Here is a 57,671-nt window from a genome sequence, read left to right as displayed (position 1 = left end):
CGGTTGGATAGGCCCGGCGCGCGTAAAAAGGGCGGATAAATTGGCGTGGCGGTCAGCACTTCATCGTCCGCCTCACCCACCGTGCGGCAAGCCAGATTTAAACCTTGCACCAAGCCTGGCAGCCAGACAATCCAGCTGGCATCAATCTGCCAAGCATAATGCTGCGCCGCATAAGCCTGCACCGCCTCCACTAGGCTGTCCGGTGCATCGGTATAACCAAACACGCCATGCGCCACGCGCTCTTGCAAGGCCGCCACAATGGAAACGGGGCTGACAAAATCCATATCGGCCACCCACATCGGCAGAATGTCCTGCCCTGCGTATTTATTCCATTTCTGGCTAGACGTCGCGCTGCGATCGATGGGGGTTTGGAAATCCATAACAAAATCCTTTTACAAAATAGTAAGCAAAGGATAACGGTTTAAGAAGATGCTTGATAGGCACAGATCAACATATGCCCGCGCCTATCAGGAATATAAACTTACGCTGCCAGCGCTTGTTCTAAATCAGCCAGCAAATCTTCAAGGCCTTCAATCCCCACGGACAGGCGAATCAGATTATCGCTGATGCCTAATTTTGTGCGGCGCTCTGGCGGCACAGACGCGTGAGTCATCCGCACAGGCTGGCTAATCAGGCTTTCTACCCCGCCCAGACTTTCTGCCAGGGTAAACAGCTTGGTCTGTGTGAGCACTTGGTGCACATCCGCATCGTCCCCTTTCAGGTAAAACGACACCACCCCGCCACCGCCTGCCATTTGTTTTTTTGCCAGCGCATATTGTGGATGGCTTTCTAAATAGGGGTATAACACTCGCTCAACCCGCGGGTGTTGCTCCAGCCACTGAGCAATGCGCAGGGCATTGTGATTATGCCGCTCCATGCGAATCGCCAACGTACGAATACCACGCAGTGCTAAAAAGCTTTGAAACGGATCGAGCACCGCACCGATAGCATTTTGCAAAAAGCCCAGTTGCTCGGCCAGCTCGCTATTCTCACCCACCACCACCGCACCGGCGATGACGTCAGAATGGCCATTTAAATATTTGGTTGCCGAATGCAGCACAATATCCACGCCATGCTCCAGCGGACGCTGCAAAGCGGGGGACGCAAAGGTATTGTCGGCCACCGTAAGCAGGCTATGCGCCTTGGCAATCGCCACAATGGCGCTTAAATCACTGAGGCGATTAAGTGGATTTGAAGGCGTTTCAATCCAGATCATTTTGGTTTCTGGCTGGATGGCCGCTTGCAGCGCGGCTAAATCGCCAGTTGGCACATAAGTCACCGTCAGCCCTGAAGTGCGCTGTTTTACTTTTTCAAATAAACGCCCGCTGCCACCGTATAAATCATCCACCGCCACTAAGTGGCTATTCACCGGCAGCAGCTCTAACACGGTTGCAATGGCGGCCATACCAGAGGCAAAAGCATAGCCGCGTGTGCCGCCCTCTAAAGCAGCAATCGCCACCTCAAAAGCATCTCGCGTTGGATTAGATGAGCGTGAATATTCATATTGATCCGGCTGACCCGGGGAGGGTTGGCGGAAAGTGGATGAAGCGTAAATCGGGGTATTAATCGCCCCCAGTGGATCGCGGTGCAAGCCGCTGGTAACAGCAAGCGTTTCAAATGTACTCATGGGATAGCTCCAAGGGTTATTCGTTACTCAATCTAGCAAGACTAAATCTTAAACCCCACACGAGAGCACATAGGGCAGGGAGAAACCCAGCTCGTTTTAGGTTTTCTCTGTGAAACTCTGTGTTCTCTGTGGTTCAATATTTGGCGCTCTTTCCTATTTATCAAAGGCGCTGAAAATCCACCCTAAGCTCAATGTGCTGCGGGGCTTAAAGCCGCTTCACTCACAAATTTCTTGCGCCAGAAGGCCAGTAAATCGCTTTGGGTAATCAGGCCATAAAAGCGTTTTTTGTCTGCAATCACGGCAATTTTGTCGTCGTTAAACACTTGCAGCAGATCACGCAAGGAGGTATCAGGAGCAAGGGTTTTAACATTGCTACTCATGGCCGCACGCACCGGCATGGCAAACTGCTGTGGCTCACCGTGTACCGACAAAAGCAAATCCCATTCGTCGATAATACCGACGATTTCGCCGTTTTCCAGTACCGGCATTTGCGATACATCGTTGCTACGCATACGCTGCCATGCTTGCGAGAGCGGTTCGTCCGGGTCGGCAATCAATGTGGCACCGCTGGCGTGCGGGCGGCTAATCAGATCGGCTAGATTGCCTGTTTTGGCATTTTCTATCATGCCCTGATCAATCATCCAGTGATCGTTATACATTTTGCTTAAGTATTTATTGCCGCTATCACCAATAAAAGTCACCACACGTTTAGGCGTGGTTTGCTCGCGGCAATAGCGCAGAGCGGCAGCCAGCAGCGTGCCAGATGATGCTCCGGCAAATAAGCCTTCTGCCTGAAGCAAGGCGCGGCCGGTTTCAAAGCTTTCTTTATCGCTGATGCGGTAGCTGCGTTTGATTGCGCCGCCTTCAAATTGCGGTGGTACAAAGTCTTCGCCAATGCCTTCCACCAACCAGCTGCCTGCCGTGCCAAATGCGCCGGTCTCTACATAATCAGCCAGAATCGAGCCCACCGGATCAGCCAGCACAAACTCTGTTTGTGGCGAAACTTTGGCAAAAAAGCGCGATAGCCCGGTTAATGTGCCGCTGGAGCCCACGCCCACCACCACCGCATCTACTTTTTCATCAAGCTGACGCCAGATTTCCGGCCCTGTGGTTTTTTCATGTGCGGCGGGGTTAGCGGGATTACTGAACTGATCAATATAAAACGCGCCTGGAATCGATTGCGCCACGCGGCGGGCTTTATCCTGATAATAATCAGGGTGGCCCTTGCCCACATCAGAGCGGGTCAGAATCACTTCAGCCCCCAGCGCCTGCAAGTTCAGCACTTTTTCGCGGCTCATTTTGTCCGGCACCACCAGTACGGTGCGATAGCCCTTGCGGCCCGCCACCAAGGCCAGCCCCAAGCCCGTATTACCTGCAGTGGCTTCAACAATCGTGCCGCCAGGCTTGAGCTGCCCGTTTTTCTCCGCAGCTTCAATCATCGACAATGCAACCCGATCTTTAATCGAGCCCCCGGGGTTCTGGTTTTCCAGCTTAATAAACAGCCGGCACAAGCCTGTATCAAGCTGGGTAATTTCTACCAATGGCGTATTACCGATCAAAGACAAGATGGATGCAGAACTCATAAATACTCACTTAATAAACAGGGGCCACAGGCTGAGAAGCAAATGACGTATCAGAATAATGCCGTGCTGCCACATCAAGATGCGAGCGCATACGGCCTTTTAAAACATTTTCACCAACATGACTAAAGAGCGGATTGGCCGGATCACTCGCCGACCCCTGCACTTCTTGGCTAAGTGCAGGCGGAAGATGCAGCAGCGGCACCGTGGCATCCAGTCTTGGCCCCATAAAAAAGGCATAAGACAAACGCTCAACCCCTGCCGGTGGTGACACGACCCTGTGCACCGTTGCCCTCAGATAGCCATTGGACGACAACTCTAATAACTCGCCAATATTGACCACAAAAGTACCAGGAATCGGCGGCGCATCCAGCCAGCCCTCTGCTGTGGCCACTTGCAAGCCTGATTGAGCATCTTGCATCACCAGCGTGAGCAAACCCGCGTCTTTATGCGCCCCCACGCCCTGCTCTGCCTGCTTTGAGCCAGGGTAGCGAATCATTTTCAGATGCTGAAATGGCTCTCCCCGGTAAAGTGGTGCAAAAATATCGGCAGGCTGGCCCAAAGCCAGCGCAAAGGCCTGCATTAAACGCTCGCAAATATCACTTAAAGCATCTTGCCAAAGTAGTAGGCCCGATTTCAGCGCGGGCAGGCTGGCCGGCCATTGATTCGGCCCGCGCAAGCGCCGCCATAGAGGCTGCTGATCCAGCGCAGCAAGGCCCTCATTCATAATGTCGAACTGCTCACGCTGATCGGCACGCCCCGCCGTTAACTCACCGCCAAGACGGGTATATCCCCTGAAATGCGGGGAATTAACCATGGCCACGGCTGTTTTTTCGGCATCGCTCAGGGCAAAAAATTGCTTAGCCAGCAGCAGCATATCTTGCTGGTATTGCAGGCTCAGCCCATGGCCGCGCAGATAAAAAAAACCGTAATCCCGCGCTGCAAGGCGCAAATCACGCAAAAACGCTTCACGATCAGCGCTATCAAATAATGCTAAATCCAGTATTGGTAAACTCACACACACCTCACACACTCGTTAATCACAATCCTTTTTGGCGATTAAAAGAGCGTCGACAATAATATGGCCAAGGCTTAAACATGAGTAACCCCTCAAAGCACATCATAAAAAGTTGATTATCATTGTTTTTTAGAACAAATCGATCTATGCGGCTAGCTTATCCTTTTTTTATATCATTTGGCTATAAAAAATTTTCTGTTAGTGCATTTATGCAGGAAGCAGACTAGGCATTCAGGCTCTGACATCCCAGGTATTGCGTTGTACTTTGCTCATGAAAGGTCTAAAACAAATCATCAGCTCAACAAAGAAGGCAGTGAATAACGCGGATGAATGCTCCTCAGCCCCTGTCAGCCTTCTTTACTCTAGGCTTTCACGTGTTTAAGCACCTTTTTTTCAGTAAGCAGGTGTGCCGCCTTATTTGGATAAAAAAATGAAATTTATTCTCTTTTTATTCAGTCTGATCACAGGCCATGCGCTGGCCTTAACACTCACTACTGAAGACTATCCGCCTTTTAATATTGTCGATCCCAAAACACAAAAGGTCAGCGGCATTTCTACAGAAAAAGTCAGTGAAGTCATGCGCCGCAGCAAAGAAGCTTTTACCATCACGCCCTACCCTTGGCTAAGAGCATTTCAATTAGCGCAAAAAGAAACAGACACCTGTGTTTTTTCAACCACGCGCACACCAGAACGCGAAGCTTCATTTAAATGGGTAGGCCCATTAGTCAAAAACAATTGGTATATCTTTGCCAGAGCAGGCGATACCCGCAGCCCTAAAAACCTGAAAGAATTAAAAGCTTATTCAATAGGGGCTTACAGGGGAGATGCCATTGCAGAGTATTTAGAAAAAAATGGCTTTAAAACGGATCTTGCCAAAGCTGATGAAGATAACCCACAAAAACTACTCAGCAACCGTTTTGATTTCTGGGCCAGTGGTGAATTACTAGGGTTGTCTATTTTAAAAAGAAAAAACCTGAGTGATAAAATCATTCCTATTTTGCTGTTTAACCAGACAGAAATGTATCTGGCCTGTAATTTAAAAACCAGTCAGGTAAAAATAGATAATTACAATAAAATATTGCAGGATATGGATAAAGACGGTACCAACTTGGCCATCGAAAATAAATATCGCTGATATCCTGTCCGGATCATTCGCATTTTATGAAAATGCCGTTAATTCAGTTTCCCGGCTACCTAAAATTCTATACTTACCGCAAATATCTAATCTAAACAGTTCAGGATGCATATCCAATTTCGGCCTTTCTGAATACAAATTAATTTGCATTCCCACAGCAATATAGATATTCAGCAAAGCCTGAAAACACGCGGCTTGGATTACTTTAAACGGGTGATATCCGTCTTTTTTACAATCCGGCTTCTGCCTTAACGAGCCAAAATCTGCGTGCAGAGATCACAGGCAAAATTACCATGCCAATAGCAAGCAAAAAAAACTGTTCAGCTCTGCACAATCATGCGAATATTGCATTTGAAAGCAATACTTTAGATCATACAGGAATATACATATGCGCAAATTCTTACTTGCAGCCAGCCTATTGGGCTTTACCTTGCATGCCTCTGCTGCCGATTTACTGGATACCGTAAAGCAACGCGGAACCTTGAAAATTGCAGTTGAAGGCACTTACCCTCCATTTAACTACAAAGAAAACAATGAATTAACAGGGTTTGAAGTTGAATTGGCCAAAGCCTTAGCCCAAAAGCTGGGTGTAAAAGCAGAATTCAGCACCAGCGAATGGAGCGCCATGCTGGCAGGCTTACAAGCAGGCAAGTACGATATTGTGATCAACCAGGTTGGTATTACAGATAAGCGCAAGGAAACGTTTGACTTCTCCGAGCCTTACACTATCTCCAGCCCGCAGCTGATTGTGCGCAGTAATGAAACACGCAGCTTTAAAAATCTGGACGATTTAAAAGGCAAAAAACTAGGTCTTGGCCAAGGCACCAACTATGCCGACATCGCTAAAGCAGTGGGCGGGATTGATGTTAAAACTTACCCCGGCTCACAAGAGTATTTACAAGACCTAGCCCTTGGTCGCATCGATGCAGCGCTGAACGATAGCCTGCTGATTCCGTTCATTGTAAAGAAAACCAAGCTGCCTCTTAAAGCAGGCGCACCCCTGGGTGATCTTGAAAAATCAGGCATCCCATTTGTAAAAGGCAATCCAAAATTTAAGGCCTCACTCAATAAAGCCTTGGCGGATTTACAAGCAGATGGTAGCTTCACAAAAATCTCGAAAAAATGGTTTGACCGTGATGTAAGCAAACCGCCTGTTGCACAGTAAAATATCATGGCAGATTCCCAACACACAGAATCTGCAAGATGAGCAAGACCTGCGCCCCCAGTGATAACCGGGGGCTTTTATTTTTGGAGTGATTAATGGATTTACCCGGTTTAATTCAGCTGCTTAAAGACGCCTTTCCTATCTTGCTACAAGGCGCAGGCTATACGCTGTTTCTGGCTTTGGCATCCATGCTGGGTGGATTACTGATCGCCATACTGCTTGTCATCATCCGGCTGAGTAAGTTACCCGTGCTGGCGCAATTAAGCGCGGTGTATGTCAGCTGTATCCGTGGCACACCGCTATTAGTGCAGCTTTTTGTGATTTATTTTGGCCTGCCCAGTATTGGTATTCAGTTTGAACCTCTGGCCGCCGGCGTGCTGGCACTGAGCCTGAATGTTGGTGCCTATTTATCTGAAACGCTGCGTGGCTCGATCAACGGCATTACGCAGGGCCAGTGGGATGCGGGTAAAAGCCTAGGGCTGACCAACAGCCAAACGCTGCGCTATGTGGTGGCGCCTCAAGCTTTGCGCCTAGCCGTGCCCAGCCTTTCTAACAGCCTGATCAGCCTGATTAAAGATACCTCGCTGGTTTCAGTGATTTCAGTCAGCGAGCTGATGCTGGCCAGCAAGGAAGTTATTGCCACCACCTTTCAGCCTTTCCCACTTTATTTGGCTGCGGCAGCCATTTACTGGGCGATGAGTGCCTCATTTGAAGGCATACAAAGAAAGCTGGAAGAAAGACTTAACAAAATGTATATCAGATAAACACACAGCCCGATCGGGCAAAGGCCGGTCAATGAGCGAGCCCGCCAGCTTACGCAAAAGCAAGCCCTTTATTTTATTCTGGTTTACCCGCGTGCTCAGCGCGAGCGGCTTCCAGATTTTGTCGGTTGCGCTGGCGTGGCAGGTGTACTCGCGAAGCCACCAGGTTTTAGACCTTGGCCTGATCGGCTTAGCGCAATTTGCACCGCGCCTGTTGTTTATGCTATCTGCAGGCGATGCGGCTGATCGCTATGACAGGGGCCGTATTGTGGCCATCAGCCAGCTGGTACAAGCGCTGATTGCACTGGCGCTGGCATGGGTGGCCACTCAGGCGCAGCTTGGCAGTGAATGGATTTTTCTGCTGGCCGTGATTCTGGGCACAGCCCGCACCTATGAAATGCCTGCCCTGCAGGCTTTATTACCAGGCCTAGTTCCATCGGCCCTGCTCCCCTCCGCTTTAGCCGCATCCTCATCCGGCATGCAAGCCGCCACGATTATCTCGCCTGCTTTGGGTGGTTTTTTATATGTACTGGGTGCCAGTAGCGTGTATAGCATCAGCGCAGCGCTCTATTTACTGGCACTCTGGCTGATCATGCAATTACCCACAGCCTTGCCCAGAGCCATCAGCACCGAGGCACGCCTGCCCGCCTTACTAGCAGGGATACGCTATATCCGCAGCAAGCCCGAGCTGCTCGGTGCGATCTCGCTTGATCTCTTTGCTGTTTTACTTGGCGGAGCCACCGCCCTGCTGCCGGTGTATGCCCAGGACATCCTACTCACCGGCCCAGTGGGGCTGGGTGCATTACGCTCTGCACCTGCGGTTGGCGCCCTAGGGATGTCCGTCTGGTTGGCCTGGTACCCGCCGCAGCGGCGGGTGGGCAAGCTCATGTTTGCTGCCGTGACGCTTTTTGGCATCGCAACCATGGTTTTTGGGGCATCCCGCTCATTTCCCTTATCCCTGCTGGCGCTCGTGATTCTGGGGGCAAGCGATATGATTAGTGTGGTTATCCGCTCATCGCTAGTACAGCTTGAAACCCCGGATGAAATGCGGGGCAGAGTCAGCGCAGTCAATGCTCTTTTTATTGGCGCATCCAATCAGCTAGGGGAATTTGAATCAGGCCTGACAGCGGCCGCATTCGGCACCGTACCATCGGTCATAATGGGTGGCGCAGGCACCCTGCTGGTCGCAGGCATCTGGATCAAAAAATTTCCGGCACTTGCAAAAAGAGACCGGCTTTATAAGCGGTAATGCAGGCCACAGAATAATTACTGGGTATATTCATTAATCATTTTCGCAATAATGCCAGTTTTTTTCAGCTCTTCAACGGCAGCATTCATTTTTAAAATAAAGTCTTCTTTTTCAGGCCACTTATACTCACTGCTATACGCAATATAGGCATCTTCTTCTGAAATTTCTGCCGCTTCGATTAGTTTTATTTTTGCTGCATCAAACGCACCCTTCCATTTTTTCAGGCTGTAAATAACAGATAATCTATCATTAGCATAACAAGCGATCCGGCCCACCAGTAATTTTTTAATATTTGTATCATTACCTTTTACCTCTTCAATACTCAGCCTGCCCGACTTAACCGCTGCCACCATTTTGTCACCCAGTGTAAATCCCAGATTAACGCCAATAAGCAAACCATAAAAATCTTTTGGAAACACTTTATGTGAGGGAGAAATCATGTCGTCCCGACAAAACAACACCACGCGCTCACGGTAAATTGGCACAGAATAAGCCTGTATATAACGGCGGTCTTTATTCAAATAAGGCGGAAACAAAGCCAAAACACGGCCACTTTCAAGGCCTTTTAAACCACGCTTCCATGGAACAGGCCGCAGCTCAAGCAAATAATCAGGAGCCAGTTTTTCTGCAACAAGCTTTAAATAATCAACATAAATGCCTTTATATTGCCCGTTTTCAATAAAAGAATAAGGTGCATAATCATCATCGCCTTCAATAATCACTTTCTCTGCCGCAGATATTTTTGCTGCAAAAAGTAAAAGCATATACGCAAGGAAAGGCCTCATCTGCTGACCCCTTATACGGCAGCTAAAAGCAATACATCATCCAAACTTCCGACTTCAGAATAGCTCATGATTCTTATTTCACCCTGCTTAAAGCGGGATGAACAAACAGGCGACCGCTGATACCTATTTCTGCAGCCCAGCCTACTTCCACTAAAAATCAAAGACTTAAAAACCACAAAATCGTTTTAACGAAGGTCTTAAAACCAGCAAGCCACAGGCAAGTCACTTACTATCAAGTATTCTGACCGAAACTGATCACTGCATAGGTAAGCCATGCTGCAATTGCCTGAACTGGTTGAACTGGAAGAAATCATCTTGCAAGCAGGTGATGCACTCCATTTACAACAGCATGGTGAAGTCAAAAGTGCGGAAATCAGCTTTCCACTTTACAGCATCAGCATGGGCTGCCAAAAACCCGAAGCGCCTGTGCTTGGTTTTTTTGGCGGCGTACATGGGCTGGAGCGCATCGGCAGCCAGATTGTGCTGGCTTTTTTACGCTCTTTATTAGTCAGGCAGCGCTGGGACAGCAGCTTGCAGCGCAAGCTGGACACCATGCGCCTTGTCTTTATGCCGCTGATTAATCCTGTCGGCATTGCCCGAGGCACCCGCAGCAACGGGCATGGCATCGATTTAATGCGTAATGCCCCAGTTGAATCCAGTGAAAAAACGTCTTTTTTGGTGGGGGGCCACCGCATCAGCCCTCTTTTGCCTTGGTACAGAGGTGAATTTAATTCGCAAATGGAATTAGAAAACCAAGCGCTTTGCCATGTAGTTAAATCTCAATTACTCAGCAGCCCATTTAGCATCGCGCTCGATTGCCATTCAGGATTTGGCTTAAGGGACAGAATATGGTTTCCCTATGCCCATACCCGCACCCCTTTTCCCAATTTACCTGAAATCTATGCGCTAAAAGCTTTGTTTGATCAAAGCTATCCGCACCACCCCTATGTGATAGAACCACAGGCTTTGCAATATTGTACTCATGGAGACATTTGGGATTATCTTTATCAGCAGAACACCGGCAGCGGCCATTTGTTTTTACCACTGACTTTAGAATTAGGCTCATGGCTATGGGTTAAAAAAAACCCACGCCAATTAATGTCGTTGCTTGGCCTATTTAACCCTATTGTGCCGCATCGCCAACAACGTGTATTACGCAGCCATTTATTGCTTTTTGAATTTCTATTACGTGCGGTACACGATCACCACCATTGGCTACCCAAAACCAATCATTATTTAAACTGCAAAGAAGAAGCAGAAGCTTTGTGGTATGGCATATTATGAAGACATGGGTTTTATTACGCGGGCTGATGCGGGAATCTCGGCATTGGGGTGATTTTATTCCCAAGCTCCAAGCGGCTTACCCCAATGACAGACTGATCACAATTGACTGGCCGGGCAATGGCCTTTTACATCAGGAAAAAAGCCTGATCCATATTCGCGATATGGTCGGCCATATCCGCCAGACTTTAATTAATCAGCAATGCAGCGGCCCATTTTATGTGCTGGCCATATCCCTTGGTGCTATGGCTGCCGTTGCATGGGCTAATGCGTTCCCCAAAGAAATACGGGCCTGCATTCTGATCAATACCAGCTTGCGGCCCTTTAATCCTTTTTATCACCGCCTGCGCCTGCAAAGCCTTCCCGCTTTAATCCGCTTATTATTCAGTGATACGGCAGGTAAAGAAATAATCATTTTAGAATTAACCAGCACCAGCCAGCCTCAAGCCGCATTAGCCCAATGGATTCAATTCCAAAAGCAGTTTCCTGTTTCACGGGCCAATATCCTGCGCCAACTCGCTGCGGCGATGCTATATCGTGCCAACAAACCCGATGTGCCACTTTTACTCTTATCTGGGGCCAAAGATCAGCTGGTCAGCCCGGCCTGCTCGCAAACGCTGGCAGAAAAATGGCAAGTACCCTGCTGGGTTCACACTCAGGCAGGGCACGATTTACCACTGGACGATGGCGATTGGGTACTCAATAAACTCGCCCTATATTTAACGAGCCTGCATTAATTGCTCATCTAGCGCCTGAATACACGCTTGCATTTGATTGCGGCATTGCTCAATTAAAGCGGGCAAATCATCCTGCGTTAAGCCTACAGTAGGAATAGGCGCCAGCGATTTCATCAAAAGCTCGGTGCCCTGCCACTGATTAAGCTGCATATGATTAATATAGGTACTTACACAGACCGGCAAAATAGGCACACCGGCATTAATCGCCATTTGAAAAGCCCCTTTTTTAAAGGGCAATAAACCACGGCCTTTATTGCGCGTGCCTTCTGCAAAAACCCAAATCGACGTGTCTTTATGCTGCAAGGTATCCGTGGTGGCTAGCATGGCTTTTTTAGCCCGCTGAGAATTGCCGCGGTCTATCAACACATTCCCTGCCAGCCAGAATAGCTGGCCAAAAAATGGAATCCATTTCAGGCTTTTTTTACCAATCGTTACGGTGCGCGCTGGCACAGCACCACCAAAAACAAAGAGGTCGTAGTTTGACTGGTGATTCGCAATAATCACGCAAGAGCGCTGATGCTCCAGTAAATCTTTTATCTCGGCCTTTACTTTAAAGCCAAGGATGCGCATGGCAGGTAGCGAATAAATACGCCCGCAAAGGCGGCTATTATCAGGATTAAACGGGCGGCAGAGTCCAATCAGGATGCCAATCATGCCAGCTAAAATAAAGTGCACCGACATCAAAAGCATACGAAGCGAATAAAGCATAAAAGCGCCCATGGTAAGAAAGGGCAGCAGTGTACGGATCTATGAGCGACTTCACAATCAAAGTCGCCGAATGGTTGAGCCTGATCAGATTCAGCAATAGATATTTAAAGACCAAACAAAGAGGGCGTGCCTGTTTCATCACGAACAATCGTTCACAACGAAACAGACACGCCCTCTTTGCAACCCACTTTCATTTGCAGGCTTTCACCAGGCAAAAAGCGTTTGATATAAAGCTTATGCGGCAACCGGCACAATACGTAATTCAACGCGGCGATTTAAGCTGCGCCCTGCTTCAGTCTCATTACTTGCCCGCGGCTCAGTCTTGCCCCTGCCCGAAGCATCAAGACGAATCGCATTCACATTACGGCTGACAAAATAATCGGATACGGCCTGAGCACGGCGCTCAGAAACACTCTGATTAATGGCAACGCTGCCGGTGTTATCGGTATGGCCCACAATAGAAATACTTGTTTTGCCATATTGATTTACAATTTTGGAGATTTTATCCAATGTGGGGGTATAGCCCGATTTAAGCACTGAAGAATTGGTATCAAAACCGGTATTGGATGTCATGCTGACCAATAAAGACTGATCGGCCATTTTTTGTACGGTAATATCGCCACGCTGAATTTCTGCCGCTAATTGCTGCTGAAAATCTTTGGTTTGCTTATCCATATAATAGCCAATACCGCCGCCCGCTAGGCCACCGCCCACAGCACCAATCAAGGCGCCTTTGCCACGATTATTATGATTAATTGCAGCGCCGGCTACCGCACCACCTACCACACCAATCAAAGCGCCCAGCTCAGTTTTATTTAAATCGCGCTTTTCCCCCAGATCATTGGTGGCACACGCTGAAAGCGTTAACGCAAGAATAAGAGGAAGGGTGATACGCATGCGAACTCCTTTTGAATATCAAATCAAAACATGTTTAAAAAAGGCATGCTGATTCAATATCCCGCTGAATGAATAAAGCCCGATTGTAAACGGCTTAGCCTGAAAATCATTCAAAAGGATTTGGGCATATTACCCAATAGGTATAAGTAAAAGACGATATTACTTTTTAAAAACAAAATCTTAAATCAGCCCGAGCATTCAAAATTGAGAGTAAAACGGTAAAAATCCCCACTATAAAAGAGAATAAGCTCACAGCCAGCGGCCTGCTGACTTACCTACAAAATGCCAGTAAAACCAGCAGACCGCTTAAAACAGAAACAAGATTAAGTCACAACGGTGGGCTGAACCATACCGGTAAAGGTCTGAATTTGTGCCAGCTCTCGTGAAACTGTAATTAAATCTGCCAGTGCCGCCTGTGTTTCTACGCCATGCCCAGCAGCATCTTCCTGATATTTTTCTAGGTAAACCCGCAGCGTTGCCCCCGCCGTGCCTGTGCCTGAAAGCCGGTAAATAATCCGGTCGCCACCCGCAAAAATAATCCGCACCCCCTGCCCTGCGCTGTGCGAGCCATCTACCGGATCATCATATGCAAAATCATCAGCGCGGCTCACCACTTGCCCCCCAAGGCTTTGCCCCGCCAACTCTGGCAGGCGAGCTCTGAGTGCCGCCATCAGGTTTTCCGCAGCATCACTGGCAATCTCTTCAAAATCATGACGGGAATAAATATGGCGGCCAAAACGTGCCCAGTGTGCGGTGATGATTTCTTCTACCGATTTGCCCGTTACGGCCAACAGATTCAGCCAGAACAGCACCGCCCACACGCCGTCTTTTTCCCGCACATGGTCCGATCCTGTGCCATAGCTCTCTTCTCCGCAGAGCGTTACCTTGCCCGCGTCGAGTAAATTGCCAAAAAACTTCCAGCCTGTTGGGGTTTCATAGCAGGCAATGCCCAGCGCTTTGGCTACGGCATCCACCGCTGCTGACGTTGGCATGGATCTGGCCACGCCAGCCAGACCTTGGCGATAGCCCGGCACCAAAGTGGCATTCGCGGCAAGCACAGCCAAGCTATCTGATGGCGTGACCACAAAGTTGCGGCCCAGCACCATATTCCGGTCTGCATCGCCATCACTGGCCGCGCCAAAGTCAGGCGCATTGGCTGCAGACATTGCTGCAATCAGCTCGGTGGCATGGGCGGGATTGGGGTCTGGGTGATGGCCGCCAAAGTCTTCCAGTGGCAGGCCATTAACCACCGTACCACGCGGCGCGCCAAGCAGGCCTTCGATAATCTCCACCGCATAAGGGCCAGCAACGGCCGACATAGCATCAAATTGCATGCGATTACCTGCAGCAAACCATGTGCGGATCGCATCAAAATCAAATAAATCCTGCATCAGTGCGGCGTAATCGGCCACAGGATCGATGATTTCTACCGCCATACCTGCCACACTAAAGCGGCCAAGCACGTCTAAATCTAAATCCGCCGCTTCGCTGATCTGGTACTGACTGATGCTTGTAGTGTGTTGGTAAATGGCTTCGGTGATTTTTTCTGCAGCCGGCCCACCGTTATCGGTATTGTATTTAATGCCAAAATCGCCATCTGCCCCGCCTGGATTATGGGACGCCGATAAGATAATTCCGCCTGTAGCGGCGTATTTACGAATCACGCTACTGGCCGCTGGCGTGGATAAAATTCCACCCCGCCCGAGAATGACTTGAGCCACGCCATGAGCAGCCGCCATCTTCAAAATAATTTGCACCGCCACCCGATTATAAAAACGCCCATCCCCACCCAAAACCAGGGTGCCACCCTTGAGCGCAGGCACCGCATTGAAAATTGCTTGGACAAAATTTTCTAAATAATGCGGCTGCTGAAAAACGGTGACTTTCTTACGTAAGCCCGAAGTGCCAGGGCGTTGACCTGCGATAGGCGGTGTATTGACGACTTTCAAACGGAGTTCCTTATTAATGACGGGTCTTACTTAGCGAAAACCCAAATCCTGAACCACGGAGGGCACGAAGAACGCGGAGTTTCACGGAGAAAAGCAATTGAGCAGCTACGGGATGCTTCGCTGTTCGTACTTATGAGCTAGTTAAATTTGGTTTTACCTTTGCAAACTACAAAAAAACATAATGACCGCGCTCTCTGTACGGGGCTTTAGAGTCCCCTTGAAACACGCCGAAGCGAGGAACAAGCGGGCGGGGTTTCTTTGATGCCTGTTTGAGCGAAGCGAGTTCCGCAGCCGCCGCTGTCCGCAGCGCAGGGGCCTTCGTGTTTCGTGGGGTCGCCTTCTTTGCGTACTATGATTTCTGGCGAAGCAGAAATTAAAGACTTCGCGGGGATCCCGCACCTAAATCAACGTGCCGAAGGCACTAAAAAGATCTTTTTGACCTTACTTAGGCCAGTAGATATGAACCGCAAAGCGTTTCATATCTATTAAAAAATCAACTTCAACTACTCTCCAAAATCGTCACACTTCTCGCTGCCACGCGGCAATCATGAGGATTGATTTCTGATTCTGCATCTCCCGTGCTGGCTAGTCTCAGCCCCCACATCCCTGCTGGCAAGCGAAAATGCACCTGGTGAGCGGATGCATTAATCATGATCAATAAACGCCCGCCCAGCTGAATCATCATGGCCCGCCCGCCCGCGTCTTCCCAATCATGCGAATGAAGCGGCGCGCCAGAAGGGTTGAGCCATTCTACGTCTGCCCTTCCCCATTCATCATGAATGCCAGTCCACCAGCGCCCGGACATCAGCACATCGCAGGATTTACGAATAGCAATCAGCTCCGCCACATATTCCACAAGCCCTGGCTCGGCCAGCTGCCAGTTCAGCCAGTTCATTTCATTATCTTGGCAATAGGCATTGTTATTACCCTGCTGCGTATGCCCCAGCTCGTCTCCGGCCAGAAACATGGGCGTGCCTTGCGCCAATAAAACGGTCGCCAGCATAGCTTTCATCGAGCGTAATCGCAATATATTCACGCCACTATCTTTGCTTGGCCCTTCTTCGCCACAATTCCAGCTTAAATTATGATTATGCCCGTCACGGTTATGCTCTTTATTGGCCTGATTATGCTTGTGATTGTATGAAACCATATCGCGCAGATTAAACCCGTCATGTGCACAGATAAAATTCACCACCGCAATGGGCCGCCGACCTTGGCGATGAAACGAATCACTCGATGCCGCAAAGCGCTGGGCAAACAGTGCTCGGTGTACGCCGTCATGCAGCCAAAACTTGCGCATCACATCCCGAAACTGATCAGACCATTCCGCCCAGCCATTTGGGAAATGTCCAAGCTGATAGCCGCCGTGGCCCACATCCCAAGGCTCCGCGATTAATTTAACCCCAGATAAAAGCGGATCTTGCTGAATCGCAATAAAAAAAGGCGCTTGCGGGCTGAAATGCTGATCCACCCGGCCAAGAATAGGCGCTAAATCAAACCTGAAACCATCCACATGGCATTGGCTTACCCAATAACGCAGACTATCCATCACCATTTGTAATACGCGCGGGTGGCTTAAATTAAGCACATTGCCGCAGCCAGACCAGTTTTCATACTGATCAGGCTGGCCTGGCTTTAATACATAATAATTGGCATTGTCGATACCACGCAGAGATAAAGTTGGCCCCATATCGCTCGATTCAGCCGTATGGTTAAACACCACATCCAGCAATACCTCCACCCCAATGCCATGCAGGGCTTTCACCATATCGCGAAATTCGGATAAAGGCGTTGTTCCTTCACGGCCAGACCAATAATGAGTTTCCGGAGCAAAAAACCCCAGACTGTTATAACCCCAATAATTACTTAAACCCTGTTTTAATAAATGGGATTCATCCGTAAAAAAATGAATGGGAAGTAATTCAATAGCGGTAATACCCAGTTTTTTCAAATGTGCCAATACGGCGGGATGCGCTAATCCTGCGTAGCTGCCCCGTATTTCTTCCGGCACATCAGGATGCAGCATGGTCAAGCCGCGAACATGGGCCTCATAAATAATCGTTTCTGCTAAAGGAATATGCGGCGGTTTTTCATCACCCCAGTCGTAAGGCTCGGCAACCACCTTCGCCTTGATAGCAATTGCCGCATTGTCGATCGGATCAGGCAAGCCCGGCTGATCTTCCTGATAGCCAAAGCTGCGAGGGTCATTACTAAACTCGCCCACAATGGCATGGGCATAGGGATCAAGCAGCACTTTATTGGGGTTAAAGCGGTGCCCCTGCGCGGGCTGATAAGGGCCATGCACGCGATAGCCATAAACCAATCCGGCGGGCGCATCGGGCAAATAACCGTGCCAGACATCGTTGGTGCATTCTGTCAGCTCAAAACGTGCGGCTTCGTTTATCCCTGAAGCATCAAACAGGCACAGCTCCACCCTTGTAGCGTGCTCAGAAAACAAGGCAAAGTTCACACCATCCCCATCAAAGGTTGCACCCAGCGGATACGGCGTTCCTTCTTCCAGCTTCATAAGAGCTCCCTTTTTATATTACGCAATATAATTGGCTAAACCTTGAACCACAGAGGGCACAGAGAACACAGAGCGCCACAGAGAAATTCACGAATAGAATTAACCATTCATGGTTTATTTATTTTTACTAAAAATTTAATATTTTCTTTTACCCAAAAAACCAGCACACCTTTATTAAAAATGCATTCCTCTGTGAATCGCTGTGGTTTAAGATTTAACAATACTTCAATTATCCAAACCGCCTGAATATTGGGTTAGCTGGTTTAAGCGTTATCAACAATAATGCAAACCTACAAACCCAAGCTACAATATTTATTCACCCTGCCACTTTAAATAGAGCGTTGCTAAAGGTGGAATCGTCATCGCTAAGGATTGCGGGTATTGCTGGCTGGCGATATTTTCACTCTGGCATTCACCATTGCCCACATTACCCCCTTGGTAATACGTCGAATCCGTATTCATTATTTCAATATAGCGCCCGGCATGGGGCACGCCTACCCGGTATTGGTGGCGCACTTCAGGGGTAAAGTTAGCGACAATCAGCACAAAGTCATTTTCTGAATGGCGGCTGAATGCAAAAATGGAGTGAATAGCATCATCCGCAATAATCCAGTTAAAGCCGCGTGATTCAAAATCAATTTGATGCAAAGCGGGCTGGCTTTGGTAAATCTGATTTAAATCCCGCACCAAAGCCTGTACGCCCCGGTGCCACGCAGATTCAAGCAAATGCCAATCCAGACTATGCTGATGCGACCACTCCCGCACCTGCGCCCATTCCGAGCCCATAAACAAGAGCTTTTTACCCGGATGCGCCCACATAAAGGCGTAATAGGCGCGCAAATTGGCAAATTGCTGCCAGATATCCCCCGGCATACGGCTGAGTATCGAGCCTTTGCCATGCACCACTTCATCGTGCGAAAGCGGCAGTACAAAGCGCTCATCAAAGGCATACATCAGGCTGAAGCTCATTTGATTGTGATGATGCTGGCGATAAATGGGATCAAGCTGCATATAGCCTAAGCTATCGTGCATCCAGCCCATATTCCATTTGTAATTAAAGCCCAGCCCGCCCTTAGCAACAGATTGAGTCACCGCTGGAAAAGAAGTCGATTCTTCGGCAAAGGTCACGGCATAAGGGCATTCGCTGGCGAGAATTTCGCTCATTTCGCGCAAGAAGGCGATGGCCTCTAAGTTTTCCCGCCCACCCCATTCATTAGGAATCCATTCCCCTGCTGCCCGTGAATAATCGCGGTAGAGCATCGACGCCACTGCATCAACTCGCAGACCATCCAAGCCAAAGCGCTCGATCCAATACAGGGCATTGCCGATTAAATAATTTTTAACTTCATTGCGCCCGTAGTTATAAATCAGCGTTTTCCAGTCAAGATGAAACCCTTCCCGTGGATCGCTGTGTTCAAACAGGGGTGTACCGTCAAATTGCGCCAGGCCAAAGCTATCCCCAGGGAAATGGCCCGGTACCCAATCAAGCAAAACGCCTAGGCCTATTTCATGCGCGGCTTGCACAAAGGACTTAAAATCCGCTGCGCTGCCCAGTCTTGCCGTCGGCGCATAAAGCCCCAGTGGCTGATAGCCCCAGGAGCCATCAAAGGGGTACTCGCTGATAGGTAACAGCTCCAGATGTGTAAAACCCAGCTCTTTTACATAGGGAAGCAGTTGCGAAGCAAGCTCGTGCCAGTTTAAGCAGCGATAGCCGTCTTCCGGCACGCGCCGCCATGAGCTTAAATGCACTTCATAAATACTGATGGGCGCATTGCCCTGATTAGCCGCCCGCCTGCCTGCAAACTCTGGCACTTTTGGCGGGCATCCTGCTACTTTGGAGGCGGTGCCGGGGCGCAGCTCGGCGGCAAAGGCGTAGGGATCGGCTTTTAACTGACGACCGAGCGCCTGATCAAGAATCTCAAATTTATAGCAAGCGCCTTGTTCAACGCCGGGAATAAAAATTTCCCATACGCCGCATTCCCGCCGTAAACGCATGCCATGACGGCGGTCATCCCAAAAATTAAAATCTCCCAGCACCGCCACACGCTGCGCATTGGGGGCCCACACAGCAAACACCACACCACTGACACCCTCAATTTGCTGCGGGTGAGCGCCCAGTTTTTCGAAGGGGCGATGATGCTTACCTTCACTTAATAACCAAACATCCATCTCGCCAAGGATAGGGGCAAAGCGATAGGGATCTTCCAGCAAGACCTCCTGCTCTCCCCACTGCACGGCAAGGCGATAACTGAATACTTTTTTACGGCGGGGAATAGGGCCCGCAAACAGGCCTCGTTTATCAATCAGGCTGAGCGCCGTAAGACGGCTGCCTGTGGCGCTGTCAATCACCACACAGGCATGGGCACCGGGTAAAAAAGCCCTGACGCAAATCCTGCCGGCATTCTGATGCATGCCAAGTACGGCAAAGGGGTCGCCATAGCCAGCGCTGCAGATTGCTTCTGTCAGATCAGAATCGAGCCCGCTCATCATTGCCTGCTTTAGATCATGTTAATCGCACAATATCGCTTTCATCATAGTCATTGGCCCCAGTAAGCGCTCCCCTTCATGCTCAAAGTCGAGTAAAATGCTCAACTTTAGTACTTGGCTTTAGTCCATTATGCTTGCTCGTCTGCGTGAAAATATTTCAGTGGTCTTCGACCGCGACCCTGCCGCCCGCAATATTTTAGAAGTGGTCTGCTGTTATCCAGGGTTTCACGCACTGTCGCTGCATTTAGTGGCCAATGGCTTATGGCGGCGTGACTGTAAACTTTTAGCCCGCATGGTTTCGCACTTTTCACGCTTTATTACCGGCATCGAAATCCACCCAGGCGCCACGATTGGCCGCCGTGTGTTTATTGATCACGGCATGGGCATTGTGATTGGTGAAACCGCCGAAGTAGGCGACGACTGCACGCTTTATCACGGTGTAACGCTGGGCGGCACATCATGGAATAAAGGCAAGCGCCACCCTACTTTAGAGCGCGGCGTGATTGTGGGCGCAGGCGCAAAAATCCTTGGCCCGATTACCGTGCATGAGGGCGGCAAAGTCGGCTCAAATGCCGTGCTTGTAAAAGACGTCCCCGCCAACGCAACAGCCGTTGGCATTCCTGCCCGGATTATCGAAGAAGCAGATAAATCCAGAGCGGCCAAAGCCGAGCAAATGGGCTTTTCGGCCTATGGTATTTCTGCCGACATGAATGACCCCATCGTTAAAGCCATCCACGGCATGCTTGACCATTCAGTCACCACCGATAAGCGTATCGAAGCCATTCTGGCCAAACTCGAGCAGCTGGGCGTGAACTGTGAAGCAGAAAGAGCCGAAGGCGATCAGTTTGATCCTAGCTACCTCAACCGGATTGTGGATTGATTGACTAGGGTTGGGCGTAGTGAGTGGGGAATCGAAACAGATCACTACTCACTGCACCCGCAAATATGCCACGGACTCCTGCCCCACAGATCTCTGCTCCCCCTCATTAATACTTGACTAAATCACTCTGGTATTTTAGCATTGGCCTGTAATGAGAGGAAAATCATGCGACTGACGACCAAAGGCCGTTTTGCTGTAACGGCAATGCTAGACCTTGCACTGCGGGAATCCGCGGGGCCGGTGACGCTTTCCGGCATTAGCGAGCGCCAACATATTTCGCTCTCCTATTTAGAGCAACTGTTTGGCAAGCTGCGCCGTCGCGAGCTGGTAGACAGCGTACGCGGGCCTGGCGGTGGCTATTGCCTCGCCAAAGACGCCAGTCTGATTACCGTTGCCGATATTATTTTAGCGGTGGACGAGCCGCTGGACGCCACCCAATGTGGCGGCAAAGAAAACTGCCATGACGAAGGCCGCTGTATGACGCACGACCTTTGGGCAAGCTTGAACAACACGATCTTTGATTACCTCGCCTCAATCAGTCTGGCGCAGTTGATAGACAAACATCAGGCCAAGCAAAAACGCTGCAATGACAGCATTTTACTCGGCAGTATTAAGCCTTCTCGTATTGAATCCGGAGCATCCGCAAAATGAGCGCGACCAAACCTATCTATCTTGACTATTCAGCCACCACTCCCGTGGACCCGCGTGTTGCAGCCAAGATGATCCCCTGTTTAACCGAGCACTTCGGTAACCCCGCTTCACGCTCACACGCCTTTGGCTGGGAAGCGGAAGCCGCGGTAGAAGAAGCGCGTGAACAGGTTGCCGCGCTAGTGAATTGCGATCCAAAAGAAATCGTCTGGACCTCCGGAGCCACCGAATCCAACAACTTGGCCTTAAAAGGTGCTGCGCACTTTTATCAAGCCAAGGGTAAACATTTAATTACTGTAAAAACAGAACACAAAGCCATTCTGGACACCATGCGCGAGCTGGAACGTGAAGGCTTTGAAGTGACTTATTTAGATGTAAAAGACAACGGCTTGCTTGATCTGGATGTGCTGAAAGCAGCCATTCGCCCGGACACTGTTCTGATCTCGGTGATGTTTGTTAATAACGAAATCGGCGTGATCCAAGATATCCCGGCAATTGGCGAATTATGCCGCGAAAAAGGCATTATTTTCCATGTGGATGCCGCGCAAGCCACAGGCAAGGTAGTCATTGATCTGGCTGCGCTTAAAGTCGATTTAATGAGCTTTTCAGCGCACAAGACTTACGGCCCTAAGGGTATCGGCGCGTTGTATATCCGCCGCAAGCCGCGTATCCGCTTGGAAGCACAAATGCACGGTGGTGGTCATGAACGCGGTTTCCGCTCTGGCACACTGGCTACCCACCAAATTGTGGGCATGGGCGAAGCATTCCGTATCGCAAAAGAAGATATGGGCACCGAGCTGGAACGTATGCGTATGCTGCGTGACCGCCTGTGGGCCGGTTTATCTGACATCGAAGAAGTGCATCTAAACGGTGATATGGAGCAACGTGTTCCACATAATCTGAATGTGAGCTTTAACTATGTAGAAGGCGAATCGCTGGTCATGGCTCTGAAAGAGTTGGCCGTTTCCAGTGGCTCTGCGTGTACATCGGCCTCTTTAGAGCCATCTTATGTATTACGCGCCCTTGGCCGCTCAGATGAGCTGGCACATTCGTCGATCCGCTTTACCATCGGCCGCTTTAATACCGTAGAAGAGATCGACTTTGCGATTGCTTTAATTCGCAGCAAAATCGGCAAACTGCGTGAGCTGTCGCCACTTTGGGATATGTACAAAGAAGGCATCGATATTTCCACCATCGAATGGGCAGCCCACTAATCTGGCGCGCCTCGCCGTCCTGAGCTGCGTTGCAAAGTAGCTCGTTTACAAAAAGTAAACGTCGTGACTTTGCGCCTTGCCCAGAACGGCGATCCACACTAAATGCAGTCCTAATGATGATTATGTAACAGTACGTAGCTTGGGTTAGCGGGGCCGTCAGCCGTTTTTAGCTGACGATATCGCGTAACCCAACACACTCAGTTAACAAGATGTTGGGTTACGCACCTACGAACCACAGAAACAGTAAAGAGGCACACAAAATGGCATACAGCGAACAAGTTCTGGATCACTATGAAAACCCACGTAATGTTGGCGCGTTTGAAAAAGGCGACGACAGCGTAGGCACTGGCATGGTGGGCGCTCCGGCCTGTGGCGACGTAATGAAGCTACAAATCAAGGTGGGTGCAGATGGCATTATCGAAGATGCCAAGTTTAAAACCTATGGCTGTGGCTCGGCGATTGCGTCTTCTTCCTTGGTTACCGAATGGGTAAAAGGCAAGACACTCGATCAGGCTTTGAGCATTAAAAACACACAAATCGCGGAAGAATTAGCGCTGCCTCCGGTTAAAATCCACTGCTCTATCTTGGCAGAAGACGCCATTAAAGCCGCGGTAGCGGATTACAAAACCAAACACGGTTAATCTATTGTTTCAACTTACGGCGTAATGCGTCTGGATAACAGATGACGCAGTGTTATTGCGAGGCAAAAAAATGGCTCTTACATTAAGCGAAAGTGCAGCAACCCATATTTCCAACTTTCTGGCAAAGCGTGGTAAAGGTCTTGGCGTGCGTCTGGCCGTTAAAACCTCGGGTTGTTCCGGCATGGCGTATAAGCTTGAATTTGTCGATGTCGCCTCCGATACAGATTTAGCTTTTGAAAGCTTCGGGGTAAAAATTTTTACCGACAGCAAATCACTCGCTTACCTTGATGGCACCGAGCTGGACTTCACCAAAGAAGGCCTGAACGAAGGGTTTAAATTTAATAACCCCAACGTAAAAAACGAGTGCGGCTGCGGCGAAAGCTTTAACGTTTAGTACGCAAATGCAGCAAGCCTTTAAAACCATAAATCTTCACCACGGAGCTCACGGAGGAAAAACGAGAAAAACAAACTAGAGAACACCCACTCTAAAATGGATTTTTCTCCGTGTAACTCCGCTTCCTCCTTTTCCTCCGTGGTTTAAGATTTGGGTTTTAAAGCAGCATTTCATCCCCTTCCCCGCCAAAAAACGCCATGAACTTCGACTTTACGCAAAACCACTTCGCCCTCTTCGATTTGCCTGCAAGGTTTGCACTCGACCAGCGCAGCATTGACAGCAATTACCGCAGCTTACTTGCCACTTATCATCCCGATCGCTTTGCCAGCGAGAATGATGCTGTGCGCCGTATGAGCCTGCAGATTGCCACTCAAGTGAATGAAGCCTATCAAACGCTTAAATCCCCGATTGCCCGTGGCCGCTATTTACTCAAGCTGGCCGGCGTAGACACCGAGGAAGAAAGCAATACCGCCATGCCCATTGATTTTTTAATGAACCAAATGGAATGGCGTGAGGCGATTATTGATGCCAAAGCCACGCAAAATATTGAAAGCTTAGAAAATATTGGCAGAGAGCTGGCCGCTGAAACAAGCGCGCTGGAGCAACACCTTGCCAGCCTGCTGGACGAAACCCATGATTTAAGCGCGGCCAGCGTTGCCGTGCGTAAACTTCGCTTTATGGAAAAACTAGAGCAGGAAATTGGCGACGCCATCGAAACACTGCTGTTTTAATCGCACATTATCAGAGCGCTAAAACCCAAACCTTGAACCACGGAGAACCCAAAGGACACGGAGCTTCACAGAGAAAATCTTGGTATATACCCATGATTAATTCCCCTTGCGAAGAAAAATCCAAAATGATGCTTTGCTCTGCGGCCCTCTGTGCTCTCCTTTACTCGGTGGTTTAAGATTTGGGTTTTACCATGGGGCATTGACCTCTACTGACATGCACTCGCTCTATCTTACGGATGAAACATGGCCTTATTACAAATTTCTGAGCCGGGTCTATTTGCCGAGCCACATCAGCACCGCCTTGCAGTAGGCATTGATCTTGGTACGACTAACTCCTTGGTTGCCTCGGTAAAAAGCGGCAGCGCGGTCTGTTTGCCGGACGAGCAAGGCCGTACTTTGCTGGCCTCTGTGGTGAATTACGGCAAGGATGGTGAAACCCGCGTGGGCTGTGGTGCACTGGCACGCCAGAATGACGACCCGAGCAACACCATCAGCTCGGTCAAGCGTTTTATGGGTCGTGGCATCAATGATATTGCCGATTTAGCCACGCCTTACCGCTTTGTAGACGAGCCGGGCATGCTCAAAATATCGACAAGGGCGGGAGTAAAAAGCCCGGTTGAAGTCTCGGCAGATATCCTGCGCGCCCTTAAAACTCGCGCCGAGCAAAGCTTAGGTGGCGAGCTGGTTGGCGCGGTGATTACCGTCCCGGCCTATTTTGACGATGCGCAGCGCCAGGCCACCAAAGACGCGGCACAAATCGCCGGCCTGAATGTACTGCGCTTACTGAATGAGCCCACAGCGGCCGCTATTGCCTATGGCCTAGACAATGCAGCCGAAGGCACTTATGTTATTTACGATTTAGGTGGCGGCACATTTGATGTATCCATTCTAGAGCTGACCCGCGGCCTATTTGAAGTACGTGCCACCTCAGGCGATTCAAGGCTGGGCGGCGATGATTTTGATCACCGTATTTACTGCTGGATCTTGCAAGAAGCGGGGCTATCTGCACTGAATGCCCATGATGCCCGTGTGCTGCTGACCCGCGCCCGCGAAGCCAAAGAAGCGCTTTCTGACCACCCTACTACACGCATCACAGCCGTACTTAGTGAAGGCGTCGTGGTGGATGTGGCTCTAAGCACAGAAACACTGCACGAGATCACCCACACCCTCGTCAACAACACCATCACCCCTGTACGCAAAGCCTTACGCGATGCCAAGCTGCAAGTCAGTGATATCAAGGGCGTAGTGATGGTGGGCGGCGCTACCCGCATGCCGCAAGTGCGCCATGCTGTCGCTGAGTTTTTTAAGCAGGAACCACTTACCAATCTGGACCCAGATAAAGTGGTTGCCATTGGTGCGGCAATTCAGGCCAATGTACTGGCAGGCAATAAGGGTGAAGACGAATGGCTGCTGCTGGATGTAATTCCACTTTCCCTTGGGCTGGAAACCATGGGCAATCTGGTGGAAAAAATCATCCCCAGAAACAGCACCATTCCTACCGCTAGAGCGCAAGAATTCACCACCTTTAAAGATGGCCAAACCGCCATGGCCATCCATGTATTACAAGGCGAGCGCGAGCTGGTCAGCGATTGCCGCAGCCTAGCCCGCTTTGAGCTGCGCGGCATTCCGCCGATGGTGGCAGGCGCTGCGCGTATCCGTGTCACCTTTCAGGTGGATGCAGACGGATTATTATCTGTTGCAGCCAAAGAGCTGTCATCCGGCGTTGAAGCCAGCATTATGGTAAAGCCTTCTTACGGCTTATCTGACGATGAAATCGCCACCATGCTGACTGATTCCATGCAATACGCCAGCGTCGATGTGCAGGCCCGTAAGCTGGCAGAAGCACTGGTTGATGCCGAATCCATCCTCAATGCCAGCACGGCTGCGCTGGAGCAAGACGGCGATTTACTCACAGCAGAAGAACACGCAGTGATTAAAAACAGCTTGCAGCAGCTACTTAATAGCATGCAGGAAAAAGACGCCAATGCCATCCATGCTGCGACCGAAAAACTCAACGAAGCAACGGGTGACTTTGCGGCCAAACGGATGGATGCTGCGGTCAAACGTGGATTAGCAGGCCAGAATATTGCTGAGATGTAACACAAAATCCAGAACCTATGGATACCGAAGCCAAGAAGCCAGAGCACACAAAAAGTTCATAAAGTATGTATCCGACTTTCTTTTCTTCGTGTAACTCTATGAGCTCCGTGGTTCAAGATTTAGGTTTTTTACTCAGCTAAGTAGTCAAAAAATGCCAAGGATAAATCATGATTCAAATTGTAGTTCTGCCCCACCCCCAGCTTTGCCCCGAAGGCGCAGTGCTTGAAGCAGAAGCGGGAACGTCGGTTTGCGATGTGCTGCTTGCTAACGATATTGAAATCGAACACGCTTGCGAAAAATCCTGTGCCTGCACCACCTGCCATGTGATTATCCGTGAAGGCTTTAAATCACTAGCCCCTTCTGATGAGCTGGAAGACGATATGCTAGATAAGGCATGGGGCCTAGAATCCGAATCACGCCTGTCTTGCCAGTCCATTGTTACTGACACAGATTTAGTGGTCGAGATTCCAAAATACACAATCAACCATGCTCGCGAACATCATTAATTTACGGCTGATGCCCTGCACAGTGCAGATCGCAAACGGCTGAGGCATTTGATAAAAAACATCTAGTCCCGCAAGCGGGGAAGACAAACCAATAAGAAACAACTTTTTGTTTCTTATGAGACAAAAGGATTGAATCATGAAATGGACAGATTCCCGCGAGATTGCCATTCAACTGGCCGATAAATTCCCTGATCTAGACCCTAAAACCGTGCGTTTTACTGATTTAATGCAATGGGTTATGGAATTAGAGGGTTTTAATGATGACGCAAAACACTGCGGTGAAAAAATTTTGGAAGCCATCCAGCTGATGTGGATGGATGAAGTGGACTAAACCCCATTGCAACATAATGGCTGCAGAGACTGATACTGTAGCCATTTTTATGTATAACAAAAATAATCTATATAAAGTGCCGGTTTAAAGGCAATACCTTTGATATCTAAAGCATTTGCACCTCAGTTTTCACACCGAATAAAAGTTAATTTTAAATAAACATCCCGCTTGTATCATTGCATGCCTTCTCCTTGCTATTTATTCAGCTAAAATGACAAGGATATATACGGAGCTTTGCATGGCCACATCCCCCCGCTCTGGCGGACAGAAAGTCTCACGCCCACCCTCTGCCCCCCGGTTCGTATTTGAATCCAGGGCTGCACTGGATCGAATTTTATCGAAAGCTGAAAGCTATGCCGGCGTATTCCCTGCCCATATTGGCACCATTGTGGATCACCTAGGCCGTGCTTGCGATCTGAACCGTAATGTTGTGATTGGCATGATTATGCTGCGTCAGGACGGCACTTACGCTATCCGGCACGCCATTAATGTGGCCTGCGTGGTAGAGCTTGCCTTGCGCGATTTAGGCCGCTCGCCTACAGAGCGGCGATCTGTTGTTGCTGCAGCCTTAACCATGAATATTGGCATGTATGCCATACAGGAAAAACTATCCACCCAATCCGGCCCGCTGAGCGAAGAGCAAAGACTGCTGATGCAGGTTCACCCGGTGGAAGGCAGAGATACACTACGCAGACTGGGTGTAACCGATCCGCTCTGGCTAGATTATGTTTTACAACACCATGAAATCCCTGATGGCAGTGGCTACCCTCAGCAATTGTCTGGCGATGCCATTCACTTTGAAGCGCGTCTGATCGGCATTGCCGACCGCTATTGCGCCATGCTGACCCGCAATGCATGGCGGCGTGGGCAACTGTCTGATCTGGCTTTGCTCACCTCACTTACCGGCTCTGCCAATAGCATTGATGTCAAACTGGGCCGCCTGTTTACTCAAACGATGGGGCTTTATCCCCCTGGCGCAGTAGTGCAGCTGCTCAATGGCGAAGTGGGCATTGTCAAACGCCCTGGCGTGAGCGAGCAAACCCCAATTGTTGCCGCCATTTTTAATAAACAATGGCAGCCCTTAGTCGATATTGTTGAAAGAGACAGCGAAGATATCGATTTCAGCATTATTGGTGTCATCGAAAGCCAGCGCATTGCCGGCCTCGTACCCATGGAAGACGTCTGGGGGAGCGATGCAGCCGGAGCCTGAGTACTTACACAAATCCTGCTGCTGTTTTCTTCGTACCGGCCCCACCACAGTTAAAATATATACACCACCAATTAACACACATCAATAATCCGACACAAAGCGTATTGCACGCCATTAAAAAAGAGCACACAATCCACACAACGTGTAGATAAGGTGCCAATATGCAATCCGCTCAACAAACAATCCTTCGCGATGCCATGCGTCTGCTCAACCTCACCCGTGATGCGCTTACCGAGCGCCTCGGTGTAAGCCGCCGCGCTTTAGACAGCTGGCTACTGCCTGATCATTCAAATGAACACCGCAGTATGCCCACCATTGTTGAGCGCTTTCTGGCTGAAATTCTCAGCCAGAATACAAAAGTTGCGCCTGCACACCATGTCAGTACGGCAAACTGGGCACCCCACCTGCTGTCTGTTGAGCAATTTTCCCGGGAATCCGTAGAAGATCTGTTTCGCATTGCAGATATCATGCAACCCGTTGCCCGCAGGCAAAAAACCTGCCGCGTGCTTGAAGGGGCTGTGCTTGCCAATCTATTTTTTGAAGCCAGCACCCGCACTCGCATCAGCTTTGGCGCAGCATTCTGCAGGCTGGGCGGCTCGGTTTGCGATACTACCGGCTTTACTTTTTCATCGATGGCCAAGGGCGAATCCATTTATGACACCAGCCGTGTAGTCAGTGGTTACGCCGATGTGATTGTAGTGCGCCACCCCGAGCAAGGTGCGGTGGCCGAGTTTGCAGAGGCCAGCAATATTCCCATCATCAACGGTGGCGATGGCCCCGGCGAGCACCCCACCCAAGCCCTGCTTGATCTCTACACCATGGAGCGCGAGTTTTCACGCCTCAATAAATTGATTGATGGCAGCCACATTGCCCTAGTGGGCGATTTAAAACATGGCCGGGCAGCCCATTCATTAGCAAAATTACTGGGCCTTTATCAGGGGCTGAAAATAACGCTACTCGCCCCAACCGGGCTGGAAATGCCTGCCAGCATTCTGGATGCGGCCAGCCGCAATGGCAATGTTATTGAGTGCACCGACAATCTGGCCAGCGGGCTTGCCGGAGCCGATGTGATTTACGCAACCCGCGTGCAAAAAGAGCGGATGCAGGGCGAAGTCATGGAAGGCTATGGTGAAAACTTCCAGATTAATCTGCGGGCAGTCGATACCTTTTGCAAACCCGATGTGATCGTGATGCACCCGCTCCCCAGAGACAGCCGCCCTGGCGCAAATGACTTATCTACCGATTTAAACCATGACCCAAGGCTGGCTATTTTCCGCCAGACAGATAATGGCGTACCGGTACGCATGGCGGTTTTTGCCAAGCTGCTGGGCGTAGACCAGCAAATACAACACAGCCTACGTGATATCAGCTGGGTACACCCACAAAAATTAGGCCCTAATGACGCGTCATTTGACGAGCTATAAGCCTGATTTTTGCCAGCCTTTAATCCCTTAAACAGGCTGGCAAGATACTGTAATATCCGGGTGGGCACTTTTTAGTGCCCACGCATCCCTTGCAGCCATGCGTAAAAAAACCTGATATGTCACTCACACGTAAGGATACCCCATGCTTTTTGCCGACGTACTTGCCAGCTTGCCCCTTATTGATCACTTGTCCGCACTTGAGCTGCTTGATGGCGAAACGCTGGTGGCACGCATTGAAAACAAGCCCGGCCAGGCAGGCAGCGTACGGGTTTATCACGCGCTTTATCAGGAGTTTGGCGCAATCAACGCCGTAGCGGCCGCAAAAGGCCTGCGCCTGTATGCAGAGCACAGCAGCGATGCCCAAGCATTTCCCGGTAAACACCCTAATATTGATCGTTTAATCGCGCTTGCCGAAAACGGCAAACCCCTCGCCGTTAAATTGATTAACGCTAAAGTTTGACCAAAGCAATCGATAAAGCTACATTCCAAGCTGATTCCAAAGAAAAAAGCTCATGCGCTACTCCTTTTTAATAGGCTTGTTTTTTTGCAGCTTTGCCTTTGCAGGTGCGCAAAAAGAAGAACAGCTGTCCTCCAATGTCCAAACCGCAATGCAAAGATCGATTAATGACGGGCAATCGCCTAGACTCGTCTTTGCTAATCCTGCAGAAGGCGAAGCCTGGCTGGCGGCGATGTCTGCCCGCCTCGCCAAACGCATCCCGGATGAATTTATCCGCCGTACACTGCTCACCGCCATTCATTACGAAGCCAGCCGTGCAGGGCTAGACCCGCAGCTCGTCTTAGGCCTCGTGCATGTAGAAAGTGGTTTTAACCGCTATGCATTATCAGTGGTCGGTGCAAGGGGCTTAATGCAGGTCATGCCTTTCTGGCAAAGATCAATCGGCAGCAGCGGGCACAATTTATTCGATATGAATACTAATTTGCGCTATGGCTGCACGATTTTGCGCCACTATTTAGATATGGAAAACGGCGATTATTTCAGGGCACTGGGCCGCTATAACGGCAGCCTTGGCCGTGCCGAATATCCAAATTTAGTATATGGCGCCTGGAAAAATTACTACGCCTATACGGATACGGGCACTAAGCTAGCTGAAAAATAAAAAAAGGGCCTGGGTGATTCCCAGCCCTTTTTACTGCTTAATGAAAATAAGGATGGCCTGGCAGCTGATCCATTTGCACTAGGCGAATAAAGCCCATATCCATCTGCACCCAGCCGTATTCCATCCATGCGCTCAGCTGTTTATTCACACTTTCACGGCTTGAGCCCACCATATTGGCCAGCTCCTGCTGAGTCAGCTTTAAATCAATCAGCACACCATTTTCATCATTTATCCCATGCTGATTTGCCAGCTGCTTCAACGTTTTTCCCAGCCGCTGAGGTAAATTCAAAAACAGAGTGTCTTGTAAAAAATCATCCACATTACGTAAGCGCTGGCAAAGCGCAGCAATCATTTGGTGCATCACCTTGGGATGGCGCTCTAAATGCTGCATCACAACATCACGGCGCAACACCAAAAGCTCACACGGCTCTAAGGTTTCTACCGTTGCGGTTCGCAAGCCACCATCGAGCATGGCAATCTCACCAAACATTTCTCCGGCTTCCAGAATACAAATGGTGGCCTCTTTGCCTTCATCGCTGCTGCGCACCACCTTTAAACGGCCATGCAAAACAGCAAACATCTCATCACCTACTGAGCCCTGTACCACCACCATTTGCTTGGCACGTAAGCTGCGCAATTCAGTCTGGGTAGCCAGTTCAGTCAATTCTGCGTAGCTTAAATCACAAAATAAACTGCTTCCTGACAATAACTTCGCTTTATCCATTCAAAATTCCCCAGAGATTATTTAATTGATTCATCAGATCGCGAGACTTGCAATCACAGGCGTGTGATCGGATGGGCGCTCATTTTTTCTAGGCTCACGGTCAATCACGCAAGCACTGCATAAAGGCACTAGTTTTTCTGACAATAAAATATGATCAATTCGCATGCCGGCATTTTTTCTAAAACCAAAACCGCGATAATCCCACCATGAAAAAGATTTTTCCGGCTGATCAAATAAGCGATATGAATCTGTTAAACCTAAATCCAGCAAGGCCTGAAAAGCGGCACGCTCAGGCTCTGACACCAAAACCTGCCCCACCCATTTAGCCGGATCATGCACATCAATATCCAGCGGAGCAATATTATAATCCCCTAGCAAAGCTAATTTTTCATGGCTGGCCATTTCAGTTTTCAGCCATTGAGTCAACGCCTCTAGCCATGCTAATTTATACGGATACTTTTCTGAATCCAGTGATTGCCCATTAGGAATATAGGCGCAAACAAGGCGTACTCCTTTTACTGTTGCGGCAATAAGGCGAACCTGATGATCATCAAAGCCGGGGATATTCACGACCACATCACTTAAAGCTTCCCGCGCAATAATCGCCACGCCGTTATATGTTTTTTGCCCAGCAAACACCACATGAAAACCCGCAGCTTCGATCTCTGCCCTTGGAAAATTAACGTCTTCCATTTTGGTTTCCTGCAGGCAAAGTGCCGTGACGTCCGGATTGGCGGCCAGCCATTCCAGCACCTGAGGCAAGCGCACTTTAAGGCTATTCACATTCCACGTAACAATTTGCATAATCCGCTCTATTCCCTGATTCAATCAATTTATGCCGCCATTTTAACTAAACAATCCGTCTTCTTTAACTTTATTCGTGCACATCGCCAAAATAGCCACATAAAACCCAAGCATTTTAAAGACAGAAGGCCAATTAATGCCTTGCTTACAAAAAAACAATGCAAGTATTGCATTTTTAACAAAAAAACCACACACCGTCATTCAAATATTTGCGGCCCTGCACAGGATAAAAAAGCTGTTTTATGATTTCGTAAACACCCGCGTTTACCAAGAAATAGATTAATTATATTTAAGCCATGTACTTTTAATGCCACGGGTATATCAGATTAATCGAATATACAGGTCAAAGAAATTAAACTGATTAAATACGGCCAGCTTATTCAACAAAAAGCCACCGCTTTGGGTGGCTTCAGATATGCAAAGTGATCTCAGTTATTTATGAGACAGATCGGTAGCCTGAAAAACAGCCAGGAACTGATGCTGGCCCACATGAAATTTGCACAGAACTGGATCTTCCAGCTCCTCGGAGCTACCAGGAAAACCCTCAACCGTATAAGCCGTCTTGATGGTTCTGCCTTTATCTGCGGCATGAAAGACTCTTTCCCCAATATTAAATGATTCCATCTCACAAATTCCTTTCAGTACTGTTTCAGGAGTGATCAGCTCATTCCCAATATAGCTTTCAGGATAGCTGCATCCACTTGACTGAGCGCAAAGAAACCTTTGATACCGCCCGCAGTGTATGTTGCATACAGAAACAGCTGGCAGCGGCAAAAGCCAATAACAGAAAAGCGGGCCTCACTGCAGCCCAATCTCATTCAACTATTCCAGCAAAAAGCCCCGCGTGGGTCAGCACATAAAATGCGGCAAGTGGCAAAGCCCGATTTAATCCAGCCAGCCGTTTGCAATGCCATAGTCATTTTAAATAAGACGAAACAATAAAATGGGGAGGGATTAAATCATTTTCTCTATAAAATAAACCATAAATAACAACGTGCCACTCTGGCAAAAAATAAACCGCAACACGCTAAACCATACCATGCTGCGCCAAAGCCCACTGGACATGCTCCCGGACAAGCTCACTCGGGTCATCTGCTCTAGCCGCCAGTGCAGCAATCACCCCGGCAGACTTCGGTGCATTACCAAGGCCCACTGCCATATTTCTAAGCCACTGCTCGTAGCCAATGCGGTAAATGGCACTGCCAGCCATTTTTTGCTTGAAATCGGCCTCAGACCAAGCAAACAACTCAACCAGCGTGACATCATCAAGGCCATGCCGTACATGAAAATCGGCTTCATTCGTATCCACCGCAAAGCGGTTCCACGGGCAGACCATTTGGCAATCGTCGCAGCCATACACGCGATTGCCGAGCATAGGACGAAACTCCAGCGGAATACTGCCTTTTAGCTCAATGGTTAAATAAGAAATACAGCGCCGTGCGTCCACTTTATACGGCGCAACAATGGCACCGGTTGGGCAAACCGTAATGCAGCGGGTGCAGCGCCCGCAGTGTTCTTCTTGCTGCGGCGGATCGGGCGGCAGCGGCAAATCGGTAAATAACTCGCCAATAAAAAAGTAAGAGCCATATTCGCGATTAATCAGCAAAGTATGTTTGCCCCGCCACCCCTGTCCTGCCTGCTGAGCGATTTCCACCTCAAGCACCGGAGCCGAATCCACAAATACCCGATGGCCGAAAGGGCCAATTTCAGCCGCCAAACGATCTGCTAATTGCTGCAAACGGCCCTTTAATACCTTGTGATAATCACGCCCCAAGGCATAACGGGAAAGATAGGCCTTGCTACCGTTCGCCAGAATTTCTTCTGAATTTGCGGCGGCAGGCGGCAAATAAGGCAGGAAAACCGAAATAAGTGAAATAGTGCCGGGGTGTAATTCTGCAGGTCTGGCACGTTTCATGCCGTGCCTTGCCATATAATCCATATCGCCGTGAAAGCCTGCGTCCAGCCATTCTTGCAAACCAGCTTCTGCGTGGCTTAAATCGATGCCGGTAATCCCAGCCCGAGCAAAACCTAATTCTTGCGCCCAGCCTTTAATTTGCTGAGCGAGTTTTTGATAATCTAATTGCTGTAAAGACGTTGTCATAATGATACCGAAGTCACCTACCCAATGAGCCTATGTTTACTTATAACGTGCGCCAACTCATTTAAATTTGCTAAGCAAATTTTTAATAATCTAATGAAGGTAGAGACGTATGCATAGCCGCGATGATACCGGCTTCATCCGTTTTTTGCCTGCTAGGCCCCAATTCACCGTATGAGCGTTAAGCCAATGGATGTCATAGCCCATGCCACACAATACTGATTTCAAATGTTTTTTAGCCGATGAGGATGCCACGCTGGCACTAGGCGCACGCTTATCGCAAAGCGTAGCGGCAGGCATGGTGATTTTCTTAGAAGGTAATCTGGGAGCAGGTAAAACCACACTCAGCCGGGGCCTGCTTCGCGGGCTGGGTTTTGCAGGACGTGTAAAAAGCCCTACCTATACGCTGGTTGAACCTTATACTGTTTCTAACTTATACTTATATCACTTTGATTTGTATAGATTTAATGATGCCAGCGAATGGGAAGATGCAGGTTTTAGAGACTACTTCAACCCCGAATCCATTTGCCTGATTGAATGGGCAGATAAGGCTGAAGGTCTTTTACCCACCCCTGACTGGATCATTACTTTAACGCCCGAAGCTTTGTCCGAAAGCCGCATGGCCCATATCCAAGCATTTAGTGAGCAAGGCCAAACATGCCTCAATCGACTTCAACAGGTTTAGTAAACCTGCCCCAGCTGGCACGCCGCGATATTCTGCGGGGAGCAAGCGCCAGCCTGCTGCTGGCCGTTACCCCCTTTGGCTTTGCTGCGCCCGCTGCCAGCGTAGTGGCCGTGCGTGTCTGGCCTGCTCAAGCCTATACCCGCGTCACTATCGAATCCACCGTTCCCCTCACCTTTAAGCAATTCTCGCTCAAAGATCCGGAACGGCTGGTGGTCGACTTGGAGGGCATTGATATCAACAATGAATTACAAAGCCTAGCCAGCAAAGTAGGCGGTGATGACCCCTATATCCAGCAGCTGCGCGCTGCGCGCAATAAGCCCGGCACCGTGCGCCTGGTGCTGGATTTAAAAACCGAAATCAAACCACAGATTTTTACACTCAACCCCGTTGGCGAGTACAAGCATCGCTTAGTGATTGATCTCTACCCTGCATCGCAAAATGACCCGCTTCTGGCATTTTTGGACGATCAAACCAGCGATATCAAGCCCGCCCCGCCCGCCCCCGCTACCAAAACAAAGGTAGAAGAAGACGGCACAGTTGATCGCAGCAAAATGAAAGTCGACCGGCTGATTACCATCGTGCTCGACCCTGGCCACGGCGGCGAAGACCCCGGTGCGGTAGGCCCCGAAGGCAATCATGAAAAAACCGTGGTACTGGCGATTGCCAAAAAACTGAAAGCCCTGCTGGAAAACGAGCCGAATATGCGGGTTGTGCTCACGCGTGATGGTGACTTTTTTGTGCCGCTTGGCATGCGCGTTAAAAAAGCCCGCGCAGTGCAGGCCGATTTATTTGTTTCCATCCATGCCGATGCCTTTACCCGGCCAGACGCCAATGGCTCGTCAGTCTTTATGCTGTCTGAAAAAGGCGCATCCAGCACTGCCGCTCGCTGGCTGGCACAAACGCAAAACGATGCCGATTTGATTGGCGGGGTAAAAATCGACGTGAAAGACAAAGCGCTGGCACACACGCTGATGGATTTAACCCAAACCGCCACCAATAACGACAGCATGAAGCTTGCCAAATCCATGCTGGGCGAAATCGGTAATATCAACCGCCTGCACAAACAAGGCATCGAGCAAGCGGGCTTCGCCGTACTCAAAGCCCCCGACATCCCATCGATTCTGGTTGAAACCGCCTTTATCTCTAACCCGCAGGAAGAGCAAAAGCTCATCGACGAAGCCTACCAGCACAAAATGGCCGGCGCCCTGCACAAAGGCATCAAACGCTACTTCGCCAAAAATCCACCACTGGCGAAAACAAGGATGGCGCAGAGCTGAGTTTTATGGGGTGTAAACCCTAGCAAGAACTTAGAGCAGGGCTGTAAATACTTCCGCAGCCCTGCATTATCAGATGTCTCAGGCAAGCATAATGAAAAAATATTTATTATTAATAATATTGCTACTAGCGAAAACATCGCTTAGTGGTCAACCAGAACAAACAGCACCTCACTTCTTCTCTTCAAAATCAGAATCAATGGAACCCACCATCCCAAAGGGTAGCTTAATTTATAAAGAGATTTACCCAGAAAACACCAGTCCAAAAAGAGGTGATATTGTAATATTCTTCCCACCCAACCAACCCCGTTCTTTATATATAAAAAGAATAATTGGCCTCCCAAATGAAACAATCTATATAGTTAATGGCAACGCAAAGATAAACGAAACTTTAATTCAAGAAGATTACATATTAAAAAGATCAAAAGAGTATATCTCCTCAATAATCAGCAACCCTTACACGTCTGAGTTTCATGACAAAGAATCAATCACACTAAGCAGCAATCAGTATTACTTACTTGGAGATAATCGTTTTCAAAGCGTAGACTCCAGACATTTTGGACCAATAACAAGTGAAAATATAGTTGCCAAAGCGACCTTGTGGAGTGATATTGTAAAAAACAAAGATAAACTTCATTCAATACTATCAGTCATGACCAGCATTGCTGAGAAAAAATTTCCATTTAAAATGAATGATAACTTTCAAGCGCAATCAATTTACTTAGATGATTCAGACACTATTGTTACCAAGCTATTCTTGACACTAGATTCAGATCAACAATTGTCTGCAAACACAAAAAAGACGATTAAAGAACAAATTCTAAATATTTTTTGCACCGTATCAGAATTCAGGCAATTTACCGGAGTCACATCCCGGTACATATTGGATTACACCAACGCACCTGCACCAATTGTTATAGAATTTTCTGCAAATGAATGTACCAAAAATAAACAAAAATCAAATAAAACAGGGGCAGACCACAGGTAACATGGTCACATATTTACCTCTTGCGGCCAGGTTTTTTCGTTTTGAATCAAAACAAAAAACCTAGCCTAATTTTTTTATAAATCATCTATTCATAATAAATTTCAGCCAAAATTCAGAGACATCTTATATGCAGCATTTACCAACATCCCAAAGCCATAAAATAGGAATTTTCCTTTCAGCTTTTCTTTTAGCAATGCTAATGATATATTGGCCTGATATTTTTCTGTATGCAAAAGTTGTTAAAAACCCTAGTTGGGTTTACAGTTTTGACCCTATGCTAATAATATTCCTTACTCTTATTCCTGCTTTAGCGACTGCAGATAACTGGCGTCAGGGAATCAATAATATTGTTCTACTGTCTATGCTGATTACCTTAATACCTATCACGATCTATGTATCAAGATATGGACCTCCAGATCAGTATTTATTTAAAAATCTACTATTTCAATATGTATGGATATTTCTGACAAGTTTTTTAATCCCAATTTCATCAGGAATTATTGTGCGACTTGCATTTGACAATTTAATATCAAAAGTAAAATAAATAAACAGAAAAACAGAGCTCAGTTCATAGATTTATACTCTGCCATTACTTTGAAAACTAACAAACCAATTCCAACTCAACATCACCATCGTCCGCGTAACCCACCTCACAAAAACCCATCCGTTGATAAAGACGTGAGGCAATTTGGTTTGAGGGTTTATGCATGGTGATTACCCGGCGGGCACCCGCCAATTTCATTTCTGCCAAAGCAAGGCGAATGGCTAGCGCGCCATAGCCCTTTCCCTGGTATTCAGCGCCAAGCATAAAACGAAATAGCCAATATAAGCCTGGATCTGGCAAATCAACGTCGGGGCAATACATCAAAAAACCAATTACCTGATCAGCCATGCAAATCGCACGCGGCTGATAATGCGGTTCGAATTTTGATTCGGCAATTGAATAGATATTAGTATTAGGCGCCAAAAGATTGGCTTGCTCAGGCAGAAGCTCTAGTTTTGCACATGCCACCCAATTTTCTTGAGAAACAGGCTTCAGCATAATAGATAAGTCTGGAGATTGATCAGGGTTAATTTTCAAATTGCCCTCTTAGAATAATGGGTGATTAAGCATTAAAATATGGCGGCACCCTAACCCTGTCAGCTCAGGGGACTGTAACGCAGGAGCGGCTTTAGCCGCGAAAGCCCTATATATAAAAGCATTCGCGGCTAAAGCCGCTCCTACACAAAACGTCGCATCCTCTGATTTTGTATAGCGCGTACAAGTCGTTTTACTTGCTCACGCCTCTCTGAATTAACACCTATAGAATTAACTCATTTCTTTTGCCAAAGCATAGGCCCGCTGCACCGCTGGCCGCGCTGATATCGTATTAAACCAGCGCTTTAAAGCGGGGAAATCATCCAGGTTTTGCCCTTGCTGGGCATGGGGAACAATCCACGGGTAGCAGGCTATATCGGCGATGGAATAATCACCCGCAATAAATTCTTTATCGGCCAGATGTTTATTAAGCACCGAATACAGCCTTGTGGTTTCGGTGATATAGCGATTAATTGCATAAGGGATTTTTTCAGGGGCGTAGAGCGAGAAATGATGGTTCTGCCCTGCCATCGGGCCTAAGCCACCCATTTGCCAGAATAGCCACTGCTGCATGACTTGCTTAGCGCGAAAATCTGCAGGCATAAATTGGCCGGTTTTCTCTGCTAAATAAAGCAGAATTGCACCCGATTCAAATAGCGCAATTTCTTCGCCACCATCAGCCGGATCATGATCCACAATCGCAGGAATACGGTTATTAGGCGCGATGCGTAAAAAATCAGGCGCAAATTGCTCGCCCTTGCCGATATTGATCGGGTGAACGCGATAATCCAAACCCGCTTCTTCCAGAAATATCCGCACTTTATGGCCGTTAGGCGTCATCCAATAATAGAGATCAAGCATTATTTATCCAGAGGCAAGCGTTTAGATGATGGTTAGTCTTATCGTGATAAGTACTGCAGCTGAAGGCGCTCCAGCGAGCAACATCCGCTCACACTTATTTTGCCAAAGCCCTTAATTGCGTCACGCTTTTACCTGCATGTCCCCAGTTATCGGTATCCACTTCATCGATAATCACAAAAGTTGTGGCCGGGTCTTTATTTAAAACGCGCACCAACACATCGGTCACGCCTGCAATCACTTCAGCTTTTTGTTCAGCCGTCGCGCCATCGCGTGTAATTTGAATATTAACAACAGGCATAGTGATTCCTTTATAAACGAGAGGGGTATAAACCAGATCAGGGCATCCGGCAAAATTGCAACGCCCATGCAAACTAACAGCTGCCCATATCAATCATTCAGGCCATCAATCTACCAGCCCCGCCTTGCCTGTAATCATGCCAAAGGCTTACAAGGAATACACAGGTATAATCGGCGCTCACTCTATTGCCCGCCTGCTCCTATGCCTCGTATTCAGCAACTGCCCGATCATCTGATTAACCAAATTGCCGCAGGCGAGGTGGTTGAGCGCCCCGCTTCTGCTTTAAAAGAATTACTGGAAAACAGCCTCGATGCGGGCAGCCAGAATCTCAGCATTGAGCTATTAGCAGGCGGCACCAAGCTAATTAAAGTGATCGACGATGGCTGCGGCATTGCCAAAGACGAGCTACCCTTGGCCCTGCATCGCCACGCCACCAGTAAAATCCGTGATTTGGATGATTTACAAAAAGTCGCTACGCTGGGTTTTCGGGGCGAGGGGCTGGCGAGTATTGCTTCTATCTCTAGGCTAACTCTCAGCAGCCGCGAGCAAGGTTCAGATTACGCATGGCGGGTGGATGCCGATAATGGCCATGTCAGCGAGCCAGAGCCTACTTCGCTCAGCCAGGGCAGTACCATCGAGATACACGAGCTTTACTACCAAGTGCCTGCGCGCCGTAAGTTTTTAAAATCAGAATCTACAGAATTTGCCCATTGTAGCGATATGGTGCAACGCCTTGCGCTCGCCAACCCCGGCGTGCAGTTCACACTCACCCATAATGGCCGTGCCCAGTTACGCTTGTTAGCGGGCGATTTGGCCAAACGTGCGGCGGCGATTTTAGGTGATGAGTTTGTAGCGTCTGGCGTGCAGGTTGATGAAGGTTTCGGTGGTTTAAGACTATGGGGTATTACCGGCTCGCCCACGCTGGGAAAATCCAGCCGCGATGCCCAGTATTTCTTTGTAAATGGCCGCTTTGTACGGGATAAAGTGGTGCAGCACGCCCTGCGTGAAGCCTACCGCGATGTATTGCACCACGATAAACACGCGGCCTATTGCTTGTTTTTAGAGCTCGATCCTGAAGGCGTGGATGTGAACGTTCATCCTACCAAAATCGAAGTGCGCTTTAGGGAATCGCAAGCCATTTACCGCTTTATGCTCACCAGCCTGAAAAAAGCGCTGGCTGGCACACGCGCTGGCACCGTGCCTGCGGGCATTGACCCGGAAACCGGCGAAATCGCCGCGCCAGACTCTAGCGTCATGGCCCCTGCCCCGGTCATGACGCCCAAGAATTACGCTGAAATGGCCTATAAGCAAGGCAACTTCCAAGCGCAGCCGCGTGTGCAAGCGCCGATGGCCTTTTACGACACGATGTTTGCAGATTTAAAACGGGCACCGGGGGAAGCAAGCCCAAGTGATTCAAGCCGCTGGACACCCGAATCCACGCCTTTATTCAGTAACGACACTCAAGAACGTAAATTCGCCCCCGCCGTTCCAGCCGGTGCACTCATGCCCGCGGCTGCAATCTCCCCTGCCACCGCGCCTTCCCGCGCCAGCGATTCGGAAACCGTGCCACCGCTGGGCTTTGCCCTCGGCCAGCTACACGGCATTTATATCCTTGCGCAAAATGCCGAAGGGCTGATCGTAGTGGATATGCATGCTGCGCACGAGCGGGTGGTGTACGAGCAGCTTAAAAACGCGCTCGATCTGCATCAAATGCCCACCCAACCGTTGTTGATCCCGCATGTTTTTGCGGCCGATAAACACGATGTAGCGACGGTTGAAGATCACGCTGAAACGCTGGCGGCAATTGGTTTCGAGATCTCGGTGCAATCCCCTACACAGCTGGCCATCCGCTCCCTGCCCATGCTGCTGAAAGACGCTAATCCGATTGAGCTGGCGCAAGCGGTGCTCAAAGATATCCGCATGGTGGGTGCGAGTGAAGTGCTGGCAGGCAGACAAAACGAGCTACTCGCCACCATGGCCTGCCACGGCTCGGTACGCGCCAATCGCAGCCTCACCATCACCGAAATGAACGCGCTTTTACGTCAGATGGAAGCCACCGAACGCAGCGGCCAATGCAATCACGGCCGCCCCACCTGGTTCCGAATGACGCTAAATGAATTAGATAAAATGTTTATGCGCGGGCAGTAGACTGGCGCAGTGCCCTCGTGGGGCTAAGGCATTTTTATGCTTCTCGCGAGGGAAAAATAAAACGCCCGCCTAATAAAAAGACTTTTCGTAGGAGCGGCTTTAGCCGCGAATATATTCAGATAAGCCATGCTTTCGCGGCTAAGGCCGCGCTGCACGAAACACCCATGGTGGCTTGCACCGCCCTGCAACTTCTCCCCAATGAGCCCCTATGCCCAGCAGCGCCTTAATTGTTAAACTCTTTGCCGCCCCATTACTGATCGGCGCGGCGAGTATGGCCGGTCGACGCTGGGGGCCGCAGCTTGCGGGTTTACTGGGCGGCTTACCGCTGGTGGCCATCCCGATTGTGCTGGCGCTATGGCTGGAATACGGGCCTGAATATGCGATCAAAGTAGCGGGGGCCGCATCGGCGGGGCTTTGGGCCAATGTGGTGTATATGCTGGTACTGGCCCATGCCAGCCGCTATTTTTCATGGCTGGGCACTATTGTTTGCGGCTGGGCGGCTTATTTACTCACGGCCTTGGTTTTAGTCTGGAGCGGCCTTGCAATGTCGCCTATTGCCAGTGTTGGCGTGCTGGCGGGTCTATGGATTGCGATTTACTTTATCCCTCGCCCCGAGGCAATCAATCGCTCTTCTCTCCCCAAAATCGAGCTGTATGCCCGCATGGTAGCGGCGCTGTTGCTGGTATTGGCGCTTTCCAGCCTTTCTCTACTCTTAGGCAGCACCATGACGGGTGTATTAGCAGGGTTTCCCGTCGCCGCCACAGTGATTCCGGCATTTACGCTAGCCAATACGGGCCGCAATGCGCTATTGCTGCAATTACGCGGATTTTTAATGGGGCTAACCGGGTTTAGCATGTTCTTTTTGGTATGGACACCACTGGCAAGCCATATCGGCCTGCTGGCCTTTTTTCCCGCTTTAATTGCCGCGCTGGCTACCGGAATGCTGGTCAAATTTTTAAGCCATCGTTTTCATTGACAAGTTTTGCAGGAAAACACTATGCCACTCACCCCAAAACAAGAAGAACAACTTTGTGAGCTGCTGTCTGCATTCGAACAGCAAATGCTTGCTAACATTGATAGTACGGTCATAAGCAGTTGTGCTGCGATTAATAACGCAGCGCTGCTGGCTGGTCTGCAAATAAGCACAGAGCACATCATTGATCCACAATACCTGTACGCGATATTACATCAACATTGCTTTGCCCAATTGCATCAGGGCGATGCCCAAATCGCACATGCAATTGCAGACAATCAAAACAGCTTAGTGATCCAACTGGCAGAAAAATAATCTGTTTAAGATGCAGAGTTTTATATAGGGTGTGCATGTTGTTTTTCTTGCGCACCGCTGTAGGTGAGCAAGGACTGCGTCGTTGTATACCCTATAAAAGCCTAACGCCTAAATTGCTTTTCTCTGCGAAACGCCGTGTCCTCCGTGTTTTAAGATTTGGGTTTACTCAAACCCATCATTTTCAATTTTTATAAAGTTAGATCGCCATGCCGAATTCCTCCCCCGCTATTTTCTTAATGGGCCCTACCGCCAGTGGTAAAACCGCCAGTGCGATTCATTTGCTGGAAAGCGGCTTGCCGGTAGAGTTAATTTCGGTTGATTCGGCGCTGGTGTTTAAAGATATGGATATTGGCAGCGCCAAACCAAGCGCGGCTGAATTGGCCCGTGCACCGCATCATTTGATCGACATTATCTCACCCGAAGAAGCCTATTCTGCCGCGCAATTTCGCCGTGATGCCCTGGCTTTAATGGCGGATATCACCTCGCGCGGCAAAGTGCCGGTGCTGGTGGGCGGCACCATGCTGTATTACAACACCTTGCAGCATGGCATTCATGAATTACCGCAAGCGGATGCCGCGCTGCGGGTACAAATCCATGAAGAAGCTGCGCTGATCGGCTGGCCCGCCATGCACGCTAAGCTGGCGGCCATCGACCCAATCACCGCAGAGCGACTTAAACCCACCGACGCCCAGCGCATCGAGCGTGCTTTAGAAGTCTGCCAGCTTACTGGCCGCAAAATGTCTGATTTGCTGGCTGAGCCAGCCAGTGGGGCTCTGCCCTATCGCCTGCTTAAAATCGCCCTGCTGCCGCAAGACAGAAAATGGCTGCACGAGCGCATCGCGCTGCGTTTTGAGCAAATGCTGGAGCTGGGCCTGCTTGATGAAGTCAGCCGCTTGCGGGCTAAATACGATTTATCACTGGAACTGCCATCGATGCGCTGCGTAGGCTATCGGCAGGCTTGGGAATATCAAGATGGCATGGTGGATTACCCCACCATGCGCGAAAAAGGCATTGCCGCCACCCGCCAGCTAGCCAAACGCCAGCTCACCTGGATGCGGGGAATGGATGATTTACTGGAGATTAATTGCCAGGAAGAAAACTTGGCGGAGCGAGTAAAAACTGCGGTTGAGGGCTGGCTATAAGCGATGGCGCACTGGCTTCAGTGCGCCACTGACTACACACTCAGATTAATCACGCTGCCTGATATTGCACCCGTAACAGGATTATTCTCCCCCTGAGTCAAACGCTCTGGCGCAACTTGCGTCTGCCTGACGTAATCCTCTTGCAGCTTCATTTGATACTGATGATCATAAGCCTTCAGCGCCTCCATCCCCCCTGTCTGGCAGGATGTACATCCGCTAACCCCCATCACACACCTCCTGATTAAGCCCACACCGCTGACCATCAACGCTGTGGGTATTTAGTCGTGAAGCGGAGGGAAACATGACGCCCTCGTACACAGAAAAGCCACGAATAAAGGATGATGTTGTGTGCTTTTAACTATTTCAGAGCGGTGCAAGGACCAAAGCGCCAAGTTTAATGCGGTGATTTATCATCACGCCAGCGCTGCATCCATCTTTCAGCCCAGCGCTCTAATGCCCCTCCCAGATTAATCACCAGCAGTGCTAAAATCACCACAAACGCGGCAATATCAATATAACCAGCACCACAGGCCAAACCTATCGCAGCGGTAAGCCAGATCGATGCGGCGGAGGTCAAGCCTTCCACCACATTATCGCTGCGATGCACAATCAAACCTGCGCCCAAAAAGCCAATCCCTGTAATCAAGCCCTGAGCCACACGACTAAAGGCCTGAGCATCGTCATGGCTGATCACACCATTTAAGGCAATCATCAGTGCCGCGCCCAAAGAGACCAGAGCATGAGTGCGCACACCCGCTGGCTTTTTATGCATAAAACGATTAATGCCAATCAGCCCGCCCAAAAACACGGCCACAATCAGGCGCAAAAAAATATCGAAATCCAGCAGCAGTATCTTCATCAGATGCTACCGTCACTCATGAACGGCAAAAAAACATCGAAAGCTAAAAGCAATCTCATCAAAGTTCACCGCTGCAGATTGAGTAAGCCAAGCATCAAAGATAAAGCATAAAACCCTTAACGTGGCATAAAGCTTGCGTCGTGCAGTAATTCACCCACCCCATTAATAAAAAACTGTACCCCGATACAAATCAACATAAAGCCCATAATTCTTGAAATCGCACTGATCCCCTCATCCCCCAGTACGGCAAACAAACGGCTGGAGGCGCGTAAAGTAAGCCAGCAGATAAACGCAGTAGCAGCAATGCCAAGTACCAATAAGAAATAACCAGCCCAAACAGGGATATGCCTTTGCGAGTGCAAGGTAGAAGACATTGAAATCACCACCGCAATCGAGCCAGGCCCCGCCATTGAAGGCATGGCTAGCGGGGTAAAAGCAATTTCACGCCGGGCACTCTGTTCCGGATTTTCATCAACTTGGGCTTGTGAATCAGGGAACAACATCCTAAAGCCCAAATAAATCACCACCATCCCGCCTGCAATGCGTAAGCCGGGAATAGAGATATTAAAGAAATCCATAATCAGCCCCCCCGCCATCAGGAAGGTAATTAAGATGCCCGCCATATAGTAGCAAGCTAGCTTGACCTGCTGCTTTCGCTCAACCTCAGATAGATGCACAGATATTCCAGGCAAAATGGCTGCGGTAGAAAGGGGATTAATAATGGGCAAAAGCGCCGTAACCGTAGTCAGGATGTAAGACAGGTACTCCAGTACCAGGCGAAAAAGAGTCATCTTGTCCACGCAAAAAAGGGAAGCTTACACGTAAACCGTGGTCTTCCCTTTTATTTAGATCAAGAATAGAGAAAGTTTACCCAGCTGTATTAAACGCTTCCAGCTTGGCTTCGATGCTGGAAAAATGCCACACCGGATAGGCTGGCAGGCCATTTACATAGGGAGGAATCGCCTCGCCCATAATCAAAGGCGCAAAATAGCTGCGTGCAGCTGGCGTAATATGAAAGCCATCAGCCCGGATATATTCAGCAGGCAGGTGTTTCTCGTGATTTGCCACTTCTTCTAGCTTGACCGAGCCGATCGTCCAAGCGTAAGGCGCATCGCTGCTACGAACGATAGTTGGCATTACGCCACGCTCACCGGCCATCGCAAATTCAACTGCGGCAGTGCCCACGGCCATGGCTTGATCTACATCGGTTTTGGACGCCATATGGCGCGCTGCACGTTGCAAGTAATCAGACACTGCCCAATGGCATTTATGGCCTTGAGCGGTTTTAATCAGCTGTGCCAGATATGGCGCTACCCCACCCAGCTGCGCATGACCAAAGGCATCGGTGCCACCCGCTTCGGCTACAAATTTGCCTTCGGCGTTTTTAATGCCTTCAGCGGCCACGATCACACAATAGCCTTCGCGGGCGATAGTCGCTTCAACCGCAGCAAGGAAAGTCGCAGCATTAAATGTGACTTCCGGCAGCAAAATCAGGTGCGGAGGCAAGTTACCTTCGCCAGACGCTAAGCCAGCGCTGGCTGCAATCCAGCCCGTATGACGGCCCATGACTTCCATAATAAATACTTTGGTGCTGGAGCCACACATGGATGCCACATCCATGCCCGCTTCGCGGATGGATGTGCCCACGTATTTGGCCACCGAGCCAAAGCCTGGCGAGCAATCCGAATGCGGCAAGTCGTTATCAATCGTTTTAGGCACATGAATCGCGGTGAGATCGTAGCCAAGATATTCGGCGTGCGCAGCGATTTTCATGCAGGTATCTGCAGAATCACCGCCACCGTTATAAAACAGATAGCCAATATCATGCGCTGCAAAAACTTCAAACAAACGGGTCAGCTCGCGGCCAAAGCGCAGCTTGTGGCGGCAGGAGCCAAAAGCGCCACCAGGGGATGCGGCCAGCGCGGCCAAATCGGCTTCGCTCATGCAAGCGGTATCAATTAGCTCTTCCGCCAGCACACCTAATACCCCGTTTTTGGCGGCAAACACACGGCCAATCTGATCCGGATGAGCACGGGCGGCCGCAATCACCGCAGCAGCGGATGCATTAATCACAGGGGTTACACCACCCGATTGGGCGTAAAGCGCGTTTCTGGCCATGAGCGTTTCCAAAAAGATAAATTCTAGGCGCGTATTTTGCGCGTTGCAGCATGTTTAGTCATCGGGGCTTTTTGCATTAGGGTTATTCAGCATCATTTAAAGCGCATTTTTCCCCCCAAGCACAGCGTACGTCTTAACATTCTCAGCATCTTTTCCGGCCTGATAAATCTATACTGCGAACTAGCGCCTCTTTGGTGATCTGCGTATGTTTAATGAAAGTAACTGCACAGTATTGCTTGTTGATGATCTGGCTGAAAACTTACTAGTAATCAGTAGTTTACTCTCTCCCCACTATCGTGTACTTGCGGCGTCATCAGGGGAAAGATGCCTGCGCCTTCTGGCCAGCCAGACCTTACCTAATTTGATTCTGCTCGACATCATGATGCCTGGACTTGATGGCTATGCCGTGCTTAAAAAAATTCAGGAAACGCCCGAAACACGGGATATTCCGGTTATTTTACTCACCGCCTTAGCCGATGCAGGCAGTGAAGAGCTGGGATTGCAACTGGGTGCGGTTGATTACATTATCAAGCCCGTAAAGCCCGCAGTCTTACTCGCCAGAGTCCGCACCCAGCTTGAGGCCCATCAGGCACGCAGCTGGCTGAAAAACCAGAACACAGCGCTTGAAGCCGAGATCTCCCGCCGCATGGCAGAAAATGATATGACCCAGCAGGTTAGCATCCGTGCGCTAGCCCACCTGGCCGAGATTCGCGACCCGGAAACCGGCAATCACATTTTGCGTACCCAGAGCTATGTACAGCTGCTTGCACTTAAGCTACAGGATCACCCGCGCTTTACCGATACTTTAAATGCGCGATATATCAGCTTACTCAGCCGCTCAGCCCCTCTGCACGATATTGGTAAAGTCGGCATTCCTGATTATATTTTGCTCAAACCAAATAGCTTAGACGCCCATGAGTGGGAAATCATGAAAACCCATTCCAAACTGGGTAGCCAAGCCATTGAAATGGCTGAAAAAGATATTGATCATCCGGTTGAATTTCTTACCCTTGCCAAGGAAATTGCCCGCTGGCACCACGAAAAATGGAATGGCAGCGGTTATCCCGACGGTTTATCAGGCGATGCAATTCCTGTATCAGCAAGACTGATGGCGCTGGCCGATGTATTTGATGCCCTGATTTGCCGCCGGGTTTACAAACAGGCCCTGCCCTATGAAGAAGCCAGATTAATGATTAAATCAGGCAGTGGTCAGCATTTTGACCCGGATATTGTGCAAGCCTTTCTTGATCACTTTCCGGATTTCACCGCCATCGCCGAACGCTATCTGGATTGCGACTAAAAAAACGGGGGCTGCTATGCACAGAGAGCTAAAACTACCTCTTACCCGTATTTTAAAAACCGTGCTGAGCTATTCAGCCATGGCCGTACTGGGCATGATTTTAAGCAGCAAAATGATAGAAATGCTGCTTGCTGCCAGATCATCAGAACTTGAACCGCTTTCGCTGCTGAAAGACAGCCTGATGATGCTGGCCTGCATCCTGCTGCTGGGGCTGGTATGGCAACAACTGCTGCACCGGGATATCCCCCGGAATAATCTCTCCGGCTACGGCAAAAAACTGGGGGGATTGTTTTCGGTACTGGCCGCATTTATTCTGATTTTTAGCGTCGCCAGCATTATTTATCGGGTAAATACCGCAGAAGAAATTCATGAAGCCAGAATGCAGGCCATTGTGGATTTAAAAATGCGGCAGATATCCGACTGGCTAAAAGAGCGGGAAGGCGATGCCGCGCTGCTACAAACCAGCGACATTAATGCGGCACTCTATCAACACTGGCACACTGATCCGGGCAAGAAAACGCTGCTACTTCAGAGGCTGGAGCAATTTAATAAAATAAAAGGCTTCCAGGCCAGCAGCCTGCTCGATTCGGAAGGCAATCTGCTCTGGAGCTCCGCCCAACTCCCTCCCCACCCAGCGCTGCAAATCACATTACAACAGGCCATCAGAACCCAAAAAATACAAAGGTTTGGCCCCTATCTGAATACCCTAGGCCAGCCCAGCTTAGACTTTATTGCCCCGCTCAACATCAAAGACGGCCCTGCCCCTTTTATTATTTTGCACAGCAACCCCGCAAATTGGCTGTTTCCTGCATTAGAAACCCAGCCTGTTCCTAGCCAGACCAGCGATACCGTTTTATTTAGGCAGGAAGGTGATCAGATCCTGTTTTTAAATAAACCACGCTTTAGCAAAGAGCCTGCGCTCACGACCAAAATAGCGATTTCTAAACCCCTGCTTGCATCCCGTTTTTTAAGTAATAAATTACCATTTAATGCCATGCTTCGCGGGCGTGACTATCGGAATGAAAAAGTAATGGGCATCGGCCGTGCAGTGCCCGATACCGATTGGTATTTAATTTGCAAGATGGATCAGTCGGAGATTTATGACGAAATCATCAAGGATGCCATCTGGATCAGCCTTGTCGGGCTGCTGGCGCTTTTTATGGCCAGAGCAAGCTATGTGATGCTGCGCCAGCAGGAGCAATTGGTTTTGGCTGCCAATGCCCGTCAATTACAAAATGAGCGCTCACAAGCCGTTAAGCTTTTTTCCAATATTGCAGACAACTCGGAAGACGCCATTTTCGCCAAAGATATGCAAGGCCGCTATATCCTGATCAACCGAGCGGCCAGCCGTTTTGTTGCACAAAGTGTCAGTGATTTACTGGGAAAATCTGACCATGATATTTTTCCGCCAGAGCAGGCAGAAATGCTGGTCAAAACGGGCCGCATTGCCATTGACAATGGCATTGTACTGACTCAGGAAGAAACACTGGATCTGCCGGATGGGCAGCATGTTTTTTTAGCTACCAAAGGACCGCTTTATGACGAAAAAGGCAAAATCATCGGTCTGTTTGGCGTGTCCCGGGATATCACCGAAAGAAAACAGGCCGAAATTGTGTTACGTGAAAACGAGGAGCGTTTTCGCGCCATCGTTGAGCAGTCTTTAGCCGGCATTTATATTATTCAGCGGCATCGTCTTAACTATGTAAACCCTGGCTTTGCCAGAATATTTGCATGGGATGATGCCGATACGCTGATCAATATGGGTGATATCGGGCATTTGATCAGCGCAGAAGATCAGGAGCGGGTGCACCAGCTGATCCGGCTCGCCGAAAGCGGTGAAATAAGTGACGTTCACTTTTACTTTACCGGCGTAAGACAGGATCACGAGCTGATTGATATTGAGTTTTACGGTCGTAAAGTTGATGACAAGGGCCACCCTGCACTGATCGGCCTGATTCTGGACATCACTGAGCGCAAATCTGTTGAGCAAACGCTGACTCAGCAGTCCGAAGAATTACGCCAGCGCAATGCCGAACTCGAGCGCTTTAATGCCGCGATGGTCGATCGCGAGCTGGATATGATAGAGCTGAAGCGCCAAATCAAAGCTTTAAGTCATCCAAACACCACGATACCCAGTGATGATTTATCTGGCACAACGCCATGAGTGCCCTTGCTGAAAAAGCGCCTCACCCCCTGTGGCAACGCTTACAAACACATCCGGGCCTGCACTATTTGCTGGCCTGCCTGCTACCTATGCTGACGCTGATTCTTCGCAGCGAGTTTTCGGTTTCGCTGGGCAATCGGACACTGCTGATCCTGTATGTTTTGCCCATTATAATCAGTGCTTTTTTAGGAGGATTCCTACCGGGCCTGATCAGTACGCTAGTATCGGCAGCCTGTGCCGCTTACTTTATCCCCCCCGCAAATAGCTTTGCCATTGTGGCTCCATACGATCTTTTACAGTGGGCCATTTTGCTTATTAATGGGGTTTTGCTTAGCTTACTCAGTGAATACCTGCACCGCTCGCGTAAAAATGAAACTGCGCGCTGGCACGAAATGCTCACTATTCAGAATCAACTCCTGCAGAGCGAGCTGCGCTTTCAGGCCACATTTGAGCAAGCCGCCATGGGCATTGCACTGGTCGCCCCCAACGGGCAATGGCTGCGTGTAAACCAAAAGCTTTGTCAAATCATGGGCTATCAGCAGGACGAGCTATTACAGATTGGCTTTCAGGATATAACCCACCCTGAAGACTTACAAACCGACGAGTATTATGTAGCGCAGATGCTGGCAGGCCAGCTGCAAACCTATTCGATGCAAAAACGATATATACGCAAAGAGGGTGATTTAATCTGGACCAACCTCACCGTGTCCTTAGTACGAGCCCCTTCGGGTGAGCCCAATTATTTTATTTCTGTGGTCGAAGATATTCAGGCCAGAAAACAAGCTGAGGCCGCTTTAAAAGAAAGTGCTTCAGCGTTAAAAGAAGCCCAACAGCTAGCCTGCATTGGCAGCTGGAGCTGGCAAGTAGCCGAAGATGTACACGAATGGTCGGATGAAATTTACTCTATTTATGGCAGAGACCCGGCACTGGGCCCGGCCCTTTATCCCGAAGTTCAGTACTATTTTACGGCAGAGAGCTGGCAGCAATTATCCAGTGCAGTGAATTGCTGTTTAAAAGAAGGCATCGCTTATGAATGTGATGCTAGGGTAATTAAGGACGACGGGGGACATCGCTGGGTGATTGCCAGAGGCAAAGCCAGCCGTGATGCATCCGGAAAAATATCTGCCTTGTATGGCACAGTACAGGATATTACCGAGCGTAAATGTGCCGAAATCGCTCTGATCAACAGCCAGAACGAAGCACTGGAAAAACAAAGCCGCGCCCGCCTTGCCGCGCTTAATCTGATGGAAGACGCCATTTCTGCCCGCTCCAGCGCAGAAGCCAGCAATGCCGCACTGAGAGAAAGTGAGCAGCGCCTGCTGATGGCTCAGGAAGGCGCTCATGTGGGCATCTGGAACTGGGACATCGCCAACAATCAAATTTACTGGTCACCCGAATGCGCTAGGCTCTATGACACGCCTGACAACCAGAAAATCAGCCGCCGCCACTGGCGATCGTGCATCTGCCCTGAAGACTGGCTCAGAATAGAATCTCTGCTCAAAAATAAGAATGCTTACCGGGAAGCCTTTGAGGTGGAGTACCGTATTTGTAAAAAATCCGGGGAAATCCGCTGGCTGATCAGTAAAGGCCGGGCGCAGTATCTGGAAAACGGCCAGCTGCACCGCATCTCCGGCATTGTGCTGGATATTACCGAGCGTAAAAAAACCGAAGAGCAGTTACGCAAATTATTTTTGGCAGTAGAGCAAAGCCCGGAAAACGTCATCATTACCGACGCACGTTTGTGCATCGATTATGTAAACACCTCGTTCGTGCAAAACACCGGCTACAGCAAAAAAGAAGTCATCGGGCAGCCATCGCGTTTTCTGCAATCGGGCCTGACCCCGGCAAGCACCTACAACAACTTAAAACAAGCACTGAAGTCTGGCATGGCTTGGCATGGAGAATTTATTAACCAGCGTAAAAATGGTGAAATTTATACCGTGTTCGCAACCATATCCCCCATCCGCCAGGAAGATGGAAAAATCACCCACTATCTGGGCACACAAGAAGATATCACCGAGAAAAAACGCTTAGGGCTGGAGCTGGACCGCCACCGCTTTCACCTAGAAGAGCTGGTTTCTGAGCGAACAGTACAGCTGGCCGAATCGCGTGAAAAAGCAGAATCGGCCAATCTGGCCAAAAGTGCGTTTCTTGCCAATATGAGCCATGAGATTCGCACCCCCATGAATGCCATTATGGGGCTGACCCATTTACTGCTGCGGGATGGTGCTAGCCCACATCAGTCGCTGCGGCTCAATAAAATCAATCACGCTGCCCAACACCTCTTATCCGTCATTAACGACATCCTTGATTTATCTAAAATAGAGGCCGGAAAATTACACTTAGAGCAAAGCGACTTCTCGCTGCCCGCCCTGTTTGATAATGTCTGCACACTAATTAACGATAACGCTTCAGCCAAAGGACTGACGATTGAAACCCATATTGGCAAAGTGCCCTCCTGGCTGCATGGCGATGCCACCCGGCTGCGCCAAGCCCTGCTGAATTACGCCAGTAATGCAGTGAAATTTACCGAGCAGGGCCAAATCACCCTGAGTGTTGCCGTAGAAGAAGAGCTTGCAGATGGGCGGCTCTTGCTGCGTTTTCAGGTACAAGACAGCGGCATCGGCATTGAGCCTGACAAAATCCCCAGACTCTTTCAAAACTTTGAGCAGGCCGATGTATCGACTACCCGTAAATATGGCGGCACGGGCCTTGGCTTAGCCATCACCCGGCGCCTTGCCGAAATCATGGGCGGCAAGGCAGGCGTACTGGCTGCACCCGTCAAAGGCAGCATTTTTTGGTTTACGGCACTGATCAGCAAAGGCAGCGGCCCCCGCACTCAGCCAGACCCGCAAAGCCTCGCCCAGACAGAAGCCGAGCTGCGCCAGAGTGCAGGCGCTCGCCTCTTAGTCGTGGAAGACAATATTATTAACCTAGAAGTGATTCTGGATTTACTAGATGGCAGTGGCCTGATACTGGATACTGCGGTCAACGGGCTGGAAGCGCTGGAAAAAGCCCAGGCCAATCAGTACCAGCTGATTTTGATGGATATTCAAATGCCGGTGATGGATGGGCTGGAAGCCACAAGAAAGATTCGCCAGCTACCTGGCTGGCAAAACCAGACCATTCTCGCCTTAACCGCCAGCGCCTTTGATGAGAACAAGCAAGCTTGTGAAGAAGCAGGCGTAAATGGCTTTATCACCAAACCCGTCAGCCCCGAATCCTTATTTAAAGCCCTGCTGCAATGGCTACCTAAAACTCACCCCAAAGATCAGCCGCTGCGCTTTGAGCAACGCACAAAACAAGCCAGCCTGATTCATGAACAAGAGCTTGCCCGGCTGGCCGCGCTGCCTAGGCTGAATATCAGCCGAGCGCTGGAAATGCTCAGAGGAAACAGTGCCAAATACTTAGATTTACTCCGCCGCTTTGTCAGCAGCCATGCTGGCGATATGGCTCGGCTGGACGAGCACTTACTTGCCGGGCAGCCGCGCGAAAGCCTGCTGATCGCCCATACGTTGAAAGGCGCTGCGGCGGTTTTAAGCGTCGAAAATATTGCCGAACTTGCCGCCCGGCTTGAAGCCAGCCTCAATCAGCAGCTACCCGCAGCAGAACGAAACCCGCTGATGGATGAAATAAACCATGAGCTTGGGCAGCTCAATATGCTGCTTTTTCCACCCACTGCAGAGAAAGACTATCCCTTGTCTAAAATCCTGGCCGGGCTGGATTTACTCCTCAGCCAGAACGACACCGCCTCACTCACGTTATTTGATCAGCACGCAGAACAACTCTTCAAAACCTTAGGCCCCGCCACAGAAGAGCTGGCAAGCCAGATTGGACAATTTAACTTTGAAACCGCCTCAGCTACCTTACAACAACTGATCAGCAAGGCGCATCTTAAAGACGATTAAAACCACGCATAAAATTGCATATCCATAAAAATATCAACAAATGAATTACTTGCCATGTTAATCAAATATTTTCAGCACCAGTGATATTTCATATAAAATATCCAATAAATTACCATACAATTTAAATAAATCCATATTAAAAACCCAATGCAAGCAAACAAAATAAAGCTCTTAATTTTAATTCTCGCTCTATACGGGTGCGAGAAAAAATTCGACCATGCAACAGAAGAACCGGAGCCTGAAGTTATTTCATTTTACTCAATAAAAGATGGGAGGATAATCATAAAAAAAGCAGTAAGAGATTTTGAAATTAGGCAGATATTAATTAACAAGAAAGGTGAGCAAATAGAATGGCTGGCCACATGCAAATCAATATGCCCAATGGACAAAGACTTAGTAGTTGAAAATCATATGTCTGGCTACGAAATTGAAGGAGCAATGATGCGTGCAATAAATGACGATGAAGAGTTCAATATCCGTTTAGCTATCGATGTAGGGGCAAAACATGTTGTTGGCTCTACTGCTCAGAAAAATAATTCATCGAATTAATTTGGGAACAAGCCTTTTTATATACGCCTAATTTACTCACCACGGATCCAGAGGGCGGTGCACTCCCAAGCAGCCACAATTTATAATCTTTATATAAGTTATTGTAATACCGCACACCTCCATGCCCCATCAGCGCTTGCACAGTACACATATCGCCACAATGGAAACATAGAGTCAATTTGGTGTAATATATAAATATAAATTCGTCAGCATATGACTGCGATGGCATACCATTTTTTGACATACTGCGGCTCAAACTTAGCTCTTCAGGCCGTGCAGATTAACACTTAACACTGTTCTTCTGCAGCGCAGCACCTTCACTTTCACACACACCTCAAAACAATCCCGGAGAGATATGCTATTCACCCGATTCCTCCAACTCGCTGCTCTTCTGCTAGCCACACTACTTGCGGGCTGCGCTGGCGGTCCAACCGTACGCATGAGCGAGTCCGACAGGGCAAAGATTAAAGCGGTCACCATGCAAGCGCCGCCAGCAATACCAGCGGATATGTTCTTTCATGGCCGGGCTCAGTCATTTTTGAGCGTGGGAGGGCTTTTAGGAGCCGCTATGGCTGAAAGCGTGCCCAAGGAGCCAAAGGAGCAACTTCTTGAAACCATGAAGGCCAACGGAATTGATCTCTCATTAATCATTAAAAACGAATTCTTCGCCGCATCTGCATCACGCGGTCTGCTGACGCAAGCTGACCCGGGCAGTATGGCGCAGGGCGACCTGTCGCTCACCGTTAATGTCTACGGCTTTGGCCAGACTCAGGGCTTTAGCTCCTTATTGTTTCCACTGCTGAACGTCACCGCCACACTCAAGAAACCCAATGGCGAGATTGCATGGCAAAAAACAGAGTTCGCAGCCCCTCTCAATGCAGAGAATAAGTATGGCTATGAGTTTGAGCAGTACCTCAGAGAGCCGGAATTACTGAGAAAAACACTAAGCAATATTTCCGGCATTGTCAGCAGAATGCTGGTTGATGCGCTTGCCACAGACAGATAACAACGCCAGCCACTCTGCTTAACCAAGCCCGCTTTACGTAGCTTCCCTAAAACGTTTTGCATCAGGAGCAAGGCAATGATTGTTGAACGAATTTTCATCAGCTCGGAGCGTGGTGCGGCTCAGGTAGAGTGTGAACAGATTACGGTTCAAAGCCAAAAGGGCATTCAGGGTGACCGGAACTGTGGGAAAAAAACGCACCCCGGCCAAAACATCACCCTAGTTGAGGCCGAGGAGATTGAGCGTTTTTGCGCGGAGCAAACCCGCCCTGCAGATCTGTCGATCACACGCCGCAACCTGATCACCCGGGGCGTAAGGTTAAACGAGCTGGTGAATGTGGAATTCTTAATCGGCAATGTTAGGCTGCGCGGTATTGAGCTGTGCGAGCCATGCAGCCTGTTGGGCAGCAGCCTGAGTAGTAAAACCCTTACCTCTGCTGCGGTAATAAAGCACTGGCTTCACCGCGGCGGCCTGCTGGCCGACGTGCTCAGCAACGGAGAGATCACGCGAGGGGATGGCATTAAAATTGAAACATAAGCATTTATTCAACGGACGCTTTACACGCCCGCCGGTAATTCAAATATCAACGCATTTGATAATCGTTAAAGTCATTTTCGCCATCCTGTTTGGTGCATTGCTTAGCCCTGTTACATTTGCTGAGGTTGAAGACAACAAAGAAATGCAATGCAGAACCGCAGGAGAATTAGTCATGTGGACATGGCATCAATTAGACCTTTGCCTCTACCACCATAAACTAAGCAAAAAAACTGTCAGGCAAGCAAAAAAAACAATTTCAGAAACGTACCCAAAGCTAAGCCAGGAGATCGGCTTGGGCAGCGAATTATCTTTATCAGCAAAAGAGCTCATAAACGCGCTCCCCTACGACTTTAGTCATGGTCAAAATGCCGGTGTTTTAAACGGCATGTGTCAGCTATCACCCCGTGCCGCAGAAGGTTTTATTAAACCAGACTGGCAAAAAGAGCTTTCATGCTGGCAATAGCCTCCCTCTTGGCGCGTCTGCAAAAAAAAATCCAACATTAGGTGTCTGAATATAGAAAAACCAACTCTTTACTCCCCGCAGATTGGAGAAAAAGGACTAACTCCGCTGCATTATTATTGCTGGTGGTATCACCCTCCGGCAATTAAGTGGGCTTTGAAAAATAATGGAGACATCCATGCCTTGGATGATGTTTACAGGCAAACACCACTACTCATGCTTGGGAAAATTTACAGCGGCTCGCTTAAAAGAAAAAAGCACTGCTTTCGTTTACTGGTGAAT

Annotated in this window: 56 protein-coding genes and 1 pseudogene (2 of these 57 running past the window's edge); 36 read left to right on the top strand and 21 right to left on the bottom strand. The window is 49.2% G+C overall.

Going from position 1 to position 57,671, the window contains the following annotated elements; all coding sequences use genetic code 11:
- From DYD62_RS03155 to DYD62_RS03140, 4 genes are all read right to left on the bottom strand, one after another.
- A protein-coding gene (locus DYD62_RS03155) for a MalY/PatB family protein (protein ID WP_115226038.1) crosses the window boundary here: on the bottom strand, positions 1-380 show its beginning. The gene continues 748 nt to the left of window position 1, outside the view; the window shows 380 of its 1,128 coding nt (coding positions 1-380); its start codon is at positions 378-380; its stop codon lies beyond the left edge, outside the window.
- 101 nt (positions 381-481) lie between these two features.
- Positions 482-1,627 carry a trans-sulfuration enzyme family protein gene (locus DYD62_RS03150; RefSeq protein ID WP_115226037.1) on the bottom strand — a complete coding sequence of 382 codons (1,146 nt, stop codon included), beginning with the start codon at positions 1,625-1,627 and terminating at the stop codon, positions 482-484.
- Between the two features lie 188 nt (positions 1,628-1,815).
- On the bottom strand, positions 1,816-3,210 hold the full coding sequence (locus DYD62_RS03145) for a pyridoxal-phosphate dependent enzyme (protein ID WP_115226036.1): 1,395 nt from the start codon (positions 3,208-3,210) through the stop codon (positions 1,816-1,818).
- A 10-nt stretch (positions 3,211-3,220) separates the two neighbouring features.
- The gene (locus DYD62_RS03140; RefSeq protein WP_207916286.1) at positions 3,221-4,225 is read right to left on the bottom strand and encodes an isopenicillin N synthase family dioxygenase; all 1,005 of its coding nucleotides are present in this window, start codon (positions 4,223-4,225) and stop codon (positions 3,221-3,223) included.
- A gap of 430 nt (positions 4,226-4,655) precedes the next feature.
- On the opposite strand from DYD62_RS03140, the gene DYD62_RS03135 reads away from it, so the two are divergent.
- The 4 genes from DYD62_RS03135 (at position 4,656) to DYD62_RS03120 (ending at position 8,535) form a co-directional block, all read left to right on the top strand.
- Positions 4,656-5,360, top strand: a complete 705-nt coding sequence (locus DYD62_RS03135; RefSeq protein ID WP_132038603.1) for a substrate-binding periplasmic protein — start codon at positions 4,656-4,658, stop codon at positions 5,358-5,360.
- A gap of 388 nt (positions 5,361-5,748) precedes the next feature.
- On the top strand, positions 5,749-6,525 hold the full coding sequence (locus DYD62_RS03130) for a transporter substrate-binding domain-containing protein (protein WP_115226033.1): 777 nt from the start codon (positions 5,749-5,751) through the stop codon (positions 6,523-6,525).
- A 95-nt stretch (positions 6,526-6,620) separates the two neighbouring features.
- The gene (locus DYD62_RS03125; protein WP_115226032.1) at positions 6,621-7,289 is read left to right on the top strand and encodes an amino acid ABC transporter permease; all 669 of its coding nucleotides are present in this window, start codon (positions 6,621-6,623) and stop codon (positions 7,287-7,289) included.
- Between the two features lie 31 nt (positions 7,290-7,320).
- Complete coding sequence (locus DYD62_RS03120; protein ID WP_115226031.1) at positions 7,321-8,535, top strand: MFS transporter; 1,215 nt, start codon at positions 7,321-7,323, stop codon at positions 8,533-8,535.
- A gap of 17 nt (positions 8,536-8,552) precedes the next feature.
- Here DYD62_RS03120 and DYD62_RS03115 read toward each other — a convergent pair whose 3' ends face one another.
- Positions 8,553-9,320, bottom strand: a complete 768-nt coding sequence (locus DYD62_RS03115; protein ID WP_115226030.1) for a substrate-binding periplasmic protein — start codon at positions 9,318-9,320, stop codon at positions 8,553-8,555.
- Between the two features lie 273 nt (positions 9,321-9,593).
- On the opposite strand from DYD62_RS03115, the gene DYD62_RS03110 reads away from it, so the two are divergent.
- A complete protein-coding gene (locus tag DYD62_RS03110; protein ID WP_115226029.1) occupies positions 9,594-10,604 on the top strand; it encodes a M14 family zinc carboxypeptidase in 1,011 nt (336 codons plus the stop codon).
- A complete protein-coding gene (locus tag DYD62_RS03105) occupies positions 10,601-11,338 on the top strand; it encodes an alpha/beta fold hydrolase (RefSeq protein WP_115226028.1) in 738 nt (245 codons plus the stop codon). Before DYD62_RS03110 ends, DYD62_RS03105 begins: the two co-directional genes overlap by 4 nt.
- Here the strand turns inward: DYD62_RS03105 and DYD62_RS03100 are convergent.
- The 5 genes from DYD62_RS03100 to glgB form a co-directional block, all read right to left on the bottom strand.
- Complete coding sequence (locus DYD62_RS03100; protein WP_115228184.1) at positions 11,321-12,046, bottom strand: 1-acylglycerol-3-phosphate O-acyltransferase; 726 nt, start codon at positions 12,044-12,046, stop codon at positions 11,321-11,323. The two genes, DYD62_RS03105 and DYD62_RS03100, sit on opposite strands and share 18 nt — an antisense overlap.
- Before the next feature lie 234 nt (positions 12,047-12,280).
- Positions 12,281-12,943 (bottom strand): YiaD family glycine zipper/OmpA-like lipoprotein, encoded by a 663-nt coding sequence (locus DYD62_RS03095; protein ID WP_115226027.1) that lies wholly within the window; start codon positions 12,941-12,943, stop codon positions 12,281-12,283.
- 323 nt (positions 12,944-13,266) lie between these two features.
- Complete coding sequence (locus DYD62_RS03090) at positions 13,267-14,892, bottom strand: alpha-D-glucose phosphate-specific phosphoglucomutase (RefSeq protein WP_233702862.1); 1,626 nt, start codon at positions 14,890-14,892, stop codon at positions 13,267-13,269.
- Positions 14,893-15,391: 499 nt separating this feature from the next.
- The gene (gene glgX / locus DYD62_RS03085; protein WP_233702861.1) at positions 15,392-17,419 is read right to left on the bottom strand and encodes a glycogen debranching protein GlgX; all 2,028 of its coding nucleotides are present in this window, start codon (positions 17,417-17,419) and stop codon (positions 15,392-15,394) included.
- 312 nt (positions 17,420-17,731) lie between these two features.
- Positions 17,732-19,906 carry a 1,4-alpha-glucan branching protein GlgB gene (gene glgB / locus DYD62_RS03080; RefSeq protein WP_115226025.1) on the bottom strand — a complete coding sequence of 725 codons (2,175 nt, stop codon included), beginning with the start codon at positions 19,904-19,906 and terminating at the stop codon, positions 17,732-17,734.
- A gap of 130 nt (positions 19,907-20,036) precedes the next feature.
- Here glgB and cysE point away from each other — a divergent pair, with 130 nt between their 5' ends.
- The 13 genes from cysE (at position 20,037) to DYD62_RS03015 (ending at position 31,103) form a co-directional block, all read left to right on the top strand.
- Entirely contained in the window at positions 20,037-20,786 is a 750-nt protein-coding gene (cysE, locus tag DYD62_RS03075) for a serine O-acetyltransferase (RefSeq protein ID WP_115226024.1), read from the top strand.
- A gap of 165 nt (positions 20,787-20,951) precedes the next feature.
- Positions 20,952-21,437: a Fe-S cluster assembly transcriptional regulator IscR gene (gene iscR / locus DYD62_RS03070; RefSeq protein ID WP_115226023.1), complete on the top strand. Its 486-nt coding sequence runs from the start codon at positions 20,952-20,954 to the stop codon at positions 21,435-21,437.
- On the top strand, positions 21,434-22,648 hold the full coding sequence (locus DYD62_RS03065; RefSeq protein ID WP_115226022.1) for an IscS subfamily cysteine desulfurase: 1,215 nt from the start codon (positions 21,434-21,436) through the stop codon (positions 22,646-22,648). Before iscR ends, DYD62_RS03065 begins: the two co-directional genes overlap by 4 nt.
- 260 nt (positions 22,649-22,908) lie before the next feature.
- Positions 22,909-23,289, top strand: coding sequence for a Fe-S cluster assembly scaffold IscU (iscU, locus tag DYD62_RS03060; RefSeq protein ID WP_115226021.1), 381 nt, complete (start codon positions 22,909-22,911; stop codon positions 23,287-23,289).
- A 70-nt stretch (positions 23,290-23,359) separates the two neighbouring features.
- A complete protein-coding gene (iscA, locus tag DYD62_RS03055) occupies positions 23,360-23,683 on the top strand; it encodes an iron-sulfur cluster assembly protein IscA (protein ID WP_099397405.1) in 324 nt (107 codons plus the stop codon).
- A gap of 197 nt (positions 23,684-23,880) precedes the next feature.
- Complete coding sequence (gene hscB / locus DYD62_RS03050) at positions 23,881-24,414, top strand: Fe-S protein assembly co-chaperone HscB (RefSeq protein ID WP_115226020.1); 534 nt, start codon at positions 23,881-23,883, stop codon at positions 24,412-24,414.
- A 243-nt stretch (positions 24,415-24,657) separates the two neighbouring features.
- On the top strand, positions 24,658-26,514 hold the full coding sequence (gene hscA, locus DYD62_RS03045; protein ID WP_115226019.1) for a Fe-S protein assembly chaperone HscA: 1,857 nt from the start codon (positions 24,658-24,660) through the stop codon (positions 26,512-26,514).
- Between the two features lie 167 nt (positions 26,515-26,681).
- Complete coding sequence (fdx, locus tag DYD62_RS03040) at positions 26,682-27,020, top strand: ISC system 2Fe-2S type ferredoxin (RefSeq protein WP_115226018.1); 339 nt, start codon at positions 26,682-26,684, stop codon at positions 27,018-27,020.
- Positions 27,021-27,156: 136 nt separating this feature from the next.
- Positions 27,157-27,351, top strand: a complete 195-nt coding sequence (gene iscX / locus DYD62_RS03035) for a Fe-S cluster assembly protein IscX (RefSeq protein WP_115226017.1) — start codon at positions 27,157-27,159, stop codon at positions 27,349-27,351.
- Between the two features lie 238 nt (positions 27,352-27,589).
- Complete coding sequence (locus DYD62_RS03030) at positions 27,590-28,561, top strand: HD-GYP domain-containing protein (RefSeq protein WP_165928590.1); 972 nt, start codon at positions 27,590-27,592, stop codon at positions 28,559-28,561.
- A 161-nt stretch (positions 28,562-28,722) separates the two neighbouring features.
- Positions 28,723-29,985: an aspartate carbamoyltransferase gene (locus DYD62_RS03025; RefSeq protein WP_115226015.1), complete on the top strand. Its 1,263-nt coding sequence runs from the start codon at positions 28,723-28,725 to the stop codon at positions 29,983-29,985.
- Positions 29,986-30,127: 142 nt separating this feature from the next.
- On the top strand, positions 30,128-30,445 hold the full coding sequence (locus DYD62_RS03020; protein WP_115226014.1) for a DUF2322 family protein: 318 nt from the start codon (positions 30,128-30,130) through the stop codon (positions 30,443-30,445).
- A gap of 52 nt (positions 30,446-30,497) precedes the next feature.
- Positions 30,498-31,103, top strand: coding sequence for a lytic transglycosylase domain-containing protein (locus DYD62_RS03015; RefSeq protein ID WP_099397396.1), 606 nt, complete (start codon positions 30,498-30,500; stop codon positions 31,101-31,103).
- Positions 31,104-31,140: 37 nt separating this feature from the next.
- Here the strand turns inward: DYD62_RS03015 and DYD62_RS03010 are convergent, their stop codons facing one another.
- The 4 genes from DYD62_RS03010 to queG all read right to left on the bottom strand — a co-directional run bounded on the left by DYD62_RS03010 (position 31,141) and on the right by queG (position 34,732).
- Positions 31,141-31,827 carry a Crp/Fnr family transcriptional regulator gene (locus tag DYD62_RS03010; protein ID WP_115226013.1) on the bottom strand — a complete coding sequence of 229 codons (687 nt, stop codon included), beginning with the start codon at positions 31,825-31,827 and terminating at the stop codon, positions 31,141-31,143.
- Positions 31,828-31,860: 33 nt separating this feature from the next.
- The gene (xth, locus tag DYD62_RS03005) at positions 31,861-32,631 is read right to left on the bottom strand and encodes an exodeoxyribonuclease III (protein ID WP_115226012.1); all 771 of its coding nucleotides are present in this window, start codon (positions 32,629-32,631) and stop codon (positions 31,861-31,863) included.
- A gap of 432 nt (positions 32,632-33,063) precedes the next feature.
- Positions 33,064-33,255: a hypothetical protein gene (locus DYD62_RS02995; RefSeq protein ID WP_115226010.1), complete on the bottom strand. Its 192-nt coding sequence runs from the start codon at positions 33,253-33,255 to the stop codon at positions 33,064-33,066.
- Positions 33,256-33,658: 403 nt separating this feature from the next.
- Positions 33,659-34,732, bottom strand: coding sequence for a tRNA epoxyqueuosine(34) reductase QueG (gene queG, locus DYD62_RS02990; protein ID WP_115226009.1), 1,074 nt, complete (start codon positions 34,730-34,732; stop codon positions 33,659-33,661).
- A gap of 202 nt (positions 34,733-34,934) precedes the next feature.
- On the opposite strand from queG, the gene tsaE reads away from it, so the two are divergent.
- From tsaE to DYD62_RS02970, 4 genes are all read left to right on the top strand, one after another.
- A complete protein-coding gene (tsaE, locus tag DYD62_RS02985; RefSeq protein ID WP_115226008.1) occupies positions 34,935-35,414 on the top strand; it encodes a tRNA (adenosine(37)-N6)-threonylcarbamoyltransferase complex ATPase subunit type 1 TsaE in 480 nt (159 codons plus the stop codon).
- On the top strand, positions 35,387-36,691 hold the full coding sequence (locus tag DYD62_RS02980; protein WP_115226007.1) for an N-acetylmuramoyl-L-alanine amidase: 1,305 nt from the start codon (positions 35,387-35,389) through the stop codon (positions 36,689-36,691). The genes tsaE and DYD62_RS02980 overlap by 28 nt, the downstream gene beginning before the upstream one ends.
- A 91-nt stretch (positions 36,692-36,782) precedes the next feature.
- The gene (lepB, locus tag DYD62_RS02975) at positions 36,783-37,676 is read left to right on the top strand and encodes a signal peptidase I (protein WP_165928589.1); all 894 of its coding nucleotides are present in this window, start codon (positions 36,783-36,785) and stop codon (positions 37,674-37,676) included.
- Positions 37,677-37,803: 127 nt separating this feature from the next.
- The gene (locus tag DYD62_RS02970; protein ID WP_132038602.1) at positions 37,804-38,220 is read left to right on the top strand and encodes a hypothetical protein; all 417 of its coding nucleotides are present in this window, start codon (positions 37,804-37,806) and stop codon (positions 38,218-38,220) included.
- A gap of 57 nt (positions 38,221-38,277) precedes the next feature.
- On the opposite strand, the gene DYD62_RS02965 is transcribed toward DYD62_RS02970, so the two are convergent.
- The 3 genes from DYD62_RS02965 to DYD62_RS02955 all read right to left on the bottom strand — a co-directional run bounded on the left by DYD62_RS02965 (position 38,278) and on the right by DYD62_RS02955 (position 39,913).
- Positions 38,278-38,757 carry a GNAT family N-acetyltransferase gene (locus DYD62_RS02965; RefSeq protein WP_207916284.1) on the bottom strand — a complete coding sequence of 160 codons (480 nt, stop codon included), beginning with the start codon at positions 38,755-38,757 and terminating at the stop codon, positions 38,278-38,280.
- 228 nt (positions 38,758-38,985) lie between these two features.
- The gene (locus DYD62_RS02960) at positions 38,986-39,615 is read right to left on the bottom strand and encodes a glutathione binding-like protein (RefSeq protein WP_115226004.1); all 630 of its coding nucleotides are present in this window, start codon (positions 39,613-39,615) and stop codon (positions 38,986-38,988) included.
- A gap of 94 nt (positions 39,616-39,709) precedes the next feature.
- On the bottom strand, positions 39,710-39,913 hold the full coding sequence (locus DYD62_RS02955; protein ID WP_099397430.1) for a tautomerase family protein: 204 nt from the start codon (positions 39,911-39,913) through the stop codon (positions 39,710-39,712).
- 201 nt (positions 39,914-40,114) lie between these two features.
- Between DYD62_RS02955 and mutL the strand changes: the two genes are divergently transcribed.
- The 4 genes from mutL to miaA all read left to right on the top strand — a co-directional run bounded on the left by mutL (position 40,115) and on the right by miaA (position 44,491).
- The gene (gene mutL / locus DYD62_RS02950) at positions 40,115-42,061 is read left to right on the top strand and encodes a DNA mismatch repair endonuclease MutL (RefSeq protein WP_115226003.1); all 1,947 of its coding nucleotides are present in this window, start codon (positions 40,115-40,117) and stop codon (positions 42,059-42,061) included.
- A gap of 208 nt (positions 42,062-42,269) precedes the next feature.
- On the top strand, positions 42,270-43,037 hold the full coding sequence (locus DYD62_RS02945) for a hypothetical protein (RefSeq protein WP_115226002.1): 768 nt from the start codon (positions 42,270-42,272) through the stop codon (positions 43,035-43,037).
- A 21-nt stretch (positions 43,038-43,058) separates the two neighbouring features.
- Positions 43,059-43,349 (top strand): hypothetical protein, encoded by a 291-nt coding sequence (locus tag DYD62_RS02940; protein WP_115226001.1) that lies wholly within the window; start codon positions 43,059-43,061, stop codon positions 43,347-43,349.
- Positions 43,350-43,555: 206 nt separating this feature from the next.
- Entirely contained in the window at positions 43,556-44,491 is a 936-nt protein-coding gene (miaA, locus tag DYD62_RS02935; RefSeq protein WP_115226000.1) for a tRNA (adenosine(37)-N6)-dimethylallyltransferase MiaA, read from the top strand.
- A gap of 32 nt (positions 44,492-44,523) precedes the next feature.
- Here the strand turns inward: miaA and DYD62_RS02930 are convergent, their stop codons facing one another.
- From DYD62_RS02930 to DYD62_RS02915, 4 genes are all read right to left on the bottom strand, one after another.
- Entirely contained in the window at positions 44,524-44,718 is a 195-nt protein-coding gene (locus DYD62_RS02930) for a hypothetical protein (protein ID WP_115225999.1), read from the bottom strand.
- Positions 44,719-44,885: 167 nt separating this feature from the next.
- A complete protein-coding gene (locus tag DYD62_RS02925; protein ID WP_115225998.1) occupies positions 44,886-45,350 on the bottom strand; it encodes an MgtC/SapB family protein in 465 nt (154 codons plus the stop codon).
- A gap of 116 nt (positions 45,351-45,466) precedes the next feature.
- Positions 45,467-46,141 carry a MarC family NAAT transporter gene (locus DYD62_RS02920; protein ID WP_115225997.1) on the bottom strand — a complete coding sequence of 225 codons (675 nt, stop codon included), beginning with the start codon at positions 46,139-46,141 and terminating at the stop codon, positions 45,467-45,469.
- A 76-nt stretch (positions 46,142-46,217) separates the two neighbouring features.
- Entirely contained in the window at positions 46,218-47,468 is a 1,251-nt protein-coding gene (locus tag DYD62_RS02915) for a 6-phosphofructokinase (RefSeq protein WP_115225996.1), read from the bottom strand.
- A 205-nt stretch (positions 47,469-47,673) separates the two neighbouring features.
- Here DYD62_RS02915 and DYD62_RS02910 point away from each other — a divergent pair, with 205 nt between their 5' ends.
- The 9 genes and pseudogenes from DYD62_RS02910 to DYD62_RS02875 form a co-directional block, all read left to right on the top strand.
- The gene (locus tag DYD62_RS02910; protein ID WP_115225995.1) at positions 47,674-48,768 is read left to right on the top strand and encodes an HD-GYP domain-containing protein; all 1,095 of its coding nucleotides are present in this window, start codon (positions 47,674-47,676) and stop codon (positions 48,766-48,768) included.
- Between the two features lie 16 nt (positions 48,769-48,784).
- Positions 48,785-50,932, top strand: coding sequence for a PAS domain-containing protein (locus tag DYD62_RS02905; RefSeq protein WP_115225994.1), 2,148 nt, complete (start codon positions 48,785-48,787; stop codon positions 50,930-50,932).
- Positions 50,929-54,840: a PAS domain S-box protein gene (locus DYD62_RS02900; protein ID WP_115225993.1), complete on the top strand. Its 3,912-nt coding sequence runs from the start codon at positions 50,929-50,931 to the stop codon at positions 54,838-54,840. The genes DYD62_RS02905 and DYD62_RS02900 overlap by 4 nt, the downstream gene beginning before the upstream one ends.
- A gap of 147 nt (positions 54,841-54,987) precedes the next feature.
- A complete protein-coding gene (locus DYD62_RS02895; RefSeq protein WP_115225992.1) occupies positions 54,988-55,389 on the top strand; it encodes a hypothetical protein in 402 nt (133 codons plus the stop codon).
- A gap of 355 nt (positions 55,390-55,744) precedes the next feature.
- Positions 55,745-56,395 (top strand): hypothetical protein, encoded by a 651-nt coding sequence (locus tag DYD62_RS02890; RefSeq protein WP_115225991.1) that lies wholly within the window; start codon positions 55,745-55,747, stop codon positions 56,393-56,395.
- A 75-nt stretch (positions 56,396-56,470) separates the two neighbouring features.
- Positions 56,471-56,929 (top strand): MOSC domain-containing protein, encoded by a 459-nt coding sequence (locus tag DYD62_RS02885; RefSeq protein ID WP_207916282.1) that lies wholly within the window; start codon positions 56,471-56,473, stop codon positions 56,927-56,929.
- Entirely contained in the window at positions 56,907-57,392 is a 486-nt protein-coding gene (locus DYD62_RS02880; RefSeq protein ID WP_115225990.1) for a hypothetical protein, read from the top strand. Before DYD62_RS02885 ends, DYD62_RS02880 begins: the two co-directional genes overlap by 23 nt.
- Before the next feature lie 36 nt (positions 57,393-57,428).
- Positions 57,429-57,566: pseudogene (locus DYD62_RS24360) on the top strand (hypothetical protein); the annotation flags it as partial.
- Between the two features lie 6 nt (positions 57,567-57,572).
- Positions 57,573-57,671, top strand: partial view of a hypothetical protein gene (locus DYD62_RS02875; protein WP_132038601.1) — the 5' portion only. 150 nt of this gene lie beyond the right edge of the window; 99 of the gene's 249 nt are visible here — the first part of the coding sequence; its start codon is at positions 57,573-57,575; the stop codon falls past the right edge of the window.

This window comes from Iodobacter fluviatilis (assembly GCF_900451195.1).
GTDB classification, from domain to species: domain Bacteria; phylum Pseudomonadota; class Gammaproteobacteria; order Burkholderiales; family Chitinibacteraceae; genus Iodobacter; species Iodobacter fluviatilis.
Note: the sequence above shows the minus strand (reverse complement) of the source record. Positions and strands in the feature narration are given on the sequence as shown.

Excerpts from the sequence above, each read along its gene's own strand:
- lepB (WP_165928589.1), top strand. The coding sequence starts at position 36,783 with ATGAAAAAATATTTATTATTAATAATATTGCTACTAGCGAAAACATCG.
- DYD62_RS03030 (WP_165928590.1), top strand. The coding sequence starts at position 27,590 with ATGGCCACATCCCCCCGCTCTGGCGGACAGAAAGTCTCACGCCCACCC.
- DYD62_RS03125 (WP_115226032.1), top strand. The coding sequence starts at position 6,621 with ATGGATTTACCCGGTTTAATTCAGCTGCTTAAAGACGCCTTTCCTATC.
- DYD62_RS02995 (WP_115226010.1), bottom strand. The coding sequence starts at position 33,255 with ATGGAATCATTTAATATTGGGGAAAGAGTCTTTCATGCCGCAGATAAA.
- DYD62_RS03020 (WP_115226014.1), top strand. The coding sequence starts at position 30,128 with ATGCTTTTTGCCGACGTACTTGCCAGCTTGCCCCTTATTGATCACTTG.
- DYD62_RS03120 (WP_115226031.1), top strand. The coding sequence starts at position 7,321 with ATGAGCGAGCCCGCCAGCTTACGCAAAAGCAAGCCCTTTATTTTATTC.
- DYD62_RS03115 (WP_115226030.1), bottom strand. The coding sequence starts at position 9,320 with ATGAGGCCTTTCCTTGCGTATATGCTTTTACTTTTTGCAGCAAAAATA.
- DYD62_RS02980 (WP_115226007.1), top strand. The coding sequence starts at position 35,387 with ATGCCTCAATCGACTTCAACAGGTTTAGTAAACCTGCCCCAGCTGGCA.
- tsaE (WP_115226008.1), top strand. The coding sequence starts at position 34,935 with ATGCCACACAATACTGATTTCAAATGTTTTTTAGCCGATGAGGATGCC.
- DYD62_RS03110 (WP_115226029.1), top strand. The coding sequence starts at position 9,594 with ATGCTGCAATTGCCTGAACTGGTTGAACTGGAAGAAATCATCTTGCAA.
- DYD62_RS03145 (WP_115226036.1), bottom strand. The coding sequence starts at position 3,210 with ATGAGTTCTGCATCCATCTTGTCTTTGATCGGTAATACGCCATTGGTA.
- cysE (WP_115226024.1), top strand. The coding sequence starts at position 20,037 with ATGCTTGCTCGTCTGCGTGAAAATATTTCAGTGGTCTTCGACCGCGAC.
- glgB (WP_115226025.1), bottom strand. The coding sequence starts at position 19,906 with ATGAGCGGGCTCGATTCTGATCTGACAGAAGCAATCTGCAGCGCTGGC.
- DYD62_RS02890 (WP_115225991.1), top strand. The coding sequence starts at position 55,745 with ATGCTATTCACCCGATTCCTCCAACTCGCTGCTCTTCTGCTAGCCACA.
- DYD62_RS02925 (WP_115225998.1), bottom strand. The coding sequence starts at position 45,350 with ATGAAGATACTGCTGCTGGATTTCGATATTTTTTTGCGCCTGATTGTG.
- DYD62_RS02930 (WP_115225999.1), bottom strand. The coding sequence starts at position 44,718 with ATGGGGGTTAGCGGATGTACATCCTGCCAGACAGGGGGGATGGAGGCG.
- DYD62_RS03025 (WP_115226015.1), top strand. The coding sequence starts at position 28,723 with ATGCAATCCGCTCAACAAACAATCCTTCGCGATGCCATGCGTCTGCTC.
- mutL (WP_115226003.1), top strand. The coding sequence starts at position 40,115 with ATGCCTCGTATTCAGCAACTGCCCGATCATCTGATTAACCAAATTGCC.
- xth (WP_115226012.1), bottom strand. The coding sequence starts at position 32,631 with ATGCAAATTGTTACGTGGAATGTGAATAGCCTTAAAGTGCGCTTGCCT.
- DYD62_RS02920 (WP_115225997.1), bottom strand. The coding sequence starts at position 46,141 with ATGACTCTTTTTCGCCTGGTACTGGAGTACCTGTCTTACATCCTGACT.
- DYD62_RS03095 (WP_115226027.1), bottom strand. The coding sequence starts at position 12,943 with ATGCGTATCACCCTTCCTCTTATTCTTGCGTTAACGCTTTCAGCGTGT.
- DYD62_RS02940 (WP_115226001.1), top strand. The coding sequence starts at position 43,059 with ATGCCACTCACCCCAAAACAAGAAGAACAACTTTGTGAGCTGCTGTCT.
- iscX (WP_115226017.1), top strand. The coding sequence starts at position 27,157 with ATGAAATGGACAGATTCCCGCGAGATTGCCATTCAACTGGCCGATAAA.
- iscU (WP_115226021.1), top strand. The coding sequence starts at position 22,909 with ATGGCATACAGCGAACAAGTTCTGGATCACTATGAAAACCCACGTAAT.
- DYD62_RS03100 (WP_115228184.1), bottom strand. The coding sequence starts at position 12,046 with ATGCTTTATTCGCTTCGTATGCTTTTGATGTCGGTGCACTTTATTTTA.
- queG (WP_115226009.1), bottom strand. The coding sequence starts at position 34,732 with ATGACAACGTCTTTACAGCAATTAGATTATCAAAAACTCGCTCAGCAA.
- DYD62_RS03015 (WP_099397396.1), top strand. The coding sequence starts at position 30,498 with ATGCGCTACTCCTTTTTAATAGGCTTGTTTTTTTGCAGCTTTGCCTTT.
- DYD62_RS02960 (WP_115226004.1), bottom strand. The coding sequence starts at position 39,615 with ATGCTTGATCTCTATTATTGGATGACGCCTAACGGCCATAAAGTGCGG.
- DYD62_RS02885 (WP_207916282.1), top strand. The coding sequence starts at position 56,471 with ATGATTGTTGAACGAATTTTCATCAGCTCGGAGCGTGGTGCGGCTCAG.
- DYD62_RS03130 (WP_115226033.1), top strand. The coding sequence starts at position 5,749 with ATGCGCAAATTCTTACTTGCAGCCAGCCTATTGGGCTTTACCTTGCAT.
- DYD62_RS02915 (WP_115225996.1), bottom strand. The coding sequence starts at position 47,468 with ATGGCCAGAAACGCGCTTTACGCCCAATCGGGTGGTGTAACCCCTGTG.
- DYD62_RS02900 (WP_115225993.1), top strand. The coding sequence starts at position 50,929 with ATGAGTGCCCTTGCTGAAAAAGCGCCTCACCCCCTGTGGCAACGCTTA.
- DYD62_RS02880 (WP_115225990.1), top strand. The coding sequence starts at position 56,907 with ATGGCATTAAAATTGAAACATAAGCATTTATTCAACGGACGCTTTACA.
- DYD62_RS02945 (WP_115226002.1), top strand. The coding sequence starts at position 42,270 with ATGCCCAGCAGCGCCTTAATTGTTAAACTCTTTGCCGCCCCATTACTG.
- iscA (WP_099397405.1), top strand. The coding sequence starts at position 23,360 with ATGGCTCTTACATTAAGCGAAAGTGCAGCAACCCATATTTCCAACTTT.
- DYD62_RS03150 (WP_115226037.1), bottom strand. The coding sequence starts at position 1,627 with ATGAGTACATTTGAAACGCTTGCTGTTACCAGCGGCTTGCACCGCGAT.
- DYD62_RS02910 (WP_115225995.1), top strand. The coding sequence starts at position 47,674 with ATGTTTAATGAAAGTAACTGCACAGTATTGCTTGTTGATGATCTGGCT.
- DYD62_RS03010 (WP_115226013.1), bottom strand. The coding sequence starts at position 31,827 with ATGGATAAAGCGAAGTTATTGTCAGGAAGCAGTTTATTTTGTGATTTA.
- DYD62_RS03065 (WP_115226022.1), top strand. The coding sequence starts at position 21,434 with ATGAGCGCGACCAAACCTATCTATCTTGACTATTCAGCCACCACTCCC.
- fdx (WP_115226018.1), top strand. The coding sequence starts at position 26,682 with ATGATTCAAATTGTAGTTCTGCCCCACCCCCAGCTTTGCCCCGAAGGC.
- DYD62_RS02895 (WP_115225992.1), top strand. The coding sequence starts at position 54,988 with ATGCAAGCAAACAAAATAAAGCTCTTAATTTTAATTCTCGCTCTATAC.
- DYD62_RS02955 (WP_099397430.1), bottom strand. The coding sequence starts at position 39,913 with ATGCCTGTTGTTAATATTCAAATTACACGCGATGGCGCGACGGCTGAA.
- DYD62_RS02970 (WP_132038602.1), top strand. The coding sequence starts at position 37,804 with ATGCAGCATTTACCAACATCCCAAAGCCATAAAATAGGAATTTTCCTT.
- iscR (WP_115226023.1), top strand. The coding sequence starts at position 20,952 with ATGCGACTGACGACCAAAGGCCGTTTTGCTGTAACGGCAATGCTAGAC.
- DYD62_RS02905 (WP_115225994.1), top strand. The coding sequence starts at position 48,785 with ATGCACAGAGAGCTAAAACTACCTCTTACCCGTATTTTAAAAACCGTG.
- DYD62_RS03135 (WP_132038603.1), top strand. The coding sequence starts at position 4,656 with ATGAAATTTATTCTCTTTTTATTCAGTCTGATCACAGGCCATGCGCTG.
- hscA (WP_115226019.1), top strand. The coding sequence starts at position 24,658 with ATGGCCTTATTACAAATTTCTGAGCCGGGTCTATTTGCCGAGCCACAT.
- hscB (WP_115226020.1), top strand. The coding sequence starts at position 23,881 with ATGAACTTCGACTTTACGCAAAACCACTTCGCCCTCTTCGATTTGCCT.
- miaA (WP_115226000.1), top strand. The coding sequence starts at position 43,556 with ATGCCGAATTCCTCCCCCGCTATTTTCTTAATGGGCCCTACCGCCAGT.
- glgX (WP_233702861.1), bottom strand. The coding sequence starts at position 17,419 with ATGAAGCTGGAAGAAGGAACGCCGTATCCGCTGGGTGCAACCTTTGAT.
- DYD62_RS03105 (WP_115226028.1), top strand. The coding sequence starts at position 10,601 with ATGAAGACATGGGTTTTATTACGCGGGCTGATGCGGGAATCTCGGCAT.